Origin of the sequence: Saccharopolyspora mangrovi (genome assembly GCF_035320975.1) — a bacterium.
Taxonomy (GTDB): Bacteria; Actinomycetota; Actinomycetes; order Mycobacteriales; family Pseudonocardiaceae; genus Saccharopolyspora; species Saccharopolyspora mangrovi.
Genome location: NZ_JAWLNX010000006.1, coordinates 227,461 through 285,131 on the forward strand (window position 1 = coordinate 227,461; position 57,671 = coordinate 285,131).

Consider the following 57,671-nt stretch of genomic DNA (forward strand, 5'->3'; position numbering starts at 1 on the left):
AGGCGTCTCGCGGTGCTGGCCGCCTCGCGCAGTCGCATGCTCGCGCGGGCAGATGTGACTTCCGCTGCCAAGCTCGCGACCTGCGTCGCCGCGCGTTCCGCTTCCGACCACGCGCGAACCTCCACCAGCGCGGAGACGAGACTCGCCCCGCCCAGGAAGGACGCCCACCGGTAGCGGTCCGGTATCCTTTCCAGCGCGGCGGCGTAGCAGTCCACGGCTTTTCCTGGCCGCCCGATGGCACGCCACATGCCGCCCTCGAAGGCGAGCCATCCGGCCACTTCGCCGAGCTCCGCGACAGTGGCGGTGAAATCCGCTTCGAGTGATTCCGGGAACTTGCCCGCGGCCAGGCGAGCGGACGCGCCCTGGAACATGCGGGCCGCCATCGGAACGAGTTCGGCACCCCCGTTCCTGCCGTCGAGCTGCACCAAGTGCGCGATGCTCGCACGCAGCTCATCGACGTAGTCGCCGGTCACGGGTTGTTCGTTGGGCGGGAGGTGTGCGGGGGCAGCCGGGAAGGCCGCGCGGACCAGGTGCCCGCCACCGTGCAACACCTCGTCCAGGCGATCGATGACCTCCCTCGGGGGAACAGCGCGGTCGTTCTCCCACCGGGACACGGCCGATTGGTCCACGTGGACCTTCCCCGCCAGTTGCGGCTGCGTCAGCCCCGACGTCGCGCGGTAGCGCCGCAGGATCCGTCCGAACGACTCGTCGTCCACGCCGCCACCCCTCCCGCCGGGGAATCGACTCGTGATCCAGATTACCGAGCGGGCGGGAGAGGAGTTTCACTCGCGTTGACGAGGTCACCCTGGTTGGCAGGTGGGGCACCAGTAGAGCTTGCGGGCGGCGAGTTCCGTGGTGAGGACCTCGTCTCCGCAGATCAGGCAGGGCATTCCCGCTCGGCGGTAGACGTAGACCTCGCCTCCGTGGCGGTCCTGGCGCGGGTCGCGGCCGGTGGCCTCGGGGAGGTGTTCGGGGCGGACGGTGTCGATGCGGCCGACCTTGACGCCGTCGGCCATGAGTTCCACCAGGTCTGCCCAGATGAGCTCCCAGCGCGGGCGGCCCAGGCTCCGGCCGGGCGTCATGGGCGGGATGCCGTGCCGGAACAGGACTTCGGCGCGGTAGACGTTGCCGACGCCTGCTAGGACCTTCTGGTCCATCAGCAGCGCGGCGATGCTGGTGCGCGACTTCGAGATCCGCGCCCACGCGCGCTCGGGGTCGGCGTCCACGCGCAGCGGGTCCGGTCCCAGCCGATCCCGGACGACCGCGACCTCGTCGGGGGTGAGCAGTTCGCACCTGGTGGGTCCGCGCAGGTCGGTGAAGTGCGTGGGGCCGACGACGCGCATCCGCACCTGGCCGCGCGGTTCGGTGACCGGCAGCTCGTTCTCGGTGAACGTGCCGTAGAGGCCGAGGTGGACGTGCACGACCCGGTCGGCGCCGTAGAAGTGGAACAGGTGCTTGCCGTGCGCCTCGGCCCGCTCGAACACGGCCCCGTCCAGCGACGACGCGCTGGAGGCGAAGCGCCCCTGCGGGCTGCTGACCCGGACCGCGGTGCCCGCGAACAGCTCCTGGTGCACCCCGGCGAGCCGGTGCAGCGTGTGGCCCTCCGGCAAACCCGTCCTCCCGAAGTCGTTGTGCGCGGGAGAAAAGTCAAGCACACGGGCCGCGACACCCCTGCCCGGGGAGCCTCAGATGAGGATCCAGACCACAACCGATTCGAGCAGGTAGATCACCGTGCACCACAGCGCGATCCACAAGCCCCGGCGGACCGGCCGCTCGGCGGGCCGGAGGAATCCGGCGAGGAACGCGACCAGCACCACCGCGATCGCACCTGCGATCAGCCACAGCCCGGCGCCCAGCGCGCAGTCGGGCTCGGGGCAGGTCGAGCCCGGTCCGCCGATGAGCACCGGGGACAGGGCGCTGTTGGCGAAGAACAGCACGCCGGCACCGATGGCAGTCGCGGCCAGCGCGGTGAGGGCGGCGTAGAGGCGCATCTGCGAAGTCTCCCAGAGACCACCTCGCGCCCGCATTACGCTTCACCCGTGAGCAACGCGTGGATCGAGGTGGCGCAGCGGGTTTTCGCCCGCCGCCACACCGAGCTCGACCTCACCACGGGCCTGGTCGTCGGCGAGGAGTCCGCGCTGGTGATCGACACCCGCGGCGACCACCGGCAAGGCGCCGAGCTGGCGGAAGCGGTCCGCTCGATCACCCGGCTACCCCTGCAGATCGCGCTCACCCACGGCCACTTCGACCACTGCTTCGGCACCTCCGCGTTCCTCCCGGCACCGGTCCGCGCGCACGCCCGATGCCCGGATTTCCTCGCCCGCGCTGCCGTTGACCAGCGACAACACTGGGTCGAGCACTACCGCGCGCAGGGCGATCCCGACACGGCCGACGCCCTGGCGGCCTCGTCCCCGGCGCCACCGGACCACCTCGTCACCGACACCGCCTCCCTGGACCTCGGCGACCGTCCGGTGCGACTGCACCACTTCGGTCCCGGGCACACCGACCACGACCTGGTGGTCGAGATCCCCGACACCGCAGTCGTCTTCGCCGGCGACCTCGTCGAACAAGGCGCTCCCCCGGACTTCGAAGACGCCCACCCCCTGCACTGGCCGTCCGCAGTGGACGCCCTGCTCGCCCTGGGCCCCACCACCGTCGTCCCCGGCCACGGCTCCCCGGTCACCCCGGACTTCGCTCGGGGCCAATCGGCGGAGCTGGCAGAGCTCGCCGACATCTGCCGCGGACTGATATCACCCGAAAAATCGCCCTTCCCGGCTGAAACCACCCGGACAGCGCTAGACCGTCCAGTCCAGTGAAATGCATCGTTCAGCCGCATTGTGCTACGTGATGGCACCGACTCGAACGAGCACACGTCAAACTGATCGAAGCCGTGAAAGCCGCACTGCACGAACCGTTGAGCCGGGGGAAGGCTGGACATGTCTGGACGGGACTTCGACGCGTCGAGCGACGAGAAGGTGGCGCGGAACGCCGCGTTGCGGAACCAGATCGACGACATGCTCGACGACCTGCGCAAGCGCACCGCGGACATCCAGGAGAAGCGGGAAACCGCCGCGCAGCAGACCTTCGAGGTCACCTCCGACGACGGCATGGTCAGCGTGCGGGTCGACGCGACCGGGACCGTGCAGGAAGTCCGCCTATCGGACAAGGCGTTCGAGCGCACCAACCCGGAGAAGCTGGCGCGGGCGATCACCAGCGTGATCCGCGAGGCGTCCGGGACCGCGCAGCGGCAGTTGCAGTCGGAGTTCGCGCCGATGGCCGACACCTCCAACGTGCCCGAGATCCCCGGCATGCCCTCGCTGCAGGGCCTGCTCAACAGCGGCCCGTTCATCACACCGCCCGATCCGGCCGCCGAGCGCGCGCAGCGCCGCAGCGAGGAGTCCACACCGGGCCGGGCCGCGTCAGCTCCGCAGGTGCAGGCCGCACCCGACGACTGGGACGACGACTGGGAGAGCAACCGCCGAGGGGGCCGCCGATGAGCGGGAAGATGCGGATGCAGCCCGAGGAGATCCGCTCGGGCGGCAAGAAGATCGGCAACGCCGGGGACGACCTCGACCAGGTCCTGAACACCCTCAAGTCCAGTTTGGACGGCGAGGGCGAGTGCTGGGGGAACGACGAGGCCGGTCAGAAGTTCGGCGGCGACTACACCAAGGGCCGCGACAGCGTGCTGGACAGCCTGAAGAAGGTCGTCAAAGCGCTCGGTGACATCGACGACAACCTCAAGGCCACCGCCGACGACACCGAATCCGGGGACAAGCAGGGCGCGGGCGGCATCGGCCAGGCCGGCTCGGACATGCCTCGGTAGGGAGTTGACTTCACGTGAGCATCGAGATGCCCGACGAGGTCAAGTGGCTGCTGCCGATCGTCGTCGGACAGTCCTGGCCGGAGGGTGATGAGGACGCCATGCGTCGGATGGCCGACGCGTGGCGCACGGCCGCCGACGGCATCGAAGGCGTCCGGAGCTCCGCCAACGGTGGGGCGCAGCAGGTCAAGTCCGCGATGGAGGGCAAGACCGGCGAGGCGTTCACCAAGCTGTGGAAGGACATCGGCGACGGCGGCGAAGCCGCGTTGCCGAAGCTCAAGGAGGCCTGCGAGAAGCTCGCCAAGTCCTGCGACGACGCCGCGCTGGACGTCGAGCACACCAAGCTGACCATCATCGCGTCGCTGATCGCGCTGGCCATCCAGATCGCCGCGATGATCGCCGCCGCACCCGCCACCTTCGGCGCCTCCACGGCCGGCATCGCCGCAGCTCAGGGCATCACCCGAGCCGTGGTGCTGCAGATCTTCAAGCAGCTGGTGCTCAGCATCCTCAAGAACGTCGCCATCGAGGTCGCCACGTCGGTGGCGATCGAGTTCGCGGTGCAGGGCACGCAGGTCGCGATGGGCAACCGCGACGGCCTCGACGGTGGCAAGTTCAAGGACGCCGCGATCAGCGGAGCCATCGGCGGCGCCGTGGGCGGTGTCTTCGAAGGCGCGGGCAAGGCGTTCAGCAAGGGCGCTGGTGACGCCGTCGGCGACGCGGCCGGGGACGCCGTGGGCAACGCGGGCACCGCGGCCGGGCGCGCGGCGGGCGACGCCGCAGGTGACGCGGCTGGCGAAGCTGCGGAGAGCGCGGCGAAGTCCATCGGCAAGGAAGCCGTGAAGGAGGGCGCCCTCGGCGCCGCCGAAGGCGCGGTGGGCAGCGCGGCCGAGCAGCTGATCACCGAAGGCAAGCTCGACTGGGAGGACGTCGGCAAGGGCGCCATGTCCGGCGGGGCCACCGGTTCCGTCATGGGCGGCATCGGCGGCGCCAAGGAGCACTTCGGCGGCGACGTGAACGTGCCCGACACCGACGGGGGCTCCTCGGGCTCGAACGGGTCGTCCTCCGGCTCCGGTTCCTCGTCCTCCGACTCCAGTTCGTCGTCCGACTCCGGTTCATCCTCGTCCGGTGCGAGCTCGTCGTCGTCCGATTCGGGGACTTCCGGCTCGGATTCCGGCGGCTCGTCCTCGGGCGATTCCGGGAGCAGTTCGTCGTCGGACTCGGGTTCTTCCGACAGCCGCTCCTCAAGCTCGTCGTCGGCTGACTCGGGCGGTTCCTCGTCGGATTCGGGTTCGAGCGGATCCTCGGATTCCCGCGGCTCGTCCTCAGATTCCGGTGTCTCGACTGTGAGCTCCGGGGACTCGTCGAGCGATTCCGGTTCCTCGGGCAGCTCCTCCAGCGGTTCCAGCCCGGACAGCTCGTCGTCCGATGCTTCGAGCGCCTCGGCCCCGGGCGGGTCCGCAGCTGACGGCGGTTCCTCCACTTCGGACACCCGGGCTTCCTCCGATTCACCGTCCACCACCTCCGATGCCGGTTCTTCGAGCGCCCCATCGGGATCCGGTTCGGACAGCAGCTCGACGGGAAGTGGCTCCACCGCAGGCGATTCCAGCCGCGCCGACTCGTCGGGCTCGGGCGCTTCGACCCAGTCCTCCGGCGGCGACGGTGGTGGTTCCCCGCGTTCCTCCGACTCGGGCGACAGCGGCTCGCGCGAGTCCTCCGGTGGCGGAGGCACGTCGGGCGCAGGCATGGCGCACGCGGGCGGCGGAGGAACGTCGAGCTCGCATTCGGGCGGGTCCGGCAACGGCTCGTTCAGCGGTACGCTGCCCAGCGACTCGGATCGCTCGCCGAACACCCCGGCCAGCACGTCGGCGGCCAACGTCGACGCCCCGGCGGTCCCCGCGGCCTCGGCGACCCCTGGAGCACCGGCTCCGGCTGCACCGCGCGCCGACCAGCCCGCCTCGGGTGGAGCGATGGGCGGCGGCATGGCCGGTGCACCTGGGGCGCCCGGCGGAGGTGGTTCGACGCCTTCCGCAGGTGGCGGTCGCCCCGGCGGCAGCGGCGGCTGGACCGGCACCGCGGGTTCGCCGGGCGCTGCGGCCCGCCCAGCAGGCGGCGACGCGGGTCCGCGCCCGGACAGCACCCGGCCCGGCGCCGCATCCCGAGGCCCGGCCACGCCGGACGCCCCGTCCCGCCCGACCGCCAGGCCGGATGGCGGAGTCCCGCAGCAGCGCTCGCAGGGCCCGAGCACCACTCCCCCACGCCCGGATCAGCCGACTCGACCCGAGTCCTCGACGCCGCGTCCGGCCGGTCCCGCTCAGCGGCCTGAAGCCACGACGCCACGCCCCGACGGGCCTGGTCAGCGGCCGGACGGCGCTCAACGCCCCGACAGCTCCGAGGCGAACGGGTCCCGCCACGACGACACGCCCCACTCTCGGGACGACACCAGGCAGGACGGCGCGGACCACCACGACCGGCCGCAGGACGCCGAACCGGGCACGCCGGAGCGCCAGGAGCAGATCGACAACGCCGAGTCCACCCGCCAGGAGACCCCGGCCGGCTCGTCGTTCCACGACGACCCGAACATGCGGGACCTGGCCAACCGGGTCCCGGACGACGGCGTCCACCACACCGTCGACGTCCACGCCTTACCCGACGGCCGGGTCCGAGTCGGCGACCACACCTTCTCCGCGAAGGAATTCGCCGACATGCTCCGCCGCGACCCCAACTTCGACGGCAGCAAACCCGTCCGCCTCCTCTCCTGCGACGCAGGGACAAGCGGATTGGCCCGAGACCTCTCCAACGAGCTAGGAGTCCCGGTCACCGCTCCCCGAGGCCTCGCCTGGACCGACGGCAACGGCCGGGTCTTCGCCTCCGACATGGGCCCCGACGGCCGCCCGGGCTGGCCCCCGAACGGAGGCTGGGACACCCACCACCCCGACGGCACGACGACCTCAGCCAGCAACGACGGCTTCCACCCGACCCAAGACGGCGAGGACCCGGGCCAACGCCCGGACGACGCGGAGGCGCGGGGCAAGAGCGGCGAAGGCGACTGGCGAGATCGACCGTATGAAGGCTCGGGAAGAACTCCCCGGGACAAGGTCAACGACCCTGACTACATCGACCGGCATTACTACCGGCGTGAGAGAGATGGCAGGGTCGAACTCGTCTGGCGGTCGCAGCGCGAGGACCTGGATCCGAGTGGAAATGCTCTTCCCGGACAACGCGACGAAAGCGGCGCGCTGACGCGCAAGCGCACCGACGAGTACGGTGAGCCAAAACTCGACGTCAAACTCGTTGATGGCAAACCGGTTCTGGCCGACGACCTGCCCGCCCCCGAGCCGTACTACCCGAAGGGCTCGGATTCCGCTTCGTACCCGCGCGATGTTCAGCAACGCATCGAGCAGCAGATCGAAGCGAACATGGAGCGTCACCGCCGCGAGGGCGACGATCGCCCTCTGAACCACGAAAACCGGCCCTCGATCTCGGCTGATGCCGACCAAGCACGAGCCCGATACGACCAAGCGAAGGCGGAGGCCGCGGAGTCCGGCAAAATCCACCCTGACGCGTCGAAACGCGAAATCGAGCGGACGCTGGACGACGACGTCGTTGCGGACAAGAAGTACCACGCAACGATCCGCACGAAGCTCGGGGAGGAGACCGGCGAAGCGGTCGCTGACCGCTTCAGCAGCGACTTCATTTCGCGCACATGGGGCGAGGACGCGAACACCGAGCCCGTGGAGACGAACGTCGGGTCGGCCGGCGGGCGCAGCGGCGCAGACGAATTCGACCAGATCCGAGAACCAGCCGACGGAGAGTTCCTCGTCACCGAAGCGAAGGGCCCGTACGCGTCGTACGACGATCGATGGGACATGACCGGCTCGCGTCGCGTCCAGCAAGGACATCCGGCCTATTTCGACACGGTTCTCTCCAAGCTCTTCATCTCGGATCCAGAGCTCGCCACGCGGATTTCACTCGCGCGACAGCTCGACCTCGAAGACGGACGCGTTCCTCCACGCGTTCAATACATCGGGGTCCAAGCCACTATCAGGGGTGATAGCATCGGCTACGAGGCCACTGAGTTCGATTTGGATCCTCCTCAGCTGGATCCGTTGCGGAACCAAAACAATGATGCGGGTGAGCGATGATTACCGTTGAGAATCACCCTGCGGACACGCAGGATGCGATCAAGAAACTCCCCGCACTCGCAACCGGATTCAACACGATTGCTGCCGGAATCACCAAGGCCCCCAGTCAGCTGAACACGCTCGCAGACATCTCGCTCATTCGCCTTGGGCACCAGTGCTCCGTGGATCGGAACGCCGACCTCCTGGACACGTGGAAGGTGCTCACCACGGCCGACCAGACGATCTCCGCGATCTTCACCGCAGCGACAGCCGATGAGGGCTCAGTGGACTGCCTCATCGACGGCAGTAACTACGAAGTGCCGTCAACTGGCCCTACGCACTACAGCAATGCAGATCGTTGGCAGAGCGCGCTGTGGCTGGCCATCGCCAGCCGTGATTTCAAGCGAATTCGCGAGCTGTGCGAGGTGGACGAAGCCACGCTGCGGGCGCAGTCAGATGATTTCGACGAATTCATCTACCACTGGATCAAAGCCCTGCAGGCGTACTTCCGCGACGACAACGAGAAACTGCAAGCCGAGCTGGAAGAAACCTCTCGGCTCGTCGCACCCGAACACGTTCTCAGAACACCGCCCACTTACCTGAGCAATATCTTCCACCCGCAGTTCGTCACTTTTCTGCGGCTTGGTGGCCGCGACAGCGACGGCTTCAACCGGGCACTCGCCGATTCCCTGCGCTCACATCGGGACTTCTGGACCAGTTCGGACGCCCAGGCGATGAACCCGGTCGGCCAGATCGCACTCGCACCACTGGCGTTCGCGTGCATCGCGAACGACTCCGGGATCCCGGTGGAGGTTTCGTCCGGCTACCTGCCATCCGGCTTCGTCGCCGGAGCGCGAACCACCGAGTACCAGTTCTAACCGCTCATCCAGCCGCAATACTTGAACGAAGCAGGTGAGTTGACCGAGGCCTGCATCGACTCACCTCCCGCTGCTGAGATCACACGAACGGCCCCGGATCCGTGCGATCCAGGGCCATTCGCATGCCGCCCGACGGACGTGCGCGGCGCGGCGGACCTTTCACATGGTGTACAGATGAACACCGGTAGGTACACAGCCGGCGTCCACACCGTCAAGAACAACCTCGATCCCGATTCCGAGAACCCGAACCGGCGCCACGAGGCGATGTACAACTCGGACGACAATTCGAAGCTCACCGAACAGCAGGAAATACGGACGGCGAAAAGAATCGGCGCGCCGGAGCGCGAGAGCGAGGGGTCCAGTTGATCCGCGTGAACGAGGACGAGCTCGACAGCGAGCCGTACGGCCCCGTGCTCTACGACGGCGAACGGTTCGCCGGCGACGCCGTCGATCTTCTGACTGACGGAACGATGGTCTCACTGACGACCTACGCCAACGGTCTCCAAGACGGCCCGGACAAGGAGTGGTACAACGACGGAAGCATCCGCTCCGAAGGTGAGTTCCACCAGGGCCTGCCTGTCGGAGCCCATCGCACTTGGGATTCCGACGGCAATCCCATCCGCGAGATCGAGTTCGGTGACGGTGGACGCATCGTCCGCCACCGCGGATTCGACGCGAATGGGAACGTGACCTGGGAAGACGCCGGGTGAAACGCAGATCGATCAACCTCCCTCCCGCATCTGAGCATCCCATTTCAATGAGAATCAGGAGCGGGATTTCCATTGAGATCGCGCACCCTGGAGCTGCAGGTGATGCGTGGGGTCAGGTGGACTGGCGGCCGAGGTGGTCTGCTGTTCTGGTGGTTTCCGGGAGGCGGTACTTCGGGGTGAGGCGGAGGACGAGGTCGCAGGCCGCCTGGAGGGTGCAGCGGTGGCCGACTGAGACGAAGACCGGTTTCACGCCCGTTCGGGTTCGCAGTGCTCTGCCGACCTCCTCGCCGTCCACCTCGAGCGGGGTCCAGTCGCCTCGGTGCTCGCCCGGTGGGTCGAAGCGGGTCATGGGGGTCTTGCCGACGCCGATCGACGGGAGGTCGGTCAGGAGCCCGAGGTGGCAGGCGAGACCGAAGCGGCGCGGATGGGCGACACCTTGACCGTCGCAGACCAGGACGTCCGGGGTGACCGCGAGCCGCTGCAGCGCGGTCAGCAGAGGTGGAGCTTCGCGGAAGGCGAACAGGCCTGGGACGTAAGGGAATCGGGCTCGATCGCGGACCACCGCGCTGTCCACGACCGACAGCGTCGCCACGTCCAGGACCGTCACCGCGGCGACCAGCTCGTCGGAGTCCTCCCGGTACGCGACGTCCAAGCCCGCCGCCGTGCGGATCTCGGCGGGCTCCTCCACGCGCACCAGGGGCCGAAGCCGCCGCTGGACGGCTTCGGCTTCGGCCTCCGTGGACGGCCAGGGGTGGAGATCGCGAACTGTGATCACCGGGAAATTCTAGCCGCGCAACCGTTGTCGCAGGTCAGCGCACTTGATCGGGAAAATTCTGGGAAGAGTCGGAATTTTCCCGGAGCAGTGCGCAGGCCTCGATCAGTAGTCGAACTGGGGGTCTTCGGTGCGGCTGCGCTTGAGCTCGAAGAAGCACGGGTAGCTGGCCATCGCGACCGCGCCGTCGAAGATCTTCGCGGCCTCCTCGCCCTTCGGTACCCGGGTGATCACCGGGCCGAAGAACGCCACGCCGTCGACGTGCAGCGTCGGCGTGCCCACCTCGTCACCGACCGGGTCCATGCCCGCGTGGTGGCTGGTGCGCAGCTCCTCGTCGTAGTCGGTGCTGGTCGCGGCCTCGGCGAGTTCCGCGGGCAGGCCGACCTCGGCCAACGCGCCCTCGATCGCCTCGTCGAAGTCCTTGATCCCCTGGTCGTGGATCCGCGTGCCCAGGGCCGTGTACAGCGGCGCGAGCACCTCGTCGCCGTGGTGCTTGGCCGCGGCGATGCAGACGCGCACCGGCCCCCAGCCCCGCTCCATCAGCTCGATGTACTGCTCCGGAAGGTCACGACCCTCGTTGAGCACCGACAGGCTCATCACCCGGAAGTTCAGGTCGATGTCGCGGACCTTGTCGACCTCCAGGATCCAGCGCGAGGAAACCCAGGCGAACGGGCACAGCGGGTCGAAGTAGAAGTCCACCCGTGGGCGGGCAGCGGCGGTCATCCGTGCCTCCATCAGTCGAAATCTCCAGGTGCCTGCGTGCTGGCACCGCGTCCACGAGTAGTAACCCCGGTACGGCCCATTGTCTTCCCGGACCGGCCGACACGCCGATGATCACGGTGGTGCGTGCCCGGCAGCGCGACTCCACCCGGACGTGATTTGATGCCTCCGCCGGGCATTCAACCGGCGTTGGTCCGTCCCTACGAACTACGAGGTGATCCGTGGCACCGCCGAACCTCACCCGCGAACAGGCCGAGCAGCGCGCCGCGTTGCTGGAGGTCCAGTCCTATGTGATCGAACTGGACCTCTCCGCCGGCGCGGGCGGTGTGGAAGTGGAGACCTTCGGTTCCACCACCACGGTTCGCTTCCGCAGCAACCAGGTCGGCGCCGACACCTGGATCGACCTGGTGGCCGACGAGGTGCGCAGCGCGGTGCTCAACGGTGTCGAGCTCGACGTCTCCGACTACGACGAGTCCACCGGCATCCGCCTGCCCGGCCTGGCCGCCGAGAACGAGCTCGTGGTCCGCGCCGACTGCGCCTACACCAACACCGGTGAAGGCCTGCACCGCTTCATCGACCCGGTCGACGGCGCCGTCTACCTCTACAGCCAGTTCGAGACCGCCGACGCGAAGCGGATGTTCACCTGCTTCGACCAGCCGGACCTGAAGGCGACCTACCAGATCACGGTGGACGCCCCGGCCGACTGGAAGGTCATCTCCAACGCCTCGGGTGAGATCACCGAGACCGCCCAGGGCAAGCGCCACACCTTCGACACCACCAAGCCGATGTCCACCTACCTGGTGGCGCTGGTGGCCGGCCCCTACGCGGAGTGGCGCGACGAGTTCCCCGGCGAGGACGGCCAGGACCCGATCCCGCTGGGCATCTACTGCCGCGCCTCGCTGGCCGAGCACCTCGACGCCGAGCGCCTGTTCACCGAGACCAAGCAGGGCTTCGGCTTCTACCACAAGGCCTTCGGCGTGCCCTACCCGTTCGGCAAGTACGACCAGTGCTTCGTGCCGGAGTTCAACGCGGGCGCGATGGAGAACGCCGGCTGCGTGACCTTCCTCGAGGACTACGTGTTCCGTTCGAAGGTCACCGGCTACCTCTACGAGCGCCGCTGCGAGACCGTGCTGCACGAGATGGCGCACATGTGGTTCGGCGACCTGGTCACCATGCGCTGGTGGAACGACCTGTGGCTCAACGAGTCCTTCGCGACTTGGGCCAGCGTCCTCGCGCAGGTCGGCGCCACCGAGTACGACGCGGCGTGGACGACCTTCGCCAGCGTCGAGAAGTCCTGGGCCTACCGGCAGGACCAGCTGCCCTCGACCCACCCGGTCGCCGCCGACATCCCCGACCTGCAGGCCGTGGAGGTCAACTTCGACGGCATCACCTACGCCAAGGGCGCCTCGGTGCTCAAGCAGCTGGTGGCCTACGTCGGACTGGACAACTTCCTGGCGGGCCTGCGGGTCTACTTCGACCGCCACGCGTGGAGCAACGCCACCCTCGACGACCTGCTCAAGGCGCTGGAGGAGGCCTCCGGCCGCGACCTGTCCTGGTGGAGCGCGCAGTGGCTGGAGACCACCGGTCTGAACATGCTGCGCCCGCGCTTCAGCACCGACGACGACGGCCGGTTCACCCAGTTCTCCGTGGTGCAGAACGGCGCCCGGCCCGGTGCCGGTGAGCTGCGCACGCACCGCCTGGCGATCGGCGTCTACGACGACGAGGGCGGCAAGCTGGTGCGCAAGCACCGCGTCGAGCTCGACGTGACCGGCGAGGTCACCGACGTCCCGGACCTGGTGGGCGTGCACCGCGGCAAGCTGGTGCTGGTCAACGACGACGACCTGACCTACTGCTCGCTGCGCTTCGACCCCGAGTCGCTTGCCACCCTGGTGGACCGGATCGGCGACATCGACGAGTCGCTGCCGCGCGCGCTGTGCTGGTCGACGGCGTGGGAGATGACCCGGGAGGCCGAGCTCAAGGCCCGCGACTTCGTGACCCTGGTGCTGGGCGCTTCCGCCGAGGCCGGGATCGGCGCGGAGAGCCAGATCGGCGTGGTGCAGCGGGTTCTGCTGCAGACGCAGACCGCGCTGAACTCCTACGCGGACCCGACGTGGCAGGCCGAGGGCTGGCGCCGGTTCAGCTCGCGGCTGTTCGAGCTGGCCCGCGCGGCCGAGCCGGGCTCCGACCACCAGCTGGCGTTCGTCAACTCGCTGGCCGGTTCGGTGCTCTCCGACGAGCAGGTCAGCGAGCTACGCGGATGGCTGGACGGGTCGGCGCCGCTGCCGGGCCTGACCGTCGACACCGACCTGCGCTGGGCGCTGCTGCAGGCGCTGGTCGCGCACGGCGCGGCCGGTGAAGCGGAGATCGACGCCGAGCTGGAGTCCGACCAGACCGCGACCGGCCGCCGCCGCGCCGAGCGGGCCCGCGCCCTGATCCCCACCGCGGGGTCGAAGGAGAAGGCCTGGCAGCGCGCGGTGCACGACGACCAGCTGCCGAACGCGGTCAGCGATGCGATCATCGCCGGCTTCCAGCACCCGGCCCAGCGCGAGCTGCTGGCGCCGTACGTGCAGCGGTACTTCGAGTCGATCGACGAGGTGTGGCAGCGCCGCTCCAGCGAGCGGGCTCAGCCGACGGTGATCGGGCTGTTCCCGTCCTGGGCGGTCACCGACGAGACCGTCACGGCCGCCGACGAGTGGCTGGCCGGCGAGCGCCCGGCCGCGCTGCGCCGCCTGGTCTCCGAGGGCCGCGCGGGCATCGTCCGGGCCCTCGCGGCCCGCGAGTTCGACCGCTCCTGACGCGCGAAAAAGCCGCCCCGGTCCCAGCGGGCCGGGGCGGCTTCTCGTCTGTGGTCAGTGGTGGTGGTCGGCGCTCTTGAACGAGGTCCCGGCCGCGTCGGCGAGCATCCGCACCGCGCTGACCAGGCCGTCGATGAACTCGTCCTCCTTGAAGGAGGCGACCATGCTCATCGCGGCCAGCTGGCAGCTGCGGTCCGGGATGCGGCGGTGGGCTTCCTCGCCGGTGACGATCTCGAACTTGCGCTGTCCCGGGGAGACCGCGATCAGCACGCCGTCAGGCGCTTGGGCGCCGAGGTTGGCGTGCAGCTCTTCGGCCTGCTTGCGGGTGTCCTCGCCGAGGTCGCCGAGGTAGACGGCGAACTCCAGGCCGGTGCTGCGACTGGCCACCGCCATCGCCTCGTCCAGCCGAGCCAGTTCGCTCGCGCTGAAGGGCAGCCGCGGGCGTTCGGGTTCGACGCGCCGCGCGACGGACAGGCGGCCGGTCGCCATGCGAGCCTCGCCGGTGCCGAGTTCGCCGGCGTCCGCGGACCGGTCCGCGATCTCACCAGTTGCCACGAGCGCCTCCCCGAGCCGTGACGGGTCGTGCGTCGTCCGGCACGACCTCACCTTCGCCGTCCGCCGGTACCGCGGTGTTCACGCCCTGCGGGTTGGCGGACCAGAACACCGGAGCGAAGTCCCAGTCCTCCCCCGCGCGGTAGCGCGCGCGGGACAGCTTGGGCCACATCGCGATGAGCACGATCACGCCATAAATGGCCGCTGGGATCACCGCCAGGACCAGCACACTCTCCACGACAGTCACGCCCAGTACGGTAGCCGATGACCAAGGTTTCGTGTGTGCGTCCTCGCGGGTACCTCGATCTTGGTGTGGGAAAAGGGCTGCGATCACCCGGCAATTCGCCCGAACCGATGCGTTCTCATTCCGCTTGGCCGGGTTTCGCCACCGAGCGTAATTTCCATGATCACCGCTTCGGTGCGGCGGGAATCCTCGCGCCTACCCCAGAACCCTCGCCGGCAAGTGACCCGAATCACCATCATTAACTCGTTCGGAGTAGCAATTGCGACCGAATGGAGTCGGCCCGGACGGGGGCAATTCGCGGCAGGTTGGCGGCTTGTTCCTGGCCGCCCGTGATCATAGTTTTTCACCTGTATGGGTCTTGCATATTTGATCACATGCGTTCAAAGCACCCTATGTATTCGGGAGGCACCAATGTCGATCATCGAAGCCGCCACTCAGCCGAGCGCACTCACCCTTCTGATGACCGGCCAACCGCTCGTTGATCACGGAGTGCGAATCAGCAGCCGTCACGACGGCGTGCGCATCAGCGGACTCGACGACGGCGTACGGATCAGCAGCAAGCGGGATGGTGTCCGGATCAGCGGGCGGCACGACGGGGTGCGCATCAGCGGCAAGCGGGACGGTGTCCGTATCAGTGCGAAGCGCGATGGCGTCCGGATCAGCGGGCGCAGCGACGGGGTGCGCATCAGCGGGCGCGCCCGCGGCGTGCGGATCAGCTGACCCCCATCGCCCCGAACGCGCCCGGCCAGGAGCTATGCCGCCGACTCACCCAGGTACGGCAACCACAGCGGGTCGGTCTCGTTCAGACCCGCCAGCAACCGCCAGTGGCGGCCTCGCGGAGCCTGCGGGGCCACCGGCAACCGCCAGCCCAGCTCGCTCAGCGTCTTGTCGGCCTTGCGGTGGTTGCACTTGGTGCAGCAGGCGACGCAGTTCTCCCACGTGTGCGGCCCCCCGCGACTGCGCGGCAGAACATGATCTATCGTTTCGGCTCGTGCGCCGCAGTAGACGCACCGGTGGTTGTCCCGGAGCATCAACGCGGCACGGGTCAGCGGGACCCGGCCGCGGTACGGCACGCGCACGAAGTTGCTCAACCTGATCACGGACGGGATCTCGACCTCGGCGCTCGCGGAGTGCAGGGTCATTCCGGCCGAGTCGCCGTGGACCACCTCGGCCTTGCCGCAGACGACCATCACGATGGCGCGGCGCAGCGGGAGTGCGGTGAGTGGTTCGAAGGTCGTGTTGAGCAGCAGGACCCGACGTTTGCGCCACGACGTGTGACCGGGAGGACGATCCGCCTGCGGCGGCCCGGAGCCTCGGCTCGTCGAGCACAGCGGGGCCCGCGACGCCAGGCCGGTGGCCTTCAGCGCCGGTTGTCGGGTCGGTTGTCGGTCGGGCACGCGACCACCTCCACCGGTGTCGGGCAAAGTTCAGCACAGAACCCGGCCCGAACGCACGTGTGATTCGCCACGCCACGCCGACGAGAACGATCCGCCGCGCGTTTTCGCAGGTGACCACGGTCACGAAGCGATCACCGTCGGCCTCTCGCCCTTCTCCGGCGCTTCGCCCACCATTCTCGATCACCGACCCCGGAACGACGTTGATCACCTCGGGTGAATCGGCCCCGGGAGGTCGTCCGACGCTCTCCCGCGCCGAGGGGCGGCACGTATCGTCGCGATCGTGACCGACGTTCAAGCGCACCTGAGCTATCCCGCCACCGCCCGCGAGGACATCGTGGAGACCCTGCACGGCCGCGAGGTGGCCGACCCGTACCGATGGCTGGAGGACGCCTCGTCGCCGAGCACCGAGGCGTGGTCGGCGGCTCAGAACGAGCTCGCCCGCACCTGGCTGGACGCCCTGCCGGGCCGGGAGGCGGTCGCCGAGCGACTGCACTCGCTGCTGGCCGCGGGCGCCGTGGGCGCTCCGCTGTGGCGGGCCGGGCGGGCCTTCTTCACCCGCCGCGAGCCGGGCCAGGAGTTCGGCGTGCTGCACGTGCGCGAGGCCGACGGGACCGAGCGGGTGCTGCTGGACGTCACCGAGCTCGACCCGTCTGGGCTGACGACGCTGGACAGCTGGGTGCCGAGCCTGGAGGGCGACCTGCTGGCCTACCAGATCTCGGTGGGCGGCGACGAGGAGTCGTTGCTGCACGTCATGGACGTGGCCACCGGCGAGCTGGTCGAGGGCCCGATCAACCGCTGCCGCTACTCGACGATCTCCTGGCTGCCCGGCGGGCAGGAGTTCTTCTACATCCGCCGGCTGGCACCGGAGCTGGTGCCCGAGGGCGAGGAGCAGTTCCACCGCCGCGTGTGGCGGCACCGGGTCGGCACCGACCCCGACCAGGACGTGCTGGTGCACGGCGAGGGCCTGGACCACACCTTCTACTACGGCACCCACGTCTCGCGGGACGGCCGCTGGCTGATCATCGAGGGCAGCATGGGCACCGCCCGACGCGACTCGGTGTGGATCGCCGACCTCTCCGACGGCGCCGAGGCCCCCGAGCTGCGGCAGGTCGTGGACACCACCGACGGCTACCGGGTCGCCGCGTGGGTGGAGCGCGACGGCCGGATGTACGTGATGACCACCAAGAACGCTCCGCGCTGGCGGCTGTGCGTGGCCGACCCGGCCCACCCGGAGCCGGAGAACTGGACCGAGCTGATCGCCGAGGAACCGGATTCGGTGCTCGACGCGGTCCGCTACTTCGACGGCGACGAGCCGCGGCTGGTGCTGCTGCGCACCCGGCACGCGGTCTCCGAGCTGACCTTGCACGACCCGGCCACGGGCGAGCGCACCGGTGAGATCGCGCTGCCCGGCACCGGCCAGGTCACCGCGCTGACCACGGTCGATTCGGCCACCGAGCAGCACCGCGACCGGCTGTGGATCGGCTGGACGGACTTCGCCACCCCGCCCTGCGTGCACGTCTACGACCGGAGCACCGGCGAGGTGGCGTTGGAGACCAGCGCCCCCGGGACCGCGGAGCTGCCCGAGATCCACACCCGCCAGGTCACCTACCGCTCTGCCGACGGGACCGTGGTGCGGATGTTCGTGCTGGCGCCGGTCGCCGAGCCGGACCGGCCGCGCCCGGTGTTCCTGACCGGCTACGGCGGCTTCTCGCTGTCCCGGGAGCCCGGTTACATGCCGTCGGCGCTGACCTGGGTCGCGGCCGGTGGCGTGTGGGCGCTGCCGTCGCTGCGCGGTGGCGGGGAAGAGGGCGAGGAGTGGCACGTCGCCGGGATGCGGGAGCAGAAGCAGCACACCTTCGACGACTTCCACGCCGCCGCCGAGCACTTGATCGACGAGGGCTGGACGGCCCCGGACCAGATCGCGATCTCCGGCGGTTCCAACGGCGGTCTGCTGGTGGGCGCCGCGCTGACGCAGCGTCCGGAGCTGTACCGGGCGGTGGTGTGCTCGGCTCCGCTGCTGGACATGGTGCGCTACGAGCGGTTCCTGCTGGGCCGGACCTGGAACGACGAGTACGGCACGGCCGACGACCCCGAGGAGCTCGGCTGGCTGCTGTCCTACTCGCCGTACCACAACGTGACCGAACGCACGGCCTACCCGTCCGTGCTGTTCACGGTCTTCGAGTCCGATTCGCGGGTGGATCCCAACCACGCCCGCAAGATGTGCGCGGCGCTGCAGCACGCCACTGGCTCAGACCCGGACAAAAGGCCTATTCTGATCCGCCGTGAGACCGAGGTGGGGCACGCCGCCCGCTCGGTGTCACGTACCGTGGGGCTGACGACCGACCAACTCGTCTTCCTCGCGGAAGCAACCGGTCTCGCTCTGGACTGAGCCCCGAACTCGGTTCCGGCCGACCGGTTTTCGATCGTCGTGCGCGGCGGGGCGCGCACGAAGTTCGGCCGGACGGCTCTCGACGCCTCACGGCGCACCCCGAAGATCGACAGCACGTGGAGAACCCCCGAACCCATGAACCTGCCGCTTTTATCCCAACCGCCGACGTGCGGCGAATCCGAGCTCTGGTGCCAGGCGGTGTTCGACTGGACCAAGAACGCCTGGCTGGCCTCCTACGCCGACCTGCTCATCGCCAAGCCGCTGCAGATCCTGCTGGTGCTGATCATCGCCTTCGCGGTGCGGTGGTTGGTGCACCGCACGATCAACCGGCTGACGCAGGGCAACGGCAAGCCCCCGAAGCTGCTGGCGCCGCTGCGCGAGCGCCGCGGTGACAGCCTCACGAACGAGCTGCTGTCCGAGCGCCGCAGGCAGCGCGCGAAGACGATCGGCTCGGTGCTGAAGTCGCTGACGTCGTTCCTGATCTTCGGCCTGGCGGTCATCTACGTCCTGCAGGTGCTGGGCGTGCGGATCGCCCCGGTGCTGGCCTCGGCCGGTGTGCTGGGCGTGGCCGTGGCCTTCGGTGCTCAGAACCTGGTGCGGGACTTCCTGTCCGGCATGTTCATGATGGTCGAGGACCAGTACGGCGTGGGTGACGTCGTGGACCTGGGCGAGGCCTCGGGTTCGGTCGAGGCGGTGGGCCTGCGGGTCACCACGCTGCGCGACATCAACGGCACCGTCTGGTACGTCCGCAACGGTGAGATCCTGCGGGTCGGCAACTCCTCGCAGGGCTTCGCGGTCGCGGTCGTGGACTTCCCGATCTCGCACAACTCGGACGTGCAGAAGGCCATCGAGGTCGCGGGCAAGGTTGCCGAGGAGGCCGCCGCCAAGGAACCGCTCTCGAAGGACGTCCTGGAGCCCCCGGAGATGCTGGGCGTCGACCAGATCACCTCGGACACGGTCACGCTGCGCCTCACGGTCAAGGTCCGCCCGGGCCGCCAGTGGGCCGTCCAGCGAAGGCTGCGCGTCGACGTCAAGCGCGCCTACGACGACTCGGCCATCGAACCCCCGTACCCCAACGGCCGCCCCCTACCCCCCAACACGGTCTCCACGACGAGCTGACCAGCACGATCCCCCGGCCACCAACAGTGACCGGGGGATCAACATTTGAAGAACAAGAACAAACCCAACACCGTCAGGCAAGCGACGAAGTCGCTTTCTCCGTGCCCCACCTGAGCAACTCGCACCGCCGCGGGTTCTCAGACGCCTTCTGGGGAGGACAGCCGCAGCGCCGTGTATTGGTCATACACAAGTCTCGGATCCCGGAACCAGAAGGCGTCTGAGGTTCCGCTACCCGCACCGCCAAGCAGGATGACCACGGAGTCTTGTCAGTGAACGAGACTTCCCCGGCAGCGGCAACGGACCGCACCCGCCTGACCACTGAGGCCGTAAAACCACAACCTGAGAGGATGGAAGGGTGACTTCCGTGGAGAGTTTCTACGAGCAGGTCGGCGGCGAAGCCACCTTCCACCAGATCGTGGCCCGCTTCTACGAAGAGGTGGCCAAGGACGAGCTGCTGCGCCCGCTCTACCCCGAGGAAGACCTCGGGCCGGCCGAGGAGCGGCTGCGGCTGTTCCTGATGCAGTACTGGGGCGGCCCGCACACCTACTCCGACCAGCGCGGACATCCGCGGCTGCGGATGCGGCACGCGCCGTTCAAGATCGGTCCGGCCGAGCGCGACGCCTGGTTGCGCTGCATGCAGGTGGCCGTTGACGAGGCGAGGTTGAAGCCCGAACACCGCGACCAGCTCTGGCAGTACTTGGAGATGGCCGCCAACAGCATGATCAACTCGTGGTTCTGAGCGGCGGACCCGATCTAGGAGCGAAGGACCTGGTGATGCGGCAGGGCACGCAGGATTACCCCGGTGAGCGACCGTGGTGGTTCGACGCGGTGTGCTACCAGATCGACGTCGGCGCGTTCGCCGACGCCGATGGTGACGGGGTCGGCGACCTCGACGGGATTCACGGCAGGCTCGGCTACCTGGAGCTGCTGGGCGTCGACGCGATCGTGCTGGCGGGCATCTCCGGTTCGGATCCGACCTCGCCCGCCTTGGCGAGGCTGCTGTCGGAGGCGCACGGCAACGGGTTGCGGGTGCTGCTGGCGCTGGACGTCGACCCGGCGCGCACCGACCCGGGTCCGCTGCTGCGGCCGTGGCTGGACCAGGGCATCGACGGCTTCCACTTGGCGCCGCGCAACGATCCGGCGGACGCGGTCGCCGCGGTGATGGCCGACTACCCGGACCGGATCGTGATCGGCAGCGGCACCGGGAACTGGCAGCTGCTGTTCGGCCTGGACCTGGCGGTCGCGGGGTTCTCGGCGGAGCCGGTGCGCAAGGCGATCACGACGGTGCTCGACTCCCCCGGTCCGCGGCCGGCGTGGGCGATGGCCAGCCGGGACAGCACGCGCATCCGCGATCACGCGGCGTTGACGCCGGTGCGCGCGATGGCGCTGGTGCAGCTGGCGCTGCCGGGCGCGGTGTGCCTGCGCCACGGCGAGGAGCTGGGGTTGCCGGGCACGGAGCGGATCCGGATGCCGTGGGAGGGCTTGATGCGGCCCTTCGGGTTCTCGGCGGCGCGGGCCGACTGGTCGTCGATCCCGCACGACTGGGTGCACTTCACGGTCGAGGCGCAGCTGGAGGACGAGGAGTCGACGCTGTCGCTGTACCGGCACGCGCTGGAGATGCGGGCGACGCATCCGGCGTTCGTGGGCGATGAGGTGGAGTGGTTCGGCGCTCCGGAGGACTGCTTCGCGTTCCGCAGGGTGGGCAGCAGCCTGATCTGCGCGCTGAACACGTCCGCGGAACCGGTTCCGCTGCCGCCCGGCGAGGTTCTGCTGAGCTCGCGACCGCTGGTGGCGGGCGAGTTGCCGCCGGGCAGCGCGGCCTGGCTGGTGTGAGCGGGGCCTCGCGAACGCGGGCAGGTGCGGGGGCGGCCGGAAGCGGTCGGTAGATTTCCAGTCATCGTCCCCGACCTCAGCTGGATGTCATGACTGCTGTTGCGCCCGAACGGAGTTCACCTCGGGCGCGGCCTGCTACCAGCGGCAGGCCCGGTCGTCTGGTGGGCGTGGACGTGGCCCGCTTCGTGGCCGTGTTCGGCATGTTCTGCATCCACTTCGGGGTGCCGTTCGCCTCCGGCTGGCCGGAGGTGTGGGCGGCGCAGTTCTTCAGCGGCCGTTCGACCGCGTTGTTCACGTTCCTGGCCGGGGTGTCGCTGGCGTTGATGACGGGGCGGGCGACGCCGCCGGTCGGCGTGGCGTTGCGCGAGGCGCGGTCGCGGGTGGCGGTGCGCGCGGTGGTGCTGCTGGTGCTCGGGTTGGTGCTGGCGAAGGCCACCGAGGCGACCGGCTTCCTGCTGACGGTGATCATCCCGTTCTACGGCTTGTACTTCCTGCTGGCGGTGCCGTTCCTGGGGTTGCGGGCGCGCGGTCTGGTCGTCGCCGCCGCGGTGAGCGCGGCGGTGGGGCCGCAGCTGTCGTTCGTGCTGCGCGGCTGGATCGCTGCGGACACGCCGATGGCGGGTCTGGTGTCGCTGGTCGACAGCGTCGATCCCGGGCACCTGCTGGCCGAGGAGGGCCTGTTCGACCTGCTGCTGCTCGGCTTCTACCCGGCGGCCTCGTACTTGCCGCTGGTGCTGGCGGGCCTGGCCGTCGGCCGGTTGGACCTGACCTCGACGCGGGTGCGGCTGCGGGTCGGCGTGACCGGCCTGGTGCTGTCGCTGGTCGGCTACCAGGTGTCGTTCCTGCTGGTGCCCGTCGGACCGCCGAGCCCGGTGGAGGGCACGATCCCGGTCGGGCACCCGGAGTGGCTGCTGGCGGCGAACGCGCACAGCGGGACGACCTTCGAGCTGCTGGGCTCGGGCGGGATCGCGCTGGTCGTGCTGGCGATCTGCCTGGAAGCGGCCGACCGGGCGGGCAGGTGGTTGACGCCGCTGGCCAAGGCCGGGTCGATGGCGCTGACGCTGTACGCGGCGCACGCGGTGGCGCTGGCCTGGCAGATCGTGAGCGGTGGCTGGCCGTTGAGCGGGGTGCCGGAGAACCTGGCGCACCTGGCCAGCATGGGTCCGGCGCTGCCGCTCGACGACCCGCACATGCCGTGGTTCCCGCGCGACGGCCACCAGCCGACGGGTGTCGTGGCGCTGGTGAACACCTTCATGCCGGAGGTGTTCCTGATCTTCACCTTCGCCTTCACCTACACCTGGCGCCACTTCTTCCGCAGAGGTCCGCTCGAAGCCCTGGTCAGCGACGTGGTCCGCTGGGCCACGAGCCCCAAGCGACCACGCACCCCCGCGACCTGACGAGACCCGAACCCGGATTACCGCCGGAATCAGACCCCGATTACGGCGGTAATCCGTCCTCACCCGGAAAACCGGTAATCCGCACCCGGAACACCGGCGCAATCGGGGACCGGAGGACTGCGCTGATCCGGGGTGGGGCGTCAGAGGAGGAGCGGGAGGAGGGCGTGGCGGCGGCGGACGACCGCGCCGAAGCGGGAGTCCAGGCGCAGCCAGGAGTCCGTGGCGCTGACTCGGACGATCTCCTCCTCGGCCGGGGCGTTGACCAGGAAGCCCATGCCGGAGAGCACGAACAGGCAGCGCAGCGGGACCTTCACGTCGAGGCCGGAGCCCTGGACGGTGAAGACCTCCTGGTCCAGCAGCGACGCCGGGGGCGTGCCCTTCGGGCCCACGTTCTCCTTGGCGACGTCGATTCCCCGCTCCGCGACCTCCCCGACCAGGCGTGCCGGGAGGTCGTCGACGCGCTTCCAGCCGGTGGCCGGCGGCAGCTCCGAGCGCCACATGAGGTCCTTGGGCGCGCCGGGGTCCATCACGTCACCGCCGGCGACGGTCAGCGTCGCCAGCAGCTCGTTGCCGGAGGTCGTCAGGTCGGCGGGCTCGACGGAGCCCGCCACCGAACGGGTGGACAGGGCGTCGAACGGGGTGGCCGCCCAGACGTCCAACCGATCGGTGCCGGGGCGGTTGCGCATCCGGACCACGGCCTGGGAGTCCAGCCGGACCGCGCGTGCGACGAAGGCGCCCAGGTCTTCGCGCTCGACCCGGTCGGGCATGCGGAGCTCAGCCACGGCTCGGCTCCAGCTGCTCGGCCTGCCACCCGGACAGGAACTCCCGCTCGTCGGCGGTGAGCCGGCGGGGCCGTCCGGCGCGCAGGTCGTAGGGCACCATCAGGGTTTCGGCGGTGCACACGGCTTCCCGCGCGAACGCGGTGTAGTCGATGATGAACGAGGCCGCCTTGAGCTCCCGCACCGACATCCGGACCTGCAACGACTTGGCCGCGTACATCAGCGGCGCGTGGTAGTCGATGACGACGCGAGCGACCACCATGCCTTCGGCCATGCCCAGCAGGCCCTGCTTCTCCGCTTCGGTGAACAGCAGATCGGCCCGTGCCTCCTCCAGCAACGTGATCGTCCTGGCGTGGTTGACGTGGCCGAACGCGTCCATGTCGGACCAGCGCAGGGCTACCTCGGCTACGTACGCGCCCACTGGGCCTTTCCTCTCTGCCGTGTCCGGGGTGGGGGAAGGTTCAGTTGAATCTTCCCCCACCCCGCTGGGTCACCGGACCATGCTGCGGAGCTGGCGCGCCGCCACCGACAACGTGGCCAGGTCGAGCCGCCCGGAGCTGACGATCTGCTCCAGCGACGAGTTGGCCCGCGCCAGTCGCGAGGCGTTCACCGACTCCCACCGGGCGATCTTCTCCTCCGAACCGTCCTCCGGCTCGGAGGTGCGCAGGACGTCCACGGTGATCGCGCGCAGCGATGCGTAGAAATCATCCCGCAGCGCCAGCCTAGCCAGCGCGTGCCACCGGTCGCCGCGTTCCAGCTCGTTGACCGCGATGAGCATCCGCTCCACGTCCAGGTGGGCCCACAGCGCGTAGTACAGCTCGGCGCTCTCGCGCGGGCTGCGCTCGGCACCGATCCCGGCGTCGCGCTCGGCGAGCTCGGCGACCTCCCGGATGTCCAGCAGCGCGTAGGCGTCGAGCAGCACCGCGACCCGCTCGGCCAGCTCCTCGGGCACGCCCGCGGCCACCCAGCGCTGGATCTGCGCGGCGACGCCTTCGGCGGCCCGGCCGCGGATCAGCCCCCGCACGGTCGGCGTCAGCTCGGCCACGACCGGCCGGAACCGGGTGATCTCGGCACCGATAGCCAGCGGCTGCGGCCGGTTGGTCAGGATCCACCTGGCCGCACGGTCGAGCAGGCGCCTGCTCTCCAGCACCATCTCGTCGGCGATCGCACTCGGCACCGACCCGCCCAGCGCGTCGATGTCGGCCCACAGCCGTCGCAGGTCGTAGACGTTGGTGACGACGGCGAACGCCCGCACCGCGTCGGTGGTCGAAGCGCTGAGCTCCTCGGACAGCCGGTAGGCGAAGGAGATGCCCGCGCCGTCGACCATCTCGTTGACCAGCAACGTCGTGATGATCTCGCGGCGCAGCGGGTGCGCGGCGATGGCGTCGCCGTAGCGCTCCTGCAGCGGCTTCGGGAAGTACTCGGGCAGCCGCTGGGCGAAGGCCTCCGCGTCGGGCAGTCCGCTGTCGAGCACGTCGCGCTTCAGCTGGAGCTTGACGTGGGCCATCAGCGTGGCCAGCTCCGGCGAGGTCAGTCCCTCGCCGGACTTCTCCAGGTCGCGGAAGCCCTTCTTGCTCGGCAGCGCCTCCAGCTCGCGGTCCAGGCCCGCGGACTGCTCCAGCGCCGTGACCTGCCGGGCGTGCACCGGCAGCATCGGGCCGGCGTGGGCGCGGGAGACGCCCAGCACCGCGTTCTGCCGGTGGTTGTCGCCCAGCACCAGGTCGCCGACCTCGTCGGTCATCTCGGCGAGCAGCTCGTTGCGCTGCTCACCGGTGAGCCTGCCGTCGGAGACCAGGTGGTCCAGCAGGATCTTGATGTTGACCTCGTGGTCGGAGCAGTCCACACCGGCGGAGTTGTCCAGCGCGTCGGTGTTGACCTTGCCGTCGATGCGGGCGAACTCGATCCGGCCGAGCGAGGTCAGACCGAGGTTGCCGCCTTCGCCGACGACCTTGACCCGCAGGTCGGCGCCGTTGACGCGCACGGCGTCGTTGGCCTTGTCGCCGACCTCGGCGTGGGACTCGACGGCCGACTTGACGTAGGTGCCGATGCCGCCGTTCCACAGCAGGTCGGCCGGGGCCAGCAGGATCCGCTTGATCAGCTCGGCGGGTGCGAGCTTGCGCACCGACTCGTCGATGCCCAGCGCCGCCCGGATCTGCGGGTTCAGCGGGATCGACTTCAGCGACCGCGACCACACGCCGCCGCCTTCGCTGATCTTGCTGCGGTCGTAGTCGTCCCACGTGGAGCGCGGCAGCTCGAACAGCCTGCGCCGCTCGGCGAAGGAGACCGCCGCGTCCGGGTTCGGGTCGATGAACACGTGCATGTGGTTGAACGCGGCCACCAGACGGATGTGCTCGGACAGCAGCATGCCGTTGCCGAACACGTCACCGGCCATGTCGCCGACGCCGACGACCGTGAACTCCTCGTTCTGGGTGTCCACGTCGATCTCGCGGAAGTGCCGCTTGACGCTCTCCCACGCGCCCTTGGCGGTGATCCCCATCGCCTTGTGGTCGTAGCCGACCGAGCCGCCGGAGGCGAAGGCGTCGCCGAGCCAGAAGCCGTAGGACTGCGCCACGTCGTTGGCGATGTCGGAGAAGGTCGCGGTGCCCTTGTCGGCGGCGACGACCAGGTAGGTGTCGTCGCCGTCGTGGCGCACCACGTTCGGCGGCGGGGCGACCTCGCCGCCCGCCAGGTTGTCGGTGAGGTCGAGCAGGCCGGAGATGAACATCCGGTAGCAGGCCACGCCCTCGTCCAGCGAGGCCTTGCGGTCCACCGCCGGGTCGCCGGTGGCCTGCGGCGGGCGCTTGACGACGAAGCCGCCCTTGGCGCCGACCGGCACGATCACCGCGTTCTTGACCGCCTGTGCCTTGACCAGGCCCAGGATCTCGGTGCGGAAGTCCTGCGGGCGGTCCGACCAGCGCAGACCGCCTCGCGCGACGGAACCGAACCGCAGGTGCACGCCCTCCACCCACGGCGAGTACACGAAGATCTCGAACTGCGGCCGGGGTTCGGGCAGGCCGGGGATCTCGCGCGGCTCCAGCTTGAACGCCAGGAACGGCCGGTCCCGCTGGCTGGTGTCGACGAAGTAGTTGGAGCGCAGGGTCGCCCGGATCAGGCTCAGGTAGTTGCGCAGGATCCGATCCGCGTCGAGGCTGGTGACCTCGTCGATCAGGTTGGTGACCGACTCGGTGAGCTCGGCTTCGCGCGCCTTGCGGTCGGCATCGCTGAGCTCGGGGTCGAAGCGGGTCTCGAACAGCCGCACCAGCTCGGTCGTGGTGGTGCGGTGCGCGAGGATCGAGTCCTCGATGTAGTCCTGCGTGTAGGCGATGCCGACCTGGCGCAGGTACTTGGCGTAGGCGCGCAGCACGGCGGCCTGCCGCCAGTTCAGCCCGGCCCGCAGCACCAGCGCGTTGAACCGGTCCACCTCGGCGTCGCCCAGCCACACCGCGCGGAAGGCGTCCTCGAAGCGCTGCCGCAGCGAGTCCAGCAGCTGCGGATCGGTGCTGTCGAGCAGACCGGAGTCCAGCCGCAGACCGAAGTCGTAGATGTAGACCTTCTGGCCGGAGGTCTCCAGGGTGAGCTCGTAGGGCCGTTCGTCGACGACCTCCACGCCCATGCTCTGCAGCACCGGCAGCACCCGGGACAGCGTGACCCGGCCGCCGACGTAGAGCTTGAAGCGGCGCTGGCCGGCGCTGGCGTCGCGCGGCACGTAGAAGGACATGCGCAGGTCGTCGGGGCCGCTCAGCGATTCCAGCCGGCGCAGGTCGCGGAGGCCTTCGGCGGCGCTGAAGTCCTCCTTGTAGGCCTCCGGGAACACCGAGGCGTAGTCCTGCCCGGCCTGGCTGATGGCCTCCGACAGGACGCGGGCCGGTCCGGATTCGGCGCCCCGGCCGGAGCGCTCGGCGTCGAGCTCGGCGACCATCTGGTCGTCCCAGGTGTGGATGGCGTCGTCGAGTCGCCGCTGGATGCGCGCGAGGTTCGGCTCGACCTGGTCCTCGGGATCGGTGTGGACCACGAAATGCACTCGCGCGAGCGTGGATTCGCCCACGCGCGTGCTGTACTCCAGCCCGGCGCCACCGAGTTCGTCGAGCAGCACCTCCTGCATGGCCAGCCGCGAGCTGGTCGTGTACCGGTCGCGCGGCAGGTAGACCAGGCAGGAGAAGAACCGGCCGTAGGAGTCGCGGCGCAGGAACGGCTTGAGCTTGCGGCGCTCGGCCAGCGCCAGCACGCCGGTGATGGTCTCCTGCAGGGTTTCGAAGTCCGTGGAGAACAGCTCGGTGCGCGGGTAGCTCTGGATCTCCTCCAGCATCCGCTGCCCGGAGTAGGACTCCAGCGGGAACCCGGCGCGGTGGATGACCTGCCGCACGCGCCGCTCCACGAACGGGATGTCGAGGACGTCCTCGTGCAGCGCGGTCGTGGTGAACAGGCCGAGGAACCGGTGTTCGCCGGTGACGTCGCCGGACTCGTCGAAGGTCTTGAGACCCACGTAGAACGGGTGGACCGGACGGTGCACTGTGGACGGTGCGCTGGCCTGGGTGAGCACCAGCAGCTCCTTGGACAGCGCGTGCGCCCTGGAGTCCGGGCCGGTGGACAGGCTGCGGGAGGCGACGCTGTCGCTGCGCAGCACGCCGAGCCCGGAGGCCAGCACGGCCTGCAGCGCTTCGCCGTCCTCCTCGACCAGCTCGTAGTGCCGGTAGCCGAGGAAGGTGAAGTGCCCGTCGGCCAGCCAGCGCAGCAGACCAGCACCGTCGGTGACCTGCTCGGACGGCAGCGGTGGCGGGCTCTTCTCCAGCTCGTCGGCCAGCGCGCGGGCGCAGGAGTGCATCCGCTCGGTGTCCTCGACGACCTCGCGCACGTCGTTGAGGACGTCGGCGAGGTCCTTCTTGAGCGCGGCGAGGCGTTCGGGGTCGACGACCTGGCCGACCTCGACGAACATCCAGCTCTCGGCGACGGCACCGGCGGGCGGATCGGACGGGTCGGCCTCGGGCAGGACCTCCAGCAGCTCACCGGCGAGATCGCGCCGCACCACGACGATGGGGTGGATGACGCGCAGCACGTCGGCGTTGTCGCGGCCGAGCTCGGCGATCAGCGAGTCCACCAGGTACGGCATGTCGTCGGTGACCGTCTGCACGACGGTGGCCTGGTTCTGCCAGCCGTGCTCGTCACGCGTCGGGTTGAAGATCTGCACCAGGGGGCGTCCGGCGGCGCGGTTCGCGGCCAGCCGGTGATGCGATCTGAGGGCTCCGACGAGGTCGTTCGGGTCGTCGTCGACGAGCTCTTCGGCCGGAACGTGGCGGTAGTAGGTGCGCAGCAGCTCGTCGAGTTCGGGGGCGAACTCGACGGCTCGTTCCAGCAACCGACGCTTGGCCAGTTCGGGGTTCTCGGACTGCTCGCCGGCGGTTCCGGTCTGCAGCTGTCCGGGATTCGAGGTCATTTCAGGCAGCTCCACGCTTTACGGCACCTCGTTGTGCCAACAGGTTCCACTTTAAGACTGCCAGTTCCCGATCACTGGGTGGGGATCTGGCTTCGGGAGTGGTGGTGAAAACAGACGCAACGAATGATGTCCGAGAGGTTTCTCAGAACAACGGATCAGCTGCCGCACTACCGAATCCGGGTGCGCGGTGCCGGGCCCCGAAGCCCTCGTGTTGATCATCCTCTGTGGACTGGTGTCGGTTGCGTCCGGTCTCGCCGACGGTGTTGTGATCGATGTGTTCCGAATCGCTGTCGCTGTAGCTGTCGCCGTAGCCCGGCTCACCGTAACCGGGTTTGTGGCGACCGCCATAGCCGACGGCGGCGATGCCCTCGCTGACCTGCTGCTTCGCCTCGTCGGTGCGGCCGGCGTTGTAGGCCATCAGCGCGTCGGCGAGCAGGTCGGCCAGGCTCGCGTCCGGGCTCGGTTCCGGCGGCACGGGCTCCTGTTCGGGCTGCGGCTCGGGTTCGGGGACGGCGAAGCGGAAGCTCGGGTCGGTGTCCTCGGCCGACCGCGCCGGAGCTTCGCGGCCCTCGGGCTCCGGACCGGCGGGCTCGGGCTGGAACGCGGCGAGCGGATCGGGATCGGCGTGCCGGGCGCGGCGGCGGGACGGCTTGTGGTCGGCGGGGAGCTTGAGCTCGGCGCGGATCTCGGCCAGCGACTTGCCCTTGGACCGCCGTCCGCCCTGCTCCTCCGGCTCGGCGGGCGGCGGAGGGAGTTCGTCGGCCTCCGGCGGCGGGAAGCCGTGCGGCGGGGTGACGGGTTCGGGGGCGCGCTCGCGGCGACCGTGCGCCTCGGTGATCCGCCGCAGGCTGTCGGCCGCCGCGGCCAGCGGATCACCGCTCCACCGCTGCGCCAGGTCGTCCTCGCCGTCGTCGTCCTCGTACCCAGCGGACTCGTCGTCGGCGGAGTCGCGCTCCGGTTCACCGGCGGGCCACCAGGTACCTGCGGAGCGCTGATCGGCGGGTTCGTCCTCGGGCTCCGGCTGCGCCGGCTCCTCTGCTGAGCCGGCGCCGAACATCTCGCTGGGCGAGGCCGCGTCGAACGCGACCCGAGGCTCCGGCGCCGACCGGTCCGCAGCCGGTGTCTCCTCGACCTGCGCGGGCTCCTCGGTCTCCTTGGCGGCCCGGCTCGTCAGCGCCTCCATCAGCAACCGAGCCGCGTCGTGCGCCTCCGCGTAACTGCCCCGCCTGCCCGCGTCCCGACGACCGTACCTCGACGCGCTCGCGACCTCCGCAGAACGATCCGGAAGCGGGTCGGACTCCACCTCCGGGGCGCGGGAAGCCTCAACTGGAGCCTCCGCCTGCGCATGCGCGGCGGGATCCTGGCCATAAGCACTGGTCACGACGCTGTGGGCCGGCTCGGGCACCGAAATGCGGCTGGGCGACGTTCGAACTGGAACCTCCTCCCCCGACGCGTGCGCGGCAGCGGTGAGCTCCTGGCCATCAGTTCTGGTCACGGCGCTGTGGGCAGCTCCGCGGACTGGCTCGGGAGCGCGGGTGGGCGGCGTTCCCGCTGAAACCTCGACCGCTGGCGCGGGATCGGGCACCGCCGCCACGGTGGGCTTCGCACGGCGGCCGCGAGGCGCTTCGGCTTCCGCCGGGTACGCCGTGAGCAGGTTGACCCGCGCGTTGTGCACCAGCGACCGCCACCGCCGGTCGGCCGAGTAGGCGCCGCGCAGCGCCTGCAGCGCCTCGGCGATCTCCTCCACGCGCTCGTGCGCGCGCGACAGCGCGTTGAGCGCCTCGGCGAGCAGACCGTCGAGCTTGTGCCGCTCGGAGATCGCTGCCGTCTCGGCCAGCACCCGCAGCGCGGCGTCGTGGTCCCCGGCGGGCAGGTGCACGCGGGTGGCCAGCGCCAACCCGAGCCACCCGGTGGGGCCGGCGGAGGCCGCTCGCACGGGCTCGGCCAGCACGGCCTGGCTGGTCTCGACCGCTTCGACGCGATGCCCCTGGTCGAGCAGGGCGTGCACGCGTTCCAGCAGCAGGCGGGTCTGGATCTCGCCGCCTTCGGCCTCCGGATCACTGAGCCGCCGCAGCAGCTCCAGCCCGGTGTCGGTGGCGGCGACGGCCTCGCCGAACTCGCCGAGCCTGCGGTAGTGCCCGGCCCGGGCCCCCCACACGCGCGCCTTGAGCACGCGGGTGCTGTCCTGCGAGTCGTCGCAGTCGGCGTAGAGGCGTTCGGCCTCGTCGAGGACCTGGCTGCGCTCGTAGACGTCCTGCTGCGCGGGCAGGGCGGCGGCCAGGGCGAGGAGCGCGTGCGCGCGGACGGCCGGTTCGATCCGGTCGCGCGCGAGCTCGCGGCGCAGGACGCGGACCGCCACCTCGTGGCTGCCCGCGCTGACCGCGCACCAGCCGAGCTCGATGCGCAGCCTGGTCAGGACCTCGCCGGCGCCGGTGGCCTCGGCGTCGCGCACTGCGGCGAGCGCCCGGCCGGTGGTCGCGACACCGCGTCCCAACCTGTTCGAAGCGAACAGGGCCAGCGCCTCGGCGCGCAACCGCGCACCTCGGTCGCCGGTGCGCCTGGCGAGCGCGACCGCTCTGTCACTGAGCACCAGAGCCAGTTCCGGGACTCTCCACCGCATCTGCCACGCGGGATCGAGCAACCCTTCCACCGAGCTGGGCTCTGCCACAGCGGCCACGCTCGCCAAGGCGCCTCCGTTCAGCCGCGGGTCAACTTGCGATGGGTAACCCGGTGCGGACGGGCGGCGTCGGCGCCCAGCCGCTCGATCTTGTTCTGCTCGTACCCCTCGAAGTTACCTTCGAACCAGAACCACTTGGCGGGGTTCTCGTCATCTCCCTCCCACGCGAGGATGTGGGTGGCGACGCGGTCCAGGAACCAGCGGTCGTGGGAGATGACCACGGCGCAGCCGGGGAACTGCTCGAGCGCGTTCTCCAGCGAGCCCAGGGTCTCGACGTCCAGGTCGTTCGTCGGCTCGTCCAGCAGGATCAGGTTCCCGCCCCGCTTGAGCGTCAGCGCCAGGTTCAGCCGGTTGCGCTCACCACCGGAGAGCACGCCCGCCGGCTTCTGCTGGTCCGGGCCCTTGAAGCCGAACGCGCTGACGTAGGCGCGCGAGGGCATCTCGACCTGGCCGACCTGGATGAAGTCCAGACCGTCCGACACGACCTCCCAGACGTTCTTGTTGGGGTCGATGTTCGCGCGGTTCTGGTCCACATAGGACAGCTTGACGGTGTCGCCGACCTTGACCGTGCCGCTGTCGGGCTCCTCGAGCCCCACGATGGTCTTGAACAGCGTGGTCTTGCCGACGCCGTTCGGGCCGATGACGCCGACGATGCCGTTGCGCGGCAGGCTGAACGACAGGTCGTCGATCAGCAGCTCGTCGAAGCCCTTCTTGAGGTTCTCGACCTCGACCACCGTGTTGCCCAGGCGCGGGCCCGGCGGGATCTGGATCTCCTCGAAGTCGAGCTTGCGGGTCTTCTCCGCCTCGGTGGCCATCTCCTCGTAGCGGGCCAGGCGGGCGCGCGACTTGGTCTGCTTGGCCTTGGCGTTGGAGCGGACCCACTCCAGCTCGTCCTTGAGGCGCTTCTGCAGCTTGGCGTCGCGCTTGCCCTGGACCGCGAGGCGCTCCTGCTTCTTCTCCAGGTAGGTGGAGTAGTTGCCCTCGTACGGGTAGGTGCGACCGCGGTCGAGCTCCAGGATCCAGCCCGCGACGTTGTCCAGGAAGTACCTGTCGTGCGTCACGGCGAGGACGGCGCCCGGGTAGGTGGCCAGGAACTGCTCCAGCCAGAGCACGGATTCGGCGTCGAGGTGGTTCGTGGGCTCGTCGAGCAGCAACAGGTCGGGCTTGCTCAGCAGCAGCTTGCACAGCGCGACGCGGCGTCGCTCACCACCGGAGAGGTGCTTGACCTCGGCGTCCGGCGGCGGGCAGCGCAGGGCGTCCATCGCCTGCTCCAGCTGGGAGTCCAGTTCCCACGCGTCGGCGTGGTCCAGGTCCTCCTGGAGCTTGCCCATCTCCTCCATCAACTCGTCGGAGTAGTCGGTCGCGAGCTGCTCGGCGATCTCGTTGAAGCGGTTGAGCTTCACCTTGATCTCGCCGACGCCCTCCTCGACGTTGCCGAGGACCGTCTTCTCCTCGTTCAACGGGGGTTCCTGCTGCATGATGCCCACGGTGTAACCCGGCGACAGGAACGCTTCACCGTTGTTCGGCTGGTCGAGTCCCGCCATGATGCGGAGCACGGTCGACTTGCCAGCCCCGTTCGGCCCGACGACACCGATCTTGGCGCCCGGGTAGAACTGGATGGTCGCGTTGTCGAGGATGACCTTGTCACCATGCGTCTTGCGCACGTTTTTCATGGTGTAAATGAACTCGGCCATGCCTTGGATCGTAGTTGCGTCCCACCCCAACCCCCGCACGCGGGCCCCCGGAACCCGAACGGGTGAGGGTGCGGTGTTCAGCTGCGCGGCGAGTCCTGTTCGGCCAGGCGTTTGAGCATCTCGTTGTAGGCGGTGAGATCGGCGTCACCGTCCTTGTCCGCCTTGCGGTCGATCCGGCGGGCCTGCCGGTCGTCCGCGCGGGACCACTGGATGAGCAGCGCCAGCATCACCACGACCAGCGGGACCTCACCGGAGGCCCAGGCCAGACCGCCGCCGAGCTGCTGGTCGGCGAGCAGGTCGGTGAACCACGGCAGGTCGAGGCTGCGGTAGAAGTCCCCGCCGATGGGCTTGGCCGACATCATCAGCGCGATGCCGAAGAAGGCGTGGAACGGCATCGAGGCGAACACCATCCCGACCTTGCCGATGGGCGGCAGCTGGCGCGGCGAGGGGTCGATGCCGATCACCGGCCAGTAGAAGACGTAGCCGACCAGTAGGAAGTGGGCGTTCATCGCCAGGTGCGCCCAGTGCTGGTTGAGCGCCAGGTCGAAGAGGCCGGTGAAGTACAGCGCGTAGAACGAACCGACGAACAGCACCAGCGCGACGATCGGGTGGGTGAGCACGCGCGTCAGCGGCGAGTTGATGAAGGCCATCAGCCATTCGCGCGGGCCTGCGGGCTGCCCCTTGCCCGCGGGCTTGAGCACCCGCAGCGCCAGCGACGTCGGCCCGCCCAGCACCAGGAAAACCGGGGCGAGCATGGACAGCAGCATGTGCTGCCCCATGTGCACGCTGAACACGGCCGGCGCGTAGCGGCCGACCCCGGCGGAGGTGGCGATGAGGATGGTCAGGCAGCCGCACAGCCAGGCGGTGGTCCGCCCGACCGGCCACTTGTCGCCGCGGGCCCGCATCCGCAGCACGCCCCACAGGTAGAGACCGGCCAGGACCAGCGCCAACGTGCCGTAGACGAGGTCGAAGCGGAAGTCGTACAGCAGCCGCGCGGCGTCCGGCGGCGCGTCGAGGGTGTAGCCGATGATCAGCTCGGTGCGGCTCGGAACGGTCGCGTAGCCGCCGGGCGGCGGGGTGCGCCCGAGCGCCACGGCGACGCCGAGGGTGGCGAACATGATCAGGACTTCGACGGCGCCGAGCCGCAGCAGCCCGGACGACCCGGCCTCCAGCCGGGAGACGACCTTGCTGCGCTGCAGGTATCCGAAGACGCCGAGCGCCAGCAGGCCGACGATCTTGAGCAGCACCAGCAGCCCGTAGGTGGAGCCGAACAGCTGGTCCGGCGAGACCCGCACCAGCGCGTTGATCACCCCGGACAGGGCCATCGCGACCCAGCTGACCAGGGCGATCGCCGAGAAACGGCGCGCGACCAGCGGCAGGTGCGCCCCACCGCGAGCGGCGTGGGCGATCAGGGCGATCAGCCCGCCAACCCACAGCACGACTCCGACCAGGTGGAACAGCAGGCTGTTGGTGGCGATGTCGTGGGCGCCGCCGCTCGCGGAGTGGCCGGTGGCGATGACCGGCAGCAGCCCGGCCAGGCCGAGCCCGAAGGTCACCACGGTCCAGCCCCACGACAGCACGATCCGGCAGGCCAGCGCGACGAGGAACGCGATCAGCGCGGTCAGCGCCCAGGCCTTGGCCTCTTCGAGCGCGTCGATCAGGCCGAACATGACCTCGGCGCTGAGCACCTCGCCCACCGAGCGGCCGGTGGCGTCGGCGCAGATGAACGGCACCATCAGAGCCGCTCCGACGAACCACACCGATGCGGCCCGGCCGGCGGTGCGCACGGCGGCGTAGCCGTCGGCGAGCAGCGCACCGGAGCGGCTGGCCGGGATGCCGAACGAGGCCAGCAGCAGCGAACCGATGGCCACCACGGAACCGGCCTCGGCGATCACCCGCACCACCGGCAACCCGTACTGGGTGATGGGTCCGGGGTCGGGCAGTCCGAGCAGGGCGTAGTTCGCTCCGGCCGACAGCGTGGTCAGGGCGGCGGCGATCAGCGCCGCGAGCACTCCCGCGGTGACGACGAGGACACCCACGGTGCCGGAAGCACTGCGCCTGGCGCTCTGTTCGGGCCGGGAATTCGGTTCGGCGACGGACTCGGATGCCACATACCGAGCGTAACGGCCGTGGCGTTCGGATCACCGGTCAGGATGGCGCACCTGGGCGTGGTCTCGCGCACGCCACGCCGCTACGGTTACCCCGTGCCGAATGTCCGTTACCGCTTACCGCGGGTGCTCGCGCTGTGCGTTCTGATCGGTGGATCGGCGCTGACCAGCTGCGCGAGCGACGTGGTGGGCCGGCCCATCCCGGCAGCGGGCTTCCAGGAGCACCCCGAGGCGCCGCAGACCCGCTCGGCGATCGCGACACCTCCCCGCATCCCGGCCCCGCGCGGCGAGGTCGGCCCGTGCACCCTGCTCTCCCCCGCCGACCTCGGCCAGGTCGGCGGCGTGGCGGGACCGCCGCACCCCGGCAACCCGGTCCCGGGCGCGTGCGCGCACCTGCTCGGCGGCCAGCCGGACAACACGGCCGCCGCCGGCTTCCACGAGCCGTACCCGGCGATCGCCCAGCGGCAGCCGAGGGGCGTCGAAGTGGACGTGCACGGCTACTCCAGCTGGCTGTACTGCGAACCCGTCACGGGTTACCAGACGTGCACCGCGGCAACGGCGATCAGATCGGACAGATCCCTGCTGACGATGCTGTCGCTCAAGGACGCCTCCGCAGCGGACACCGCCGACCGGCTGTTCGGCCTGACCACCGCCGCGCTGCAGAAACTGCCGCCCGCGTAGCCCGCTTGCCGGTTGTCGAAAAGCTTGCCGTTGTGTACCGGCTCGGCAACGTTGCCGCGTCGTTCGCACACGCGATGCGGCCGACCGCTACCCTCCTTGCTGCACAACGTCGGGCATACCGCCCACCAAACGGCCCCCATAGCTCAGCCGGATAGAGCAAAGGACTTCTAATCCTTAGGTCGCAGGTTCGAGTCCTGCTGGGGGCGCTCACAACCCGCGAAGTTCTCAGTTGGCACAGCCACCTCTCGGAGCGGGCGAGGTTTCAACTGGAACACCCGCCTCTCCTGCCCCCCGGTGCACCCGAGCGCGCGGTGGGATCGCTGCCGCAGCGTGATGCAATGGTTCGCACCTGTTCGGAGATCGCGGGAGACGGCATGACGAGCACAGCTCTGTGGGGGTTCACCGTCGTGGCGGTCCTCGCCGTGATCACACCGGGCCTGGACACGATGCTCGCCCTGCGCCACGCCCTGCTCGGCGGGCGCCGAGCAGGCCTGACCGCGGTCCTCGGGATCACGACCGGCTGCCTCGTCTGGGGAACGGCGAGCATCGTCGGCCTGACGGCGCTGCTCACGGCGTCCGAGCTGGCCTACAACGTCGTGCGCATCCTCGGCGCCGCCTACCTGATCTGGCTCGGCGCGTCCGCGCTGTGGAAGACGTTGCCCCGCAACAGGAAACCGACCACCGAGGACGTTCCTGTCCCGGCCGGGCGTTCCGCGTTCCGCGCAGGCCTGATGACCAACCTCCTCAACCCGAAGGTCGGCGTCTTCTACATGAGCCTGCTGCCCCAGTTCCTCCCCACGGGCCCGACCGCCTCGGCCTGGGGCGCCCTCCTCGTCACCATCCACCTCACGGTCGGCCTGCTCTGGCTGCCCAGCCTCGTCTGGGTGGCCGGGCGAGCCAGAGCCTTCCTGCAGAAGCAACGAGTCCGCCGCTGGCTGGACCGCATCACGGCGACGGTGCTGCTCGGACTGGGCGTGAAGCTGGCCGCCGAGGTCTGAGACACAGCTCCGCCCGGCACCTCGTCAGTACGCGCGGGGCCGCTCACCTCCCACGCGCGATGTTCGCCCACGACTGACCAGACGGCCCACTGGACGGAGGGGGCGCAGACGCCCCGGCCGCGTTTCCTCCCGAAGCAGGCGGAGGAGAGGACAACGGGTTGACATTGCTCTCGCGCGGGAGGAGCCCCGGATTCGTGTACCCGCTGGGCTTGACCCCGAACTGCTGAAGCACGTGATCGCAGCTCGTACACGGTGGGAAATAACGACCTTGCCGAGCGCCATCGCCCACCCCAGCGACACCCACCTGAGAGCCCTGGAGGTCGTTGAGCCGAGCTTGCAGAGCGTTGCCCGTCAGCGGTCGCCCTCGACCGTCGTGCAGCGCCTGGTTGAGCGCATCCATCTCCGCACACCCACCGTGCTGAGCGTTGGGTGCCCGCCGGTTTTGCGGCACGTTCTCGAGTGCTTGCGCGAGGTTGGGGTGGGGACGAGCTGCTCTATCGGGCAAGATCGTCGTACCTGGTTGATCTGAGTTTTGATTCGGACGACGATTGTCCAGCCGCTCGTTCTCCGCGTAATTTCCTCGACCACCACGCCCGCCTTGGAAACGAATATCGTGGTTTCCCCGCCCGCTGAAGCCGTAGAACACCTCGTTGACGTTCCTTCCGTTGGGACGCAGCGCCGCGGCCATCCCTGTCGGGAAGTTGTTCCGCTTCGCCATATCGGCCAGCTCTTCGGCCTCTGATTGCACGCACATGAAGAGGCCGAGTGGGTCGGACATCGTCGTCGGATTCGGCACGTACGATCGCGCGTTCGGCCCGGCGAGCATTCCCAACGGGTCACGAGACAGATACCTCGCGACGGAGGGGTCGTAGTAGCGGTAGAAGTTGTAGTGCAGGCCGGTTTCACCGTCGTAGTACTGACCGGGGAAGCGCAACGGTGTTGTTGCCGTCCCGGCCTGGCGCACGTCCGAACCCCAGACCGTGTTCAGGGCGTGCCACGCCACGTGGCCGTTGGGATCGATGAGCTCCTGCGGCGTCCCCACCAGGTCCGTCACGATGGCGTAGAAGTTCGTGTCCACCCACCCGCGCTGCGCATCGGCGAATGCGCGTTCGACCTGGCAGATCGGAGCGTCTGCTCCCGGCAGTCGATCCCAAGACATCCCGTTGGTCCCGTTGTGAACCTGCTCAACCAGCTCGGTGCCATCCCAGGTGAACTCGATGAGTTCCTTCACCGAAACGCCATCCGCCGCGAGCCGCTGCTTCGCGATGCGCCTGCCCAGCGGATCGTAGAGGTACCGCCACTCGCTGCCGTCCGGCGTGGTCACCGCGACCAGGCGATCATCGGCGTCCCACGAGTAGCGCCAAGACTCAATCTGACCAGCGGATGTGACATGGTGACGCCCGCTCACACGCCCCTCAACGTCGTGGTCGTAGCGCGTCCCACCAGCACGTCGCACCAGCGCACCAACGTATTCCCGGGGGCCGGCGTGCGGTGAACCGCCGGGAATCTCCGCGTGACGAAGATTCCCCGCCGTGTCGTAGGCGTAGCGTTCCTGCCAATTCGGCCCGGAAACCGCGACCACACGACCAGCGGCGTCGAGATCGAAGCGGCGCGTCCCGGCAATCTTGTCGGTCACGCCGACGAGACCGCCCGTCTCGCTGTAACCAAAGGAACGATGTTGCACCGGCTGCCCAGTCGCGCGGTTCACCACCTCCTGCGCGCAAAGCCGATTGCGAAGATCCCATTGGTTCCTGAGAACGAGACCGGGCCCGATGTGACGCTCGATCTCCCGCCCTTGCCGATCGAAGCTGAATTCGATCACGCGCCCTGCGGTCTCCAGCGCAACCGGCCGACCAACCTGGTCGTACTCCCACTTGCTCTCCGCTCCAGACGGGAGTCGGCGCAGAACCCTTCGGCCGAGCTGGTCGTACTCCGAAACCACGGACCGGCCGTTGACCGTCTCGACCATCCGCTTGCCCGCTGGCGTGTGCTCGTAGTCGAAGTGGAGCTCGGCGTGGTCATTGCGTGCGCTTCGCATCCTGCCGATCAGGTCGTATGCGAAATGGGTCGCGGTATCGCCGGAAATGTGTTCAACCAGACGTCCGCGCACGTCGTAGCGGTAGCGCACGGACTGGCCCGCGGCATTGATGCGCTCCACGAGCTGCCCTGCGGCGTCGTACCGGTATCGAGTAACACGACCGTCGAAATCGGTCTCGGCGGTCAGGTTTCCTGCAGCGTCGTAGGTGTAGGTCCAGGTCTGCTGGTGCTCGTTGACCACTCGGACCAGCCGCAACTCCGTGTCGTAGGCGTACCCGATCTGAGAGCCGTTGGCATCGACGATCGACGCCGGTAGGTCGAAGTGCCCGACCTCCGTGCGCACAGATCGCTCCGCGGTCGCGGCCTCGCGGAGGTTGCCCTCGGCATCTCGACGCCAGTGCCAGGTCCTCCCGTCAGGATCGAGGCGAGATCGCAGTGCACCCTCAACGGTCCACGCGTACCGGGTGACGTCGCCGGCCGCGTCGACAACGCTTGTCCTCCGGCCGAATCGGTCGTAGGCGTAACGGGTTACGCCACCAGTGGGGTCTGTCACCGTCAACGGTTGACCATTGACATCGGATTCGATGCGGGTGATGTTGCCCAACGCGTCGGTGATCCTCGCGAGATTGCCCGCTTCGTCATATGAGTACATCGTCCGCCCGCCACCTGGGTCGATCTCGGCGGCCACCCTGCCACGGCTGTCGTACTGCCTCTGCCACACCGCGCCGTCTTCGGTGGTGATCGTGATCGGGCGACGGTCCTCGTCGAAGGTCGTCACGACCTGGCTGCCGTCGGGATGGATGAGTGCGACCACGTTGCCGAGGTCGTCGTAGCGGAACCTGGTGGTGCGACCGAGCGGGTCGGTCCGGGCGATCAGGTTTCCCTGCTCGTCCCACTCCGCTCTGGTGGTGTTCCCCAGAGGGTCGGTGTAACCGACAACGCGCCACCGCTCGTCCAGCTGGAACACGGTGACCTGTCCCAGCGAATCCGTGGTTCGGGTTTGGCGGCGCTCGGTGTCGTACTCGAAGGTGCAGTCGAGGTAACCGTCCTTGCCGGTGCTGCTCACACACCGCCCCTGGGCGTCGAACTCGTACCGGTACCACATGCCGTTTCGGTCGTCCCATCGCACGATGCGTCCGGCGCTGTCGTATTCGAAGCGCAACGGCTGTCCGGACGAGTTGTAGACCTCCGTCAGGTCCCCCCGGGAGTCATAGACGTAGCGGACGAGCTCGACGCCATCCGCTTCGTCGTCGAGCCACAGCGCTCGGACCAGACCGTTCTGACTCCGCACGATGACCTGGTGTCCCGCGGAATGCCGCAATGCTGTTGGTGTGCCGTCGGCATCGCGATCGATGTCCACCCGATTGCCGTTGCCATCCATCACTGTGCGCAGCGGGAGGTCACCGGTGCCCGTCGCAGCGAAGTGCCACACCTGGTCCAGCTCGTGGTTCGCGATGACAAACCCACCATCACCGGCGCGGTGGAGAGGCCACCGCGGTCCGGACACCGGAAACACCGGGCCCTCATCACCCGGCATCGGGTAGGACAGGAAGGTGCCGTCGTCCACGGCGAAGTGGATCCCATCGGACGCCACCTCGAGCCGCTGGTCCACTGTGGAGGCCCACGCCGCACCGAAATGGCGTCCTTGCCGGTACCCCGACACGTGCGTGCGCGACAGGACCAGCGGCAACACACCCGTCAGCGAAACGTCGTGTTGCCGCAAGAGCATCCGGCCAGTGGCGACATCAACCGGATCTCCAGAGGTGGACTGGTGCTTCGCCGGGTTGCTGTTCTTGTGCGGATCGGGATTGTCGTCCCTGATCGATCGGGTTCCCCCGCGAGAACCTCGGGTCGAGGCGGAGTTGGTCGAGGCAGCACCGTCGCCCTTGCCGCCATCGTCCCTGGTTCCCTCGGGCTTGCCGCTATCTCCGCCCTGGCCGCCCCTCGACTTGTCGTCCGCGCTCTGCGCGTTCGTCGACGCCGGGCCGTCGTTCTTGCCGTTGTCCTTCTTGATCTGGTCGAGGGCCTTCTTGGTCTCGCCGAAGCTGTCGCCGAGCTTCTTCAGCAGCGGCGACAAGGCCTTCATGGCCTTGACGAGCTTGGTGGTGATGTCGGCGATCTTGGCCGCGACCTTGGCGACCTCGGCGACGACCTGGGGCACCACCCACGCCATCGCGATGCCCAGCGTGCAGACCACCTGCAACGCCCAGCTGATCAGGTGCCCGACCAGCTCGGCGATGATGTCGCGCACCAACGACCGCACCGCGCCCACGACCTCGCCCGCGGTGCCGATGCCCTCCGCTGCTCCGTCGGCCGCGGACTTGGCCGCGGCGATCAGGTTCGCGGTGTCCTCGCTGCGCTTGCGGTAGGCGTCGCCCGCCTCACCCAGCCAGCTGGCCGTGTCGGCCTTGACCAGGTCCTTCATCTCGGTGTTGATGGCTTCGAGCTCGGCCGAGACGTTCTTCCACGTCTCCGAATGAGCCTTGATCTGGTCCGGGTCACCGGTCAGCGAATCCAGGGCGTCCGACACCGGTCCGACGTGCTCGATCAACCAACCGACGCCGGCTGAGAAGATCGCGCCGAACGGGTCCAGCGCCATGCCCAGCGCGTCCAGGCCGGTGCCGACCGAGCCCATGACCCCTGCGGCCCAATCACCGGACTCGATCGCCTTCTTCGTCTCGTCGACCGATTCCAGGATCGGCACACCGCTGAACGACTTCGTCGAATCCTCGCGCTGGGCCACCAACGGATTCGTCACCACAACCCCCAGAATCAGCTGAGAAAAGTCAGGACAGGAAACAGATCAGTCGCGCAGCGGGTCGAAGTCCGGGCCGAAGTCGTCGTCGTCCTCGAAGCGGGGCCGCTTCGGCTGAGCCGGAGGCGGCGTCGGCGCTGCCGGGGCGGCGGGCGGGGCCGGGGTTTCGTCCTCCTCGGCCGGGCCGTCCCACTTCGACGAGGTCTCCTCCTCGACCTCGTCCTCCGGCTGCTCCGGGAACCTCTCTCGCAGGTTGTCCAGCATCATCGAGCGCGTCTGCTGGTCCTCGTCGCCCAGCGTCGCCTGCATCGTCTCGCCGACCTTGCTGGCGATGTCGGCCTGCGCGCGGTGCATCGTCGACAGGACCTGGGCGGCGAGCTCGTTCGGCGCCATCGAGCGGACCTTGTCGGTGAACTCCAGGTCCGTGACGCTGCCGTCGGCGCGCACGGTGACCTTGATGCGACCGTCAGGGCTGCTGGCCGACAGCCTCAGCTGCTCGGTCTGCGCCTGAACTTCCTGGTAGCGCTGCGCCTTTTCGGCGAAGCCCTGCGCCCACTGCTGGATGCGACGTTGCGCCTCGTCGGGGTCGGCCCCGGCGACGGCGAATCCTCCCGAGCTCTGGCCCGTCATCGCACAAACCTCCGTTGAATACTCGAAGTCCTCGGTGTTCGGTGTGAATCAGCCGGCTAAGCCGACGTGCCGCGCTCGGTCGGCCGCAGCGGTTCCGCGCGCAGATCGCCCTGCATCGCAGGAGAAGCCGCGTGGTGCTGCGGCGAAAGCCCCTGGTGCTGCGGTTCTGCGACCGGCGTTTCCAGATGCCGCGACTCCGCCACCGGAGCCCCCTGGTGCTGAGCTCCGCCGCTGTCGACGGGAGGCACGCCGTGCAACGCCACGGCCGCGCGGTTCACCTTGACCGCCTCGTCGAACGGCTTGAGGGAGTCGGCGTTCGCGTCGTCGGTGTCCTGGTAGTCCTTGGCCGTCGACCGCACGTTCTCGGCGGTGACGGTGACACCTTCCTTGGCTGCCTTGAGCGCGTTGAGCCCGTCCTCTTCCATCGGGTTGACGATGGGCGGCAGGAACGAGCACAGCAGCCCGTAGGCCTCGTCGGACATGCTCACGCTCTCGGCCGCCGAGATCGCGGTGTCCAAGCGGTCGGTGAGGCCTTGCAGGTGGCTGGCGTGCGCGGTCAGATCCTCGGCCTGGACCTTGAACGACGTCATGGCTTCCTCCTTGGGTTCGTCAGGCCACCGAGGCCACGACGTCGGCGAGGCGGTGTTCGATCTTCTTGTTGTCCGCCGGGGCGATGCTGAGCCAGGAACCCCGGCTGACCATGAGGTAGCGGCCCTGGTGGGTGTCGAACCAGGTCACGAGGGTTGTGGCCCGGCGGGTTCCGCGTGAAACACCGAACTGACCGCCTGCTCGCCGGTTGTTGGCGAGCTCGAGCACGGTCGACGTTTCCAGTGGCGAGAGCCCTGCCTTGACCAGGGCGACGTCCTCGTCGACGTCTCCGCCGAAGGGATCGTCGTCGTCCTCGGCGAGGGCCTTGGCGAGCGCGTCGGCGGGCACCGAGATGGCCCGCTGCTGCCCGGGTTCGCTCGGCGGGAGAACGCCGACAGCGGACAGGGCCAGCGCGGTGGGGCGGATCTCGGTCAACCGCAGCTCGTCCCCGACCATCTCCGCGAGCACGCCGCTGCGTCGAGCGACGGCTGCGAGGGCGCGAATCGGCTGGTCACGATGGCCGATCACGTCCACCGAGGTGTCGTGCTCCACCAGCAGCCTCAGCAGGTCCGCCAGTCGCGGGTCGAGTTCGCGATCCACGGCGAGTCCTCGGCGGGCCAGCGCGCGGAAGGTCTCGGCGGTGAGTTCCGCGCGCTCCTCCATCGTGGCGCCGAGGCTCGGGACCTCCAGCGGGTACGGGATCCTGCCGAGCCCGAGCGAGGACCAGACCAGGTCGAATTCGGCCGCGGCGAGCACGAAGTCCGGATTCGTCATCCTTGGTTCTTCTTCCCCTTCTTGCCCTCGCCGATGACCGGCGGCGGGAGGTCCTTGCCCGGAACCTCGACGACGGGACCGCCCTCGACGTACTTGGCCTTGCGCTCGTCGTCCTGACTTCCCTGGCCACCGCGGTTGCCCATCGCACCGCCGCCCATCATTCCGCCGGCGCCACCCATCGCGGACTGGCCGGAAGCCGCCGCACCGCTGCCCGGGGCCTGGCCGGATCCCCCGTGGTCACCGCTGGGAGCACCGGTGCCGGTCGAGCCTCCGGGCGCGATGCTGCCTCCGGCCGCACCACCGCTGGGCGGCATCGGCGGCACGGCACCCGCTCCGCTGGAAGATCCTCCGCCGGCCGCGTTCGTCCGCCCGATCGGCGGAACGTCCCCGCCAGGACCGGAGGTGTTCGGGATCGGAGGGATCTTCCCTCCCCAATTCCGGTTTCCGCCGCGGTTGTTCGGCCCACCCGGACGACCCGCCCCGGGCCCGTAGGAGCCTCCGTCCGGCCCCTGGACCGGCCGCATCTTCCGGGTCTTCTCCTGCTGACCGTCGCCGCCGTGGAGCGGGTTCGCGCCTTGCGCCGTGGTGCTGTTCGGCTTGTGGTCCTCCAGCGACGGCGGTTTCTGCGCCGGTCCGCTGCTGGCGGGCTTCACCGGATTCGCCCGTACCGTGGGCGAATCCGCCGAGCTCGGCCCGGTGAGCTTCGGGACCTGCATCTTCTTCGTCGGCGCGTTGGCCCCGGCCGGTCCAGTTTGCGCCGCCAGCGGCGCGACGTCGGGTCCGGCCCCGGCGGGACCGGTCTGCGCGGCCAGCGGCGGGGCCGACGGCTGCTGACCGACCGGTGCGGAAGCGGGCCGGGTCATCTTCTGGGTGGCTTCGGCACCCGCTGCGGCGGACTGCGCCTGGGTCGTCCCGCCGCCAGGCGGGTTCCCGGCGGTCTCGCCAGCTGGCGCCGTTCGGACCGTCTCGCGGGGTTTGAGCTCCTCGACGGGGTCCGGTGGCGGCGTGAAGCGCGGGGTGTCGCCGTCGACGTCGCGGGACGACTCCTCCATCCGCGTCATCACCCGCACGGCCTGCTCGTGCGCGCTGGAGGAACGTTCCTGGTTGGCGTGCAGGTCGTCCATCGCCTTGGCGAACGACTCCAGGTCGCCGCTGGCGAAGGTCGTGGCGGCGCGAGCGTGGAGGTTCTCCGCGCCCTTGACCGGCTCGGGCATCTCGGCCTTCGCGGTCTCCATGATCCGGCCTTGCTCGGCTACGCGGTCGGCCAGCGCACCAGCGGATTCCCCGGAATCACGGCTCCAGTCGGCCAGCTTCTGGATCGCCTTCCGCGCCGCGTCAGCGGCTTCCCCCTGCCAGCCGGCTTCGGTGGCGCGGAGCTGTTCGGACATCCGGTCCGCGGCCTCGGCCATCTCGCGGCCGAGCTTGGTCCACTCCTCGGCGAGCTGTCCCACCCGCCCGGGATCGTTGGCGATGTGCACCGCGTCGTAGAGCTCGCGGTGGCTGCGCGACGCCCAGTTCTGCGTTTCCACCAACGCGAGGTCGGGCGATTCCTGAGGCATGTCTCTCCTCGACTGCGACGCCGGTCAGATGAGCTTCTGGAAGGAGTCCGCGACGCGCTGGTCGGTCTCCCGGTAGGTGCGCATCGCGCCCTCGACCGCGTCCCGCGCGTCGACCAGGACTTCCCGGTAGCGGGTCAGCACCGACACCAGGGAGTTCTCGCCGCCGTCGGCTCGGTTCGCGAACTTCTGGGCCATCGCCGTGCCCACCGGGTTCTCGCCCAACGGCGCCTGGCGCGCGAGGTTCCGCGCCTGGGAGAGCCAGGAGTCGACCGCGGTCAAGCGCTCGTCGAGGGCGGAGCGGATCGCTTCGCCGGCGTCCGGGTCCAGCTTCAGGTCCAGCGACTCCACGGCGTCGCCCATCGCCGCCACGGAAGCCGTCGAGTCGGCGAGCGACTGAGCGGCCTGGTCGTCAGGCTTTGTCATCGATCCCCCAGACGAAAACAAGGAAGGCGGCCCTCGTCGACGGCACGCGTCGTCAAGATCCGCATGGCACAACACTAACGACGCGCGACGAAGCGCCGGGTTGCCCATCGGCATCGTGATCAGTTGTTTACCTGCAACGGAGAAATGTGAGATCCGCAACGCAACCATGCCGCTGCGGCACGAATTCTGACGCCCCCTCCCGACAAAATCCACAATGGACGAAAAGGGAGAAATGGTGCGCCTGCTCCTGATGAGCGGCGTGCGGGCGCGTTTCCGGTGGGGATTCGAGCATCGAGAAGATTCCGGACGACGAAGCGCGCAACCCCACGGCGAACGGCAAAGCGCTCGCCCATCTCGAGCAGGTGCCCGAACTGCTTTTCGGCGATCCCGTCGGTCTTCGCGCAGCGATGCGAGGCCGCTTCCGAAATCGAATCCGTCAAATGCAGCGGCCGCTCCTCGAATAGCCGTTCCTGCCTCGTCGTGCTCACCATTCCGCAGACCAGGCACGGCGTCACCGCTCCCGACGCCGCGAATCGGGACGCTCGACCCCTCGCCGTTGTCAGGGGTGGGGCGCACACTGGGACGCGATCGAATCCAGTGCCGGACGTTTGGGGGACGACCGATGCCGACGGAGACCACCGAGATCGCCGACGGGGTGTTCCGGATTTCGACCTACGTCGAGCCGCCCGGCCTCGTCTTCAACCAGTTCCTGCTGACCGCGGAGGAACCGCTGCTGTTCCACACCGGGATGCGCGGCTTGTTCCCGGACGTCTCGGCGGCGGTGCAGAGCATCGTGCCGTTGCCCCGGCTGCGGTGGATCACCTTCGGGCACCTCGAAGCCGACGAGTGCGGGTCGATGAACGAGTGGCTGCAGGCCGCACCGTCGTCGCAGATCGCGCACGGTGTTCTCGGCTGCCGCTTGTCGATCAACGACATGGCCGACCGGCCGCCGCGACAACTCGCCGACGGCGAGGTCGTGGACCTCGGCGGCAAGCGCGTCCGGCGCATCGAGACGCCGCACGTCCCCCACGGGTGGGACGCCGGTCTGCTGTTCGAGGAGGCGACCGGCACTCTGCTGTGCGGCGACCTCTTCGCCACGTTCGGCCGGACTTCCTCGCTCACCGACGCCGACATCGTCGGGCCCGCGCTGAGCACCGAGGACAACTTCGGCGCCACCTGCCTCACCCCGTCCACGGCCCCGACCATCCGCGGCCTCGCGAACCTGCGTCCCACCACGCTCGGCCTCATGCACGGCCCCGCCCACACCGGCGATTGCGAACGGGCCCTGCACGACCTCGCGGACGCCTTCGACGAACGCCTGAGAACGGCGGGAGTCCGCATGGCCGAACCACGCCTCCCAGGCGAGTGATCACCACCGCTCCTCCGCTCGAACCGCAGGTCAGCGCCAGTTGATCACGCCCCTGGCGTGCTGGTTCCGGACTCTGGGGGAAACTGGGGGGATGAGCCAGGAGTCGCCCGCGTTGCAGGAGGCTCGGCGCATCGCCGAGGACGTGCTCTTCCCCGCCGCGCTGGAGGTCGACGCCGCTGAGCGGGTTCCGGAGAGCCACCTGGACCTGCTCGCCGAGAACGGCTTCTACGGGCTCGCGGCGCCGCAGGACATGGCCACGCTCGACGTGGGCGATTTCCCGTCGGTGCTGCGGCTCATCGAGGCCCTCGCGAGCGGCTGCCTGACCACCACGTTCGTGTGGATCCAGCACCACGGCGTGCTCAGCGCCGCCGACAACACCAAGAACCGCAACCTGCGCGAGAACTACCTCTCCGACCTGGTCCAGGGCAAACGCCGGGGCGGGATCGCGCTGGGTTCGGCGCTGCAGACCGGACCGCCGCCGCTGCGGGCCGAACCGGTCGTCGGCGGCTACCTGCTGGAAGGGGTCGCGCCCTGGTTCACCGGCTGGGGCATGGTCGACTCGCTGCTGGTCGCCGGTCGCACCTCCGACGACGCGCTGGTCTTCGCGATGCTCGACGTCGTGGAGAACGACACGCTGCACGCCGATCCGCTGGACCTGATGGCCGTGCGGGCCAGCGGCACCGTGACGCTGCGGTTCAACCGGCACTTCGTGCCGCGCGACCGGATCGCCTCGACCGTGCCGCGGTCCGACTACCTCAAGGGCGATTCCGGTTCGGTGCGGTTCAACGGCAGCCTCGCGCTCGGCGTCGCCGGTCGGGCGATCTCACTGCTCGGCGACGACGCGGGCGGGCTGCCCGGCGAGCTGGACGCGGCGCGGTCGAGGCTGGTCACCGCCCCCGACCAGGAGCTCTCCGAAGTGCGGGCGCAGGCCTCCGAGCTGGCGACGCGGGCAGCCTCGGCCGCTGCGGTGCACCACGGCAGCCGGTCGGTGGTACCGGGCAACCACGCGCAGCGACTGGTCCGCGAGGCCGCGTTCCTGCTGGTGTTCGGCTCGCGGCCGTCGATCAAGTCCGCGCTGCTGGACCGGCTCACCGATCCGCGAGGACGCGCTTGAGGATCTTCCCCGAGGCATTGCGGGGAAGTTCGCCGACGAACTCCACCGTGCGCGGCAGCTTGAAGTTGGCCAGCCGCTGCTTGCAGAACGCCAGCACCTCCTCCTCGGTGAGCGAGTCGTCGCCGACCACGTAGGCCTTGCCGACCTCGCCGAGGCGCTCGTGCGGGACCCCGATCACGGCGACGTCCCGCACCCCGTCCAGGTAGGCCAGCGCCTGCTCCACCTCGGCCGGGTAGACGTTGAAACCACCGCAGACGTACATGTCCTTGAGGCGGTCGGTGATGCGCAGGTAGCCGTCGTCGTCCAGGACGCCGATGTCACCGGTGTGCAGGCGCCCCTCGGAGTCGATGGCGTGCGCGGTGGCGTTCAGGTCGTCGAGGTAGCCGCGCATCACGTTCGGACCGCGCAGCACCACTTCACCCGCTTGACCAGCAGGCATCTCCTCGCCGTCGGCGTCGACCACGGCCACCTCGAAGCCCGCGGCCGCCCGGCCGCAGGTGTGGGCGACGGTTTCGGCGTCGTCCCCGGGCCGGCACATGGTGGCCACGACCGCCTCGGTGAGGCCGTAGGCGGTGAGGACGGTGTCGAAGCCCAGGTTGGAGCGCATGCGCTCGACCAGCGCGACCGGGACGGTGGCCGCGCCGGTGACCGCCAGCCGCAGGCCCGGCAGCTCCCGGCCACCGCGTTCCAGGGCGTGCAGCAGGGTCTGGAAGATCGTGGGCGCGGCGGCCAGGATCGAGATCCGCTCGGTGTCGATGACGTCGAGCATCGAGGCCGCGTCGAAGACGGCCTGCGGAAGCATCGCGGTGCCGGTCAGCAGGCACACCAGGATCCCGGCCTTGTAGCCGAAGCTGTGCGAGAACGGGTTGACCAGCAGGTACCGGTCGCCCTTGCGGACCTTGCCGCACTCGGCCCACGCCGCGGCGACGCCGAGCGTCTGGCGGTGCAGCGACATCACGCCCTTGGCGCGGCCGGTGGTGCCGGAGGTGAACAGCACGTCGGCGAGGTCGTCGGCGGTGACGGCATCGGCGCGGCGCTCGACCTCGGAGGCGGGCACCTTCGCGGCGAGGTCGCCGATCTCGTCCCAGTCGTGCACGCCGGGCCCGGCAGGTGCCGCGGTGCCGACCGGGACGCGCAGGACCGCGCGCAGTTCCGGGAGCCCGGCGACGACCTCGCCCGGCCCATCGCCCGCGGCCTCGCGGATGTCCGCGAGCCGGTCCACGCCGAGGAACTCGTCCGCGACCACGAGGGCGCGGGCCTTGCTGCGGTGCAGCAGTTCGGCGGATTCCACACCGGTGAAGCGGGTGTTGACCGGCACCAGGGTGGCGCCCGCGTAGGAGGCGCCGAGGGCGGCCAGCACCCAGTGGTGGGTGTTCGGCGAGTTCAGGGCCACCCGGTCACCGGGCCGGACGCCGACCGCGACGAACACCCGCGCGAGTTCCCGGACCCGCTCGGCGAGCTGCCCGAAGGTCATCCTGACCGGGCCGTCCACCAGCGCTTCGACCTCGCCGAACCGTTCCGCCGCACCGCGAACCGCGGCCGGAATCGACTCCACGCCCTGCGCACGAGCCATCTCGTCCTCCCGGGTCTGACACCGACGTCGCGAACCCGGGCGCAGCTTACCCAAGCAAGCACCCGCTTGGTACCCCTCGCCACCGGCCACCCCGTCGCCCTCGCGATCGGGGGAACCGGGAGGGCCGTTCGGCGGCTGGCGGGCACGGGGTGATCACGAAGCGGCGACGCCGCAAGCGGGAGCTTCCACGTCCGGTTCCCCTGTGGCACGATTGCCACCACTTGCCCGGACATGGCGGTTGCGGGCACCCCTCGCCAGTCGTGTGCGGCGCGAAAGTCCTTGCCCGCATTGATTTTTCACGCCCCGGTGCGTCGAGGAGAGACGATGAGCAGCGCCGCCATCGGCACTGGACGAATACCCGCCCACCAAACCCGGGGACCTGCGCCGCGTGGTCACCTCGTCCGTGGTCGGCACGGCCCTGGAGTGGTACGACTTCTTCATCTACGGCTTCGCCGTCACGCTGGTGTTCAACAAGCTGTTCTTCCCCACCAGCGACCCGGCGGTGGGCACGATCGCGGGCTTCGCGACCTTCGGCGTCGGCTTCGCCATCCGGCCGCTGGGCGGTTTCCTGTTCGGCCACCTCGGCGACCGCGTCGGCCGCCGGGCCACCCTCGTGCTGACGACACTGGTCATGGGCGTCTCGACCGGCTTGATCGGCCTGCTCCCGACGTACGAGGCGATCGGCGTGTGGGCGCCGGTCCTGCTGACGCTGCTGCGGGTCTGCCAGGGCCTGGGCGCGGGTGCGGAGTTCGGCGGCGCTTCGACGCTGCTGTGCGAGCACGCCCCACCGGCCCGGCGCGGTTACCTGAGCTCCTACGCCCAGACCGGTGTCCAGATCGGGCTCCTGCTCGGCACCGTGACGTTCCTGCTGGTGGAGAGCCTGGGCAGCGAGGCCGTGCAGGCGTGGGCCTGGCGAGTGCCGTTCCTGCTGAGCTTCGTGATGATCGCGGTGTCGCTGTACGTGCGGCTGCGAGTGGCCGAATCGCCGGTGTTCGAGCGGATGACGGCCAACCGCCGCACCATCAAGCTGCCGATGCTCGAAGCGATGCGCCGCTACCCGCGCAACTTCCTGATCGGCATCGGCGCGCACATCTGCGACACCGCCGTGGTCTACATCTACGCGACCTTCAGCGTCGCCTACGTCCAGGAAACCCTCGGCCTACCGCGCTGGGTCGGGCTGACCGCGTGATCACCTCGACGTTCGTGGTGATCGTGCTGCAGCCGGTCTACGGCGCACTGTCGGACCGCGTCGGCCGCAAACCGCTGAACCTGTTCAGCGTGATCTTCACCGGGCTGTTCGCGTTCCCGTTCTTCGCCCTGCTCGACACCGAGCAGCCGCTGCTGATCTGGCTGGCGCTGGTGATCGCCGCGGGCCTGGGGCTGGCGCCGATGATCGCGGTGCAGCCGGCGTTCTACGCCGAGCTGTTCGGCGCTCGCGTGCGCTACACCGGGTTCGCCTCGTCGCGCGAGAACGGGTCCGCGCTGGGCGGGTTCTCCCCATTGGTGGCCTCCGCGCTGGTCATCCAGGGCGGAGGAACCGGTTGGCTGGTGGCGGTGTGGATGATCTTCACCGCGCTCGTCTCGCTGGCGGCCTTCGCGCTCTCCCGCGAGACCAGGAGCATGGACATCGCAGCACCCGACACCGACTACACCCAGCGGTGAGTCCGGCGCGATCCGGTCAGCTGGCCACCGCGGCCGACTCCTCGTCGCCCTCCGCCGCCTCGGTCAGCTCCGAGACGAACGACGGGACCGGCGAGAACTGCCACGTGGTGTCGGCCGGGTCGCACAGCTCGTTGGCCAGCTCCTCGTAGATCGGCACGCTCTCGGCCGCCTCGGTCGTCTGCTTCTCCCCCATTGCCGCATCCCCTCATGATCGTCAGCGGGCGAGCTTCCTCGTCCCTGCGATGACGTGCCCGCCTCGGCACCGACGGGCTCGTCAACGGCGTTGCTCCGCTGTGGAGATCCACGCGGGTACCCAAACACAGCGGCACGTCCCACTGACAAGTTCGGAGGCAACATTTAACCCGACCGGGTGAAAGACGCCTACACCGGTGTCGCACCTCGATAACGGTGCCGCCACGAGGGGTCAAGTCATCAGCGCTGTGACCAGGTGCCACCGCCCTGCACGTAGTCCCACTCGCGGGCCCAGGCCTGCATGCCGATCCGGCGGGCACCCGCCTGGACCGCGCTGATCAGCGTGAAGCTGCCGATCTCCAGCACCACCAGCAGCAACAGCGCGGCGAACACCGCCGATGCGGCGACCGAGCGGGAGTCGGGCGGCGGCGGGACGCGGTTGCCCTGCTGGTCGATCCACACCGGCACCGTGTCGCCGACCTGCGCCGACGAGGGCACCTGCACGCGGGATCGCTGCTCGTGAAGGCCGTTGCGCCACTCGACGACCGCCGTGGAGCTGACCGAGTCCTGGCTGTAGACCTCGGAGACCGGGATGCTCAGCGAGGGCGTCGTGGCGACCACCGCGTTCACCGGACGGCTCGACGCGGCCGCGTGCTCGGCCCGCTCGGAGAGGTCCCGGTGCATGGACTCGGCGAACAGGCCGGACACCGGAATCGCGATCATCGCGGCCATCAGCAGCAGTAACGTGAGCCCGGCAGCAACCCGATCTATCGGTCTGCGCAACGGGTTCCGCCCGATGCTCAGCGCGTTGACCAGCCATGCCGCGTGCGCTTTGAGCGCCGCCCCCATGTGCGAACCTCCCGTGGATTCCTTTCGACGGGGACACCGGCCGTGAGGTCGCGGTGGCCCTGCGCATTGACTACCCACGGGAGTATCCCGCGCGAAACATCGATCGTTATCGCACCGTGACCAGTCATACACTATTGATGCGCTGAATGTCGGTTATTGATCCCGAGAGTCACGCTTTCGGCCCTGCCGTAACACCTTCCGGTGAGCTGCTGAACGTGTTCAGGCACTCAGCGGCGCCGCTGCCACCACTTGCGGGCGCGGTCCGGTTCGGCCGGGGTGGTGACGATCTCCTGCAGCCACTCGTGCCACGCAGCCGCGTGATCAGCGGCCGAGGCGCGCAGCAGCTTGCTGATCCGCCGGTGGTCGGCGCGACGCCCGGCGCGCACCCAGCGTTCCAGCTCCCGGTCGAAGGCGGAGCGCACCTCGGTGGTGGCGGTGTCGGACCAGGCCAGCACGAAGGCCAGGACCACGGCGCGGTCCCGGCGGGCCTCCTCGGCCCGCTCGTCGTTCCACACCGCGGGCAGCTCGCGCACCAGAAGCCGCTGCAAGGTCTGCCCGGCCGAGCCGATGGCGCGCACCGCCGCACGCGGTTCGGCGGGCAGCAGCGCGCCCACGACCTCGGGCAGCCGCGCCCGCAGCACCTGCTCGGACACGCCCTCCAGCGATTCGGTCTCGGCAGCCCGGCAGAACGCGGCCGTCCAGGACCGGACCCGGGCGTCGGCGGCCCAGAGCTCCCGCTGCTCACCGCCGAGGTGGTGGCCCAGCATCCGCAGCAGGTCGAGGTGACGACCGGTGACCTTGGACCTGCTCAGCACCGCGAACGCGCGCTGCGCGATCGACTCGGAGACGGCGGTGGCGGGCAGCGCGCCGATCAGCCGGTGCAACTCGTCCACAGTGGGAGGCGCGGCGCCGAACAGCGCGGCCAGCACGGCTTCCGGGGTGTCGGGGAGATCGGGGTCGCGCAACCGCTCGGCGAACCGGTCGACGGTCTCGCGGCGGGTGCCGCCCTTGGCCCGCACCGCCGCTGAGATGACGGCGGCGTCCAGCGGCTCGAACGGATCGGTGGCGATGTGCCGGAGCAGCGGCCACCAGTGCTCGTTGACGGCGGTGAGCACCAGGTCGGAGTGCTGCAGCCGCTCCACCAGCGCGTCCCGCAGCAGCACGACGAGCTCGTCGGCGCACGGCCACAGCGCGGGGTCCAGCGAGGCTTGCGGGTGCGATGCCCACCAGCTCACGAACCGCTCGGCGGCGAACCGGTTCGCCGGCAGGTCCACGTCGAACCGGGTGGCGGTGCGCAACAGCAGGTCCACGCGTTCCGGATCGACCTCGGCGGCGGCCTCGGCGAGCAGCGACCGGGCCTCCTCCGCCTCGTCCTCGCCCCAGGGGAGCGAGCTCAGCGGAGCCGGATCGGGCAGCTGCTCCCCTGCCGCGATGTCGGCGATCTCGCGGCGCAGCAGCGCTATCCGGGCGCGGCCTGCGTGCTCGGCGGCCAGTTCGGACAGCACCTCGCGCGGCGGGTCGGCGGCGAGCACCGCCGATAACACCGGGCCGCGCACGTCGGCGGGCGCGCAGCGCAGCCAGGCCGCGATCAGCGCGCAGTCCTCGGTGGCCAGCGACTCGCCCAGCACGATCACGCCCGCGGCCAGCCGGTCGGCGGGGCCCGCGTGCTCCTCACCGCGGGCGCGGGCGAACTCGTCGGCCAGCTCGATGGAGTCGACGACCTCCACCGAGTCCGGTGTCAGGACGCGCGGCACCCAACGCCTGGCCGCCGAGGCGGCGAGCGGCTCGCCGGTACTCGGTGGCTCCGGCTCGGCCGGAATCCCTCCGCTCATCGCACGCTCCCGTTCAGCTGACGATCAACACCGGGACACCCGGAAAGATTATCCGCGCCACCCGACATCTCGTGAGTGAATGGGTACCGCAGGCCGAAAAGAAGAGTCCTTCCAGCCGATGGGAGAAGCATGATCATCGACGCCCTGGACCAGACGTGGCAGGCGTGGGCACGGCTCGGCGAGGAGCTGAGCGACGAGCAGTGGGCACGCCCGACCAGGCTGCCGAGCTGGACCGTCAAGGACGTCTACACCCACGTCAGCCCGTTCCCGTCGGCGACCAAGGCCGGCATCGAGGCCACCTCGCCCGACGCACCGGTCAGCCACGACGACGCCGCAGGCCTGCTGGCGTTCATGCAGCGTCCCGGCGGGATCGCCGATCAGAGCGCTGAGCTGCTCAAGGAGTCGGCGACCGCCCGCTCGCAGTCCGCGCCCGCCCGCGAGTTGGTCGCGCAGTTCTCCACCCTCGCCCCGCAGGCCATCGCGGAGCTGCGCGAAGCGGACCTGGAGCGCACGGTGCACTACGGCGGGTTCGCGGTGGTCCCAGCGCGCGAGGCGCTGCGGATCTTCGTGATGGAGGGCGTCGTGCACTACTTCGACATCGCCGCAGCGCTGGAGCGCGAGATGCCCGGCCCGATGGCCGGTGAGGCGCTGAAGGTGACGGTCGACCTGCTCGCCGAGACCGCCGACCCGGTCGCCTTCATCGACGCGGCGACCGGGCGCACCGACACCGCGGTGCTGCCGGTGATGCGCTGAGTCAGCCGATCACCGGGGTGAGCGCGGCGTCCACGGCGATCGCCACGAACACCAGCGTCAGGTACGAGTTCGACAGGTGGAACAGCTTCATCGGGTTCAGCGCCAGGCCCTTGCGGGCGTCGTTGTGCAGGCGTTGCGCGACCACCAGGAAGATCACGCCCGACACCCCGGCGAGCGCGATGTAGACCCAGCTGGTGACCGGGAACAGCAGCAGCGTGCAGCCGACGGTGGCCCAGCTGTAGGCGAGGATGCGTGCCGAGACCTGCTTGGTGGTGGCCACCACCGGCAGCATCGGCACGCCCGCGCGGGCGTAGTCGTCCTTGTACTTCATCGCCAGCGACCAGAAGTGCGGCGGCGTCCACAGGAACACCACGCCGAACATCACGATCGCCGGCCACTCGACCTTGCCGGTCACCGCTGCCCAGCCGACCACGACGGGCATGCAGCCCGCAGCACCGCCCCAGACGATGTTCTGCGAGGTGCGGCGCTTGAGCACCAGCGTGTAGACGAAGACGTAGAACAGGATCGCGGCCGTCGACAGCGACGCGGCCAGCAGGTTCGCCCCGAGCCACAGCACCAGGAACGACACGACGCCCAGCGCGATGCCGAAGATCAGCGCGCTGCGGCGCGGCACCTCGTAGCGCACCAGCGGGCGCTTCTTGGTGCGGTCCATGACGGCGTCGATGTCGGAGTCCGCGACGCAGTTGAGCGCGTTGGCGCTCCCGGCGGACATCGCGCCGCCGAGCAGCGTCACGACCACCAGCCACGGCGAAGGGATGCCGCGCTGGGCGAGGAACATCGCGGGAATGGTCGTGACCAGCAGCAGCTCGATCACGCGCGGCTTGGTCAGCGCGAAGTAGGCGCCGACCACCGTGCGGCGACGAACCGGCTTCTCCGGTGCGGGCTGCGACTGGTCCACGGACTCGGGAATGGCTGTCATGAGGCGGTTTTTTCCTCCGCGGTCTGCGGCTGCACGATCGGCTTGCCCGCCATCCGCAGCTCGTGCCAGTGCACGACCTTGCGCTCGGCGAAGAACGCGCCGAACGGGATGGTCCCGGCCAGCAGCACCAGCAGCATCCGCCCCACCGGGACGCGCAGCTGCGTCGTGGCCACCACCGCGACCAGCAGGTACACCATGTAGAGCCAGCCGTGCGCGATGCCGATCGTGGTCACCCACGTCGTGCCGGTCTGCTGCGTCGCCGAGCCCTCCGGCCACAGGCCGAGGAAGTGGCCGTACTTGAGCACCATCGCGGCGCACAGCAGGATCAGGAGCACGGCCGTGACGTACGCCATGATCCGGTAGAAGATCAGCACACCAGGCTTCACGCCAATCCCTCAATCCCGCGTCGTGCCCAACACCGGGCACCTAGCAACACCGGTGTCAATAGACCGTACGACACGTGCAACCCGCGCTCGCTCGCGACCTCGACCTAGAGTGGCGAGCCACACTCCGGGGGCGAGGACCTCGCTGTTCGCCAGGGCGAATCCTGCGGTTCTCCCCCTCGAAGGGGGGACCGGACGGATCAGATCATCCGGTAGGACTTCGCGATCAGCTCGAAGGAGCGCAGCTTGGTGGCCGCGTCCGGGAGGTTCGCGGTGAGCATGAGCTCGTCGGCGCCGGTGCGCTCGCGCAGCTCCTCCAGGCCCGCGCGGACGGCGTCCGGCGTGCCGTAGACGGCGTCGGCCAGCCAGTGGTCGACGAACGCCTGGTCCAGCTCGGTGTAGGGATACTCGCGCGCCTGCTGCCGGGTGGGCAGCTTGCCGGGCACGCCCTGGCGCAGCTTGAGCATGCTCAGCGCGATCGGCCGGACGATGTCCAGCGCCTCCTCCTCGGTGTCGGCGGCCACGGCCTGCACGCCGATCATCGAGTAGGGCTCGTCGAGCACCTCGGAGGGCTGGAAGGACTCGCGGTAGAGCTCCAGGGCGGGCAGCGTGTTCTGCGCGCTGAAGTGGTGGGCGAAGGCGAACGGCAGTCCCAGCGACCCGGCCAGCTGCGCGCTGAACCCGCTGGAGCCCAGCAGCCACACGGGAGGCAGCGGGCCGTGCGGGACGGACTGGACCTCGGCGTAGGGGTGGTCCAGCGGGAAGTCGTCGTCGAGGAAGGCGATCAGCTCGCCGAGCTGCTGCGGGAAGTCCTCGGCTGACAGCGCGCCGTCGGTGCGGCGCAGCGCCCGCGCGGTGGCCTGGTCGGTGCCCGGCGCGCGACCGACGCCGAGGTCGATCCGGCCCGGGTGCAGCGCCTGCAGCGTGCCGAACTGCTCGGCCACCACCAGCGGAGCGTGGTTGGGCAGCATCACGCCGCCGGAACCCAGCCGCAGCGTGCGCGTGTGCGCGGCCAGGTGCGCGATCACCACCGCCGGCGAGGAGCTGGCGATGCCCGGCATGCCGTGGTGCTCGGCGACCCACATCCGGTGGAACCCGAGCTCCTCCACCCGCCTGGCCAGCG

General features: G+C 69.6%; 49 protein-coding genes and 1 tRNA gene (2 of these 50 only partly in view). 22 read left to right on the forward strand and 28 right to left on the reverse strand.

What is annotated here, in order from left to right; translation table 11 throughout:
- The 3 genes from R4I43_RS11290 to R4I43_RS11300 form a co-directional block, all read right to left on the reverse strand.
- A protein-coding gene (locus R4I43_RS11290; protein WP_324265525.1) for a helix-turn-helix domain-containing protein crosses the window boundary here: on the reverse strand, nucleotides 1-716 show its 5' portion. 52 nt of this gene lie to the left of the window's left edge; only the first 716 of its 768 coding nucleotides appear in the window; the start codon lies at nucleotides 714-716; its stop codon lies off the left edge, out of view.
- 84 nt (nucleotides 717-800) lie between these two features.
- On the reverse strand, nucleotides 801-1,610 hold the full coding sequence (locus R4I43_RS11295; protein ID WP_324265526.1) for an Fpg/Nei family DNA glycosylase: 810 nt from the start codon (nucleotides 1,608-1,610) through the stop codon (nucleotides 801-803).
- A 75-nt stretch (nucleotides 1,611-1,685) separates the two neighbouring features.
- Complete coding sequence (locus R4I43_RS11300) at nucleotides 1,686-1,991, reverse strand: hypothetical protein (protein WP_324265527.1); 306 nt, start codon at nucleotides 1,989-1,991, stop codon at nucleotides 1,686-1,688.
- Nucleotides 1,992-2,039: 48 nt separating this feature from the next.
- On the opposite strand from R4I43_RS11300, the gene R4I43_RS11305 reads away from it, so the two are divergent.
- The 7 genes from R4I43_RS11305 (at nucleotide 2,040) to R4I43_RS11335 (ending at nucleotide 9,529) form a co-directional block, all read left to right on the forward strand.
- Nucleotides 2,040-2,816, forward strand: coding sequence for an MBL fold metallo-hydrolase (locus R4I43_RS11305; RefSeq protein ID WP_324265528.1), 777 nt, complete (start codon nucleotides 2,040-2,042; stop codon nucleotides 2,814-2,816).
- Between the two features lie 120 nt (nucleotides 2,817-2,936).
- Nucleotides 2,937-3,497, forward strand: a complete 561-nt coding sequence (locus tag R4I43_RS11310) for a YbaB/EbfC family nucleoid-associated protein (RefSeq protein WP_324265529.1) — start codon at nucleotides 2,937-2,939, stop codon at nucleotides 3,495-3,497.
- Nucleotides 3,494-3,823: a WXG100 family type VII secretion target gene (locus R4I43_RS11315; RefSeq protein ID WP_324265530.1), complete on the forward strand. Its 330-nt coding sequence runs from the start codon at nucleotides 3,494-3,496 to the stop codon at nucleotides 3,821-3,823. The genes R4I43_RS11310 and R4I43_RS11315 overlap by 4 nt, the downstream gene beginning before the upstream one ends.
- Before the next feature lie 14 nt (nucleotides 3,824-3,837).
- Entirely contained in the window at nucleotides 3,838-7,962 is a 4,125-nt protein-coding gene (locus tag R4I43_RS11320) for a WXG100-like domain-containing protein (RefSeq protein ID WP_324265531.1), read from the forward strand.
- Nucleotides 7,959-8,819, forward strand: a complete 861-nt coding sequence (locus tag R4I43_RS11325) for an immunity 49 family protein (protein WP_324265532.1) — start codon at nucleotides 7,959-7,961, stop codon at nucleotides 8,817-8,819. The genes R4I43_RS11320 and R4I43_RS11325 overlap by 4 nt, the downstream gene beginning before the upstream one ends.
- 174 nt (nucleotides 8,820-8,993) lie before the next feature.
- Nucleotides 8,994-9,185, forward strand: a complete 192-nt coding sequence (locus R4I43_RS11330; protein WP_324265533.1) for a hypothetical protein — start codon at nucleotides 8,994-8,996, stop codon at nucleotides 9,183-9,185.
- Nucleotides 9,186-9,190: 5 nt separating this feature from the next.
- Nucleotides 9,191-9,529, forward strand: coding sequence for a toxin-antitoxin system YwqK family antitoxin (locus R4I43_RS11335; protein ID WP_324265534.1), 339 nt, complete (start codon nucleotides 9,191-9,193; stop codon nucleotides 9,527-9,529).
- A gap of 112 nt (nucleotides 9,530-9,641) precedes the next feature.
- On the opposite strand, the gene R4I43_RS11340 is transcribed toward R4I43_RS11335, so the two are convergent.
- Both R4I43_RS11340 and R4I43_RS11345 read right to left on the reverse strand, forming a co-directional pair.
- Nucleotides 9,642-10,301, reverse strand: a complete 660-nt coding sequence (locus R4I43_RS11340) for an endonuclease V (protein WP_407691230.1) — start codon at nucleotides 10,299-10,301, stop codon at nucleotides 9,642-9,644.
- A gap of 105 nt (nucleotides 10,302-10,406) precedes the next feature.
- Nucleotides 10,407-11,024, reverse strand: coding sequence for a mycothiol-dependent nitroreductase Rv2466c family protein (locus R4I43_RS11345; protein WP_324265536.1), 618 nt, complete (start codon nucleotides 11,022-11,024; stop codon nucleotides 10,407-10,409).
- A 218-nt stretch (nucleotides 11,025-11,242) separates the two neighbouring features.
- Here R4I43_RS11345 and pepN point away from each other — a divergent pair, with 218 nt between their 5' ends.
- Nucleotides 11,243-13,816, forward strand: a complete 2,574-nt coding sequence (pepN, locus tag R4I43_RS11350; RefSeq protein ID WP_324265537.1) for an aminopeptidase N — start codon at nucleotides 11,243-11,245, stop codon at nucleotides 13,814-13,816.
- 54 nt (nucleotides 13,817-13,870) lie between these two features.
- On the opposite strand, the gene R4I43_RS11355 is transcribed toward pepN, so the two are convergent.
- Both R4I43_RS11355 and ctaJ read right to left on the reverse strand, forming a co-directional pair.
- Nucleotides 13,871-14,371, reverse strand: a complete 501-nt coding sequence (locus R4I43_RS11355) for a DUF5130 family protein (protein ID WP_324265538.1) — start codon at nucleotides 14,369-14,371, stop codon at nucleotides 13,871-13,873.
- Nucleotides 14,358-14,615 carry an aa3-type cytochrome oxidase subunit CtaJ gene (gene ctaJ, locus R4I43_RS11360; RefSeq protein WP_324265539.1) on the reverse strand — a complete coding sequence of 86 codons (258 nt, stop codon included), beginning with the start codon at nucleotides 14,613-14,615 and terminating at the stop codon, nucleotides 14,358-14,360. Before ctaJ ends, R4I43_RS11355 begins: the two co-directional genes overlap by 14 nt.
- A gap of 408 nt (nucleotides 14,616-15,023) precedes the next feature.
- On the opposite strand from ctaJ, the gene R4I43_RS11365 reads away from it, so the two are divergent.
- The gene (locus tag R4I43_RS11365; RefSeq protein WP_324265540.1) at nucleotides 15,024-15,332 is read left to right on the forward strand and encodes a hypothetical protein; all 309 of its coding nucleotides are present in this window, start codon (nucleotides 15,024-15,026) and stop codon (nucleotides 15,330-15,332) included.
- Nucleotides 15,333-15,364: 32 nt separating this feature from the next.
- On the opposite strand, the gene R4I43_RS11370 is transcribed toward R4I43_RS11365, so the two are convergent.
- A complete protein-coding gene (locus tag R4I43_RS11370; RefSeq protein WP_324265541.1) occupies nucleotides 15,365-16,009 on the reverse strand; it encodes an HNH endonuclease in 645 nt (214 codons plus the stop codon).
- Nucleotides 16,010-16,289: 280 nt separating this feature from the next.
- Between R4I43_RS11370 and R4I43_RS11375 the strand changes: the two genes are divergently transcribed.
- The 5 genes from R4I43_RS11375 to R4I43_RS11395 all read left to right on the forward strand — a co-directional run bounded on the left by R4I43_RS11375 (nucleotide 16,290) and on the right by R4I43_RS11395 (nucleotide 22,747).
- Entirely contained in the window at nucleotides 16,290-18,398 is a 2,109-nt protein-coding gene (locus R4I43_RS11375) for a prolyl oligopeptidase family serine peptidase (protein ID WP_324265542.1), read from the forward strand.
- A gap of 135 nt (nucleotides 18,399-18,533) precedes the next feature.
- Entirely contained in the window at nucleotides 18,534-19,517 is a 984-nt protein-coding gene (locus R4I43_RS11380) for a mechanosensitive ion channel family protein (protein ID WP_324265543.1), read from the forward strand.
- A 355-nt stretch (nucleotides 19,518-19,872) separates the two neighbouring features.
- A complete protein-coding gene (locus R4I43_RS11385) occupies nucleotides 19,873-20,256 on the forward strand; it encodes a globin (RefSeq protein WP_324265544.1) in 384 nt (127 codons plus the stop codon).
- Nucleotides 20,247-21,350, forward strand: a complete 1,104-nt coding sequence (locus tag R4I43_RS11390) for an alpha-amylase family glycosyl hydrolase (RefSeq protein ID WP_324265545.1) — start codon at nucleotides 20,247-20,249, stop codon at nucleotides 21,348-21,350. The genes R4I43_RS11385 and R4I43_RS11390 overlap by 10 nt, the downstream gene beginning before the upstream one ends.
- Nucleotides 21,351-21,439: 89 nt before the next feature.
- The gene (locus R4I43_RS11395) at nucleotides 21,440-22,747 is read left to right on the forward strand and encodes a heparan-alpha-glucosaminide N-acetyltransferase domain-containing protein (RefSeq protein ID WP_324265546.1); all 1,308 of its coding nucleotides are present in this window, start codon (nucleotides 21,440-21,442) and stop codon (nucleotides 22,745-22,747) included.
- 140 nt (nucleotides 22,748-22,887) lie between these two features.
- Here R4I43_RS11395 and R4I43_RS11400 read toward each other — a convergent pair whose 3' ends face one another.
- From R4I43_RS11400 to R4I43_RS11425, 6 genes are all read right to left on the reverse strand, one after another.
- Entirely contained in the window at nucleotides 22,888-23,529 is a 642-nt protein-coding gene (locus tag R4I43_RS11400; RefSeq protein ID WP_324265547.1) for a hypothetical protein, read from the reverse strand.
- The gene (locus R4I43_RS11405) at nucleotides 23,522-23,947 is read right to left on the reverse strand and encodes an acyl-CoA thioesterase (RefSeq protein ID WP_324265548.1); all 426 of its coding nucleotides are present in this window, start codon (nucleotides 23,945-23,947) and stop codon (nucleotides 23,522-23,524) included. The genes R4I43_RS11400 and R4I43_RS11405 overlap by 8 nt, the downstream gene beginning before the upstream one ends.
- Before the next feature lie 69 nt (nucleotides 23,948-24,016).
- Nucleotides 24,017-28,957, reverse strand: a complete 4,941-nt coding sequence (locus R4I43_RS11410; protein ID WP_324265624.1) for an NAD-glutamate dehydrogenase — start codon at nucleotides 28,955-28,957, stop codon at nucleotides 24,017-24,019.
- Nucleotides 28,958-29,099: 142 nt separating this feature from the next.
- Complete coding sequence (locus tag R4I43_RS11415) at nucleotides 29,100-31,547, reverse strand: hypothetical protein (protein WP_324265549.1); 2,448 nt, start codon at nucleotides 31,545-31,547, stop codon at nucleotides 29,100-29,102.
- 107 nt (nucleotides 31,548-31,654) lie between these two features.
- Nucleotides 31,655-33,328 (reverse strand): energy-dependent translational throttle protein EttA, encoded by a 1,674-nt coding sequence (ettA, locus tag R4I43_RS11420; RefSeq protein WP_324265550.1) that lies wholly within the window; start codon nucleotides 33,326-33,328, stop codon nucleotides 31,655-31,657.
- Nucleotides 33,329-33,405: 77 nt separating this feature from the next.
- Nucleotides 33,406-35,439, reverse strand: coding sequence for a cytochrome c oxidase assembly protein (locus tag R4I43_RS11425; RefSeq protein ID WP_324265551.1), 2,034 nt, complete (start codon nucleotides 35,437-35,439; stop codon nucleotides 33,406-33,408).
- Between the two features lie 93 nt (nucleotides 35,440-35,532).
- Between R4I43_RS11425 and R4I43_RS11430 the strand changes: the two genes are divergently transcribed.
- From R4I43_RS11430 to R4I43_RS11440, 3 genes are all read left to right on the forward strand, one after another.
- Nucleotides 35,533-36,117, forward strand: a complete 585-nt coding sequence (locus R4I43_RS11430) for a DUF3558 domain-containing protein (protein WP_324265552.1) — start codon at nucleotides 35,533-35,535, stop codon at nucleotides 36,115-36,117.
- Nucleotides 36,118-36,249: 132 nt separating this feature from the next.
- A tRNA-Arg gene (locus R4I43_RS11435) sits at nucleotides 36,250-36,323 on the forward strand.
- 168 nt (nucleotides 36,324-36,491) lie between these two features.
- A complete protein-coding gene (locus R4I43_RS11440) occupies nucleotides 36,492-37,115 on the forward strand; it encodes a LysE family translocator (RefSeq protein ID WP_324265553.1) in 624 nt (207 codons plus the stop codon).
- A 43-nt stretch (nucleotides 37,116-37,158) separates the two neighbouring features.
- Here R4I43_RS11440 and R4I43_RS11445 read toward each other — a convergent pair whose 3' ends face one another.
- The 7 genes from R4I43_RS11445 to R4I43_RS11475 all read right to left on the reverse strand — a co-directional run bounded on the left by R4I43_RS11445 (nucleotide 37,159) and on the right by R4I43_RS11475 (nucleotide 46,372).
- The gene (locus R4I43_RS11445; RefSeq protein ID WP_324265554.1) at nucleotides 37,159-41,910 is read right to left on the reverse strand and encodes an RHS repeat-associated core domain-containing protein; all 4,752 of its coding nucleotides are present in this window, start codon (nucleotides 41,908-41,910) and stop codon (nucleotides 37,159-37,161) included.
- Nucleotides 41,911-41,955: 45 nt separating this feature from the next.
- On the reverse strand, nucleotides 41,956-42,537 hold the full coding sequence (locus R4I43_RS11450) for a YbaB/EbfC family nucleoid-associated protein (protein WP_324265555.1): 582 nt from the start codon (nucleotides 42,535-42,537) through the stop codon (nucleotides 41,956-41,958).
- A 56-nt stretch (nucleotides 42,538-42,593) separates the two neighbouring features.
- The gene (locus R4I43_RS11455) at nucleotides 42,594-43,127 is read right to left on the reverse strand and encodes a type VII secretion target (RefSeq protein WP_324265556.1); all 534 of its coding nucleotides are present in this window, start codon (nucleotides 43,125-43,127) and stop codon (nucleotides 42,594-42,596) included.
- A 19-nt stretch (nucleotides 43,128-43,146) separates the two neighbouring features.
- Nucleotides 43,147-43,899, reverse strand: a complete 753-nt coding sequence (locus tag R4I43_RS11460; protein WP_324265557.1) for an ESX secretion-associated protein EspG — start codon at nucleotides 43,897-43,899, stop codon at nucleotides 43,147-43,149.
- Nucleotides 43,896-45,458, reverse strand: a complete 1,563-nt coding sequence (locus tag R4I43_RS11465) for a PPE domain-containing protein (RefSeq protein ID WP_324265558.1) — start codon at nucleotides 45,456-45,458, stop codon at nucleotides 43,896-43,898. The genes R4I43_RS11460 and R4I43_RS11465 overlap by 4 nt, the downstream gene beginning before the upstream one ends.
- A 24-nt stretch (nucleotides 45,459-45,482) precedes the next feature.
- Nucleotides 45,483-45,881 carry a hypothetical protein gene (locus R4I43_RS11470; protein ID WP_324265559.1) on the reverse strand — a complete coding sequence of 133 codons (399 nt, stop codon included), beginning with the start codon at nucleotides 45,879-45,881 and terminating at the stop codon, nucleotides 45,483-45,485.
- Between the two features lie 119 nt (nucleotides 45,882-46,000).
- On the reverse strand, nucleotides 46,001-46,372 hold the full coding sequence (locus R4I43_RS11475; protein WP_324265560.1) for a Scr1 family TA system antitoxin-like transcriptional regulator: 372 nt from the start codon (nucleotides 46,370-46,372) through the stop codon (nucleotides 46,001-46,003).
- 131 nt (nucleotides 46,373-46,503) lie between these two features.
- On the opposite strand from R4I43_RS11475, the gene R4I43_RS11480 reads away from it, so the two are divergent.
- The gene (locus R4I43_RS11480; RefSeq protein ID WP_324265561.1) at nucleotides 46,504-47,250 is read left to right on the forward strand and encodes an oxygen-binding di-iron domain-containing protein; all 747 of its coding nucleotides are present in this window, start codon (nucleotides 46,504-46,506) and stop codon (nucleotides 47,248-47,250) included.
- Between the two features lie 91 nt (nucleotides 47,251-47,341).
- Nucleotides 47,342-48,364 (forward strand): acyl-CoA dehydrogenase family protein, encoded by a 1,023-nt coding sequence (locus tag R4I43_RS11485; RefSeq protein ID WP_324265562.1) that lies wholly within the window; start codon nucleotides 47,342-47,344, stop codon nucleotides 48,362-48,364.
- On the opposite strand, the gene R4I43_RS11490 is transcribed toward R4I43_RS11485, so the two are convergent.
- A complete protein-coding gene (locus tag R4I43_RS11490; RefSeq protein WP_324265563.1) occupies nucleotides 48,339-49,937 on the reverse strand; it encodes a FadD3 family acyl-CoA ligase in 1,599 nt (532 codons plus the stop codon). The genes R4I43_RS11485 and R4I43_RS11490 overlap by 26 nt on opposite strands.
- Before the next feature lie 388 nt (nucleotides 49,938-50,325).
- On the opposite strand from R4I43_RS11490, the gene R4I43_RS11495 reads away from it, so the two are divergent.
- A complete protein-coding gene (locus tag R4I43_RS11495) occupies nucleotides 50,326-51,126 on the forward strand; it encodes an MFS transporter (RefSeq protein WP_324265564.1) in 801 nt (266 codons plus the stop codon).
- Complete coding sequence (locus R4I43_RS11500) at nucleotides 51,123-51,599, forward strand: MFS transporter (protein WP_324265565.1); 477 nt, start codon at nucleotides 51,123-51,125, stop codon at nucleotides 51,597-51,599. The genes R4I43_RS11495 and R4I43_RS11500 overlap by 4 nt, the downstream gene beginning before the upstream one ends.
- Nucleotides 51,600-51,615: 16 nt before the next feature.
- On the opposite strand, the gene R4I43_RS11505 is transcribed toward R4I43_RS11500, so the two are convergent.
- From R4I43_RS11505 to R4I43_RS11515, 3 genes are all read right to left on the reverse strand, one after another.
- The gene (locus tag R4I43_RS11505) at nucleotides 51,616-51,792 is read right to left on the reverse strand and encodes a hypothetical protein (protein ID WP_324265566.1); all 177 of its coding nucleotides are present in this window, start codon (nucleotides 51,790-51,792) and stop codon (nucleotides 51,616-51,618) included.
- Nucleotides 51,793-52,031: 239 nt separating this feature from the next.
- On the reverse strand, nucleotides 52,032-52,640 hold the full coding sequence (locus R4I43_RS11510) for an Rv1733c family protein (protein WP_324265567.1): 609 nt from the start codon (nucleotides 52,638-52,640) through the stop codon (nucleotides 52,032-52,034).
- Nucleotides 52,641-52,867: 227 nt separating this feature from the next.
- Nucleotides 52,868-54,472: a GTPase-associated protein 1-related protein gene (locus tag R4I43_RS11515; protein WP_324265568.1), complete on the reverse strand. Its 1,605-nt coding sequence runs from the start codon at nucleotides 54,470-54,472 to the stop codon at nucleotides 52,868-52,870.
- Between the two features lie 129 nt (nucleotides 54,473-54,601).
- On the opposite strand from R4I43_RS11515, the gene R4I43_RS11520 reads away from it, so the two are divergent.
- On the forward strand, nucleotides 54,602-55,225 hold the full coding sequence (locus R4I43_RS11520; RefSeq protein ID WP_324265569.1) for a maleylpyruvate isomerase N-terminal domain-containing protein: 624 nt from the start codon (nucleotides 54,602-54,604) through the stop codon (nucleotides 55,223-55,225).
- A 1-nt stretch (nucleotide 55,226) separates the two neighbouring features.
- On the opposite strand, the gene R4I43_RS11525 is transcribed toward R4I43_RS11520, so the two are convergent.
- The 3 genes from R4I43_RS11525 to R4I43_RS11535 form a co-directional block, all read right to left on the reverse strand.
- Complete coding sequence (locus R4I43_RS11525; protein ID WP_324265570.1) at nucleotides 55,227-56,165, reverse strand: heme o synthase; 939 nt, start codon at nucleotides 56,163-56,165, stop codon at nucleotides 55,227-55,229.
- On the reverse strand, nucleotides 56,162-56,551 hold the full coding sequence (locus tag R4I43_RS11530) for a DUF3817 domain-containing protein (RefSeq protein WP_324265571.1): 390 nt from the start codon (nucleotides 56,549-56,551) through the stop codon (nucleotides 56,162-56,164). Before R4I43_RS11530 ends, R4I43_RS11525 begins: the two co-directional genes overlap by 4 nt.
- 197 nt (nucleotides 56,552-56,748) lie before the next feature.
- A protein-coding gene (locus tag R4I43_RS11535; RefSeq protein WP_407691227.1) for an LLM class flavin-dependent oxidoreductase crosses the window boundary here: on the reverse strand, nucleotides 56,749-57,671 show its 3' portion. Its footprint extends 121 nt past the window's final position; 923 of the gene's 1,044 nt are visible here — the last part of the coding sequence; its start codon lies off the right edge, out of view; its stop codon occupies nucleotides 56,749-56,751.

Bases quoted from the DNA above. Each gene is read 5' to 3' on its own strand.
- R4I43_RS11300 (WP_324265527.1), bottom strand. From the start codon at position 1,991: ATGCGCCTCTACGCCGCCCTCACCGCGCTGGCCGCGACTGCCATCGGT.
- R4I43_RS11310 (WP_324265529.1), top strand. From the start codon at position 2,937: ATGTCTGGACGGGACTTCGACGCGTCGAGCGACGAGAAGGTGGCGCGG.
- R4I43_RS11315 (WP_324265530.1), top strand. From the start codon at position 3,494: ATGAGCGGGAAGATGCGGATGCAGCCCGAGGAGATCCGCTCGGGCGGC.
- R4I43_RS11325 (WP_324265532.1), top strand. From the start codon at position 7,959: ATGATTACCGTTGAGAATCACCCTGCGGACACGCAGGATGCGATCAAG.
- R4I43_RS11330 (WP_324265533.1), top strand. From the start codon at position 8,994: ATGAACACCGGTAGGTACACAGCCGGCGTCCACACCGTCAAGAACAAC.
- R4I43_RS11345 (WP_324265536.1), bottom strand. From the start codon at position 11,024: ATGACCGCCGCTGCCCGCCCACGGGTGGACTTCTACTTCGACCCGCTG.
- R4I43_RS11365 (WP_324265540.1), top strand. From the start codon at position 15,024: ATGTCGATCATCGAAGCCGCCACTCAGCCGAGCGCACTCACCCTTCTG.
- R4I43_RS11380 (WP_324265543.1), top strand. From the start codon at position 18,534: ATGAACCTGCCGCTTTTATCCCAACCGCCGACGTGCGGCGAATCCGAG.
- R4I43_RS11395 (WP_324265546.1), top strand. From the start codon at position 21,440: ATGACTGCTGTTGCGCCCGAACGGAGTTCACCTCGGGCGCGGCCTGCT.
- R4I43_RS11410 (WP_324265624.1), bottom strand. From the start codon at position 28,957: ATGACCTCGAATCCCGGACAGCTGCAGACCGGAACCGCCGGCGAGCAG.
- ettA (WP_324265550.1), bottom strand. From the start codon at position 33,328: ATGGCCGAGTTCATTTACACCATGAAAAACGTGCGCAAGACGCATGGT.
- R4I43_RS11440 (WP_324265553.1), top strand. From the start codon at position 36,492: ATGACGAGCACAGCTCTGTGGGGGTTCACCGTCGTGGCGGTCCTCGCC.
- R4I43_RS11450 (WP_324265555.1), bottom strand. From the start codon at position 42,537: ATGACGGGCCAGAGCTCGGGAGGATTCGCCGTCGCCGGGGCCGACCCC.
- R4I43_RS11455 (WP_324265556.1), bottom strand. From the start codon at position 43,127: ATGACGTCGTTCAAGGTCCAGGCCGAGGATCTGACCGCGCACGCCAGC.
- R4I43_RS11460 (WP_324265557.1), bottom strand. From the start codon at position 43,899: ATGACGAATCCGGACTTCGTGCTCGCCGCGGCCGAATTCGACCTGGTC.
- R4I43_RS11465 (WP_324265558.1), bottom strand. From the start codon at position 45,458: ATGCCTCAGGAATCGCCCGACCTCGCGTTGGTGGAAACGCAGAACTGG.
- R4I43_RS11470 (WP_324265559.1), bottom strand. From the start codon at position 45,881: ATGACAAAGCCTGACGACCAGGCCGCTCAGTCGCTCGCCGACTCGACG.
- R4I43_RS11475 (WP_324265560.1), bottom strand. From the start codon at position 46,372: ATGGTGAGCACGACGAGGCAGGAACGGCTATTCGAGGAGCGGCCGCTG.
- R4I43_RS11480 (WP_324265561.1), top strand. From the start codon at position 46,504: ATGCCGACGGAGACCACCGAGATCGCCGACGGGGTGTTCCGGATTTCG.
- R4I43_RS11485 (WP_324265562.1), top strand. From the start codon at position 47,342: ATGAGCCAGGAGTCGCCCGCGTTGCAGGAGGCTCGGCGCATCGCCGAG.
- R4I43_RS11490 (WP_324265563.1), bottom strand. From the start codon at position 49,937: ATGGCTCGTGCGCAGGGCGTGGAGTCGATTCCGGCCGCGGTTCGCGGT.
- R4I43_RS11505 (WP_324265566.1), bottom strand. From the start codon at position 51,792: ATGGGGGAGAAGCAGACGACCGAGGCGGCCGAGAGCGTGCCGATCTAC.
- R4I43_RS11510 (WP_324265567.1), bottom strand. From the start codon at position 52,640: ATGGGGGCGGCGCTCAAAGCGCACGCGGCATGGCTGGTCAACGCGCTG.
- R4I43_RS11515 (WP_324265568.1), bottom strand. From the start codon at position 54,472: ATGAGCGGAGGGATTCCGGCCGAGCCGGAGCCACCGAGTACCGGCGAG.
- R4I43_RS11520 (WP_324265569.1), top strand. From the start codon at position 54,602: ATGATCATCGACGCCCTGGACCAGACGTGGCAGGCGTGGGCACGGCTC.
- R4I43_RS11525 (WP_324265570.1), bottom strand. From the start codon at position 56,165: ATGACAGCCATTCCCGAGTCCGTGGACCAGTCGCAGCCCGCACCGGAG.